Genomic DNA, 56,427 nt, shown 5'->3' with positions numbered 1-56,427 from the left:
CTGCTCGGCGTAGAACGCCCGGTTGTCCGCGGCGATGTCCTTGACCTGCAGCTTGCCGGTGGCGGCGCAGAAGCCGATCGCCAGGCCGATGCCGCCCTGCCAGGTGCCGTCGCTGGAGACGGTGGCGGTCATCGTGCCGTTCTGGACCGCCGTGACGGCGTCGGGCACGGCGTCGATGCCGACGACGGCCACCTTGCCGGACTTGCCCGCCTGCTGCAGTGCCTCCAGAGCGCCGAGCGCCATGTCGTCGTTGGCGGCCCAGATGCCCTTGACCTTGTCGCCGTGCTTGGTCAGCAGCGTCTTGGTCACGGTCAGCGCCTCGGCGCGGGAGAAGTTGGCGGTCTGCTGGTCGAGCAGCTGTACGCCGGCGTTCTCCTTGAGCGACGCCTGCAGGCCGGCGAACCGGTCCTTGGCGGCCGCGGTGTCCAGGACGCCCTGCAGCGCGATGATGCCGCCCGAGCCGCCGATCGACTTGGCGAGCGCGTCACCGATCTGCTTGCCGGACTCGACGCCGTTGTAGGTGATGTGGCTGATCCACGTCTTGTAGTCGGCCGGCTTCAGGTCGGCCGGCTTGTTCCACTGGGTGACGAGGAACGCGCCGGCCTTGTCGGCTCCCTTGACGATCGGCGCGGTGTCCGAGTCGCCGTTGGGGAGCACGTTCATGACCAGGCACTTGGTGTCGCCGGCGAGGAGCTGGCTGATCTGCTCCTGCTGCTTGGTGGAGTCACCGCCGTAGGTGAGGCGCTGCTGGGTGAGGCCGACCGACTTGGCGAAGGCGTCGCCGCCGGCCAGCCACGAGGCCTCGTAGGGGTTGGACTCGTTGCGGACCTGGCCCACCAGTTTGACGTCAGCCGGCTTGCAGGCGCCCGCGCCGGCGGGGTCCTTGTCGCCGGCTGCCTCCTCGCTGCAGCCGGCCAGGGCGGCGGCTGCCAGCGACAGGGTCATCAAGACTGCCGCGGGACGTATGGCGATCCTCATGGTTGATCCTCGATCTCTTCATGCCGGACGATCCGGCGGGAGGGGTGGCACGAGCTGAAGAGCGGAATCTGTCGCCGGTGGGCTGGTGGCGACAGTGTCGTTGTATGGTGCTGGTTCGGTGCGCTGGAGGCCAGGGTCAGCGGGCCATCCAGCCTCCGTCGACGACCAGGACGTGGCCGTTGACGTAGTCGGCGGCGGCGGAGCTCAGGAAGACGGCCGCTCCGGCGATGTCGGAGGCGTCTCCCCAGCGGCCCGCCGGGATGCGCTCGAGGATGGACCGGGATCGGTCCGGGTCCGCCCGCAGCGCGGTCGTGTTGTCGGTGTTCATGTAGCCGGGCGCGATGGCGTTGACCTGCACACCGAGCGGAGCCCACTCGTTGGCCAAGGCCTTGGTCACGCCGGCGACGCCGTGCTTGCTGGCGGCGTACGCGGCCACGCGGAGCCCGCCCTGGAACGAGAGCAGGCTGGCGACGTTGACGATCTTGCCGTGCCCGCGTTCGGTCATCGGGCGTCCGAACTGCTGGCAGAGGAGGAACAGCCCGGTCAGGTTGACGTCCACCACGCTGTTCCACGACTGCCGGCTCACGTCCACCGAGTCCGCGCGGTCGATGATGCCGGCGTTGTTGACCAGGATGTCGACCTGGCGGTTGCTGTTCACCTGCGCGGCGACCCGCTCGACGGCATCGTGGTCGCTGACGTCGAGGTCGACGACCTCCACGTCACGGCCGAGGTCGGCCAGCTGGTCCCGGGTGGCCGACTGGCTTGCCGATCTGCCCAGCAGGACCAGGTCGGCTCCGGCCCGGGCGAGCCCGACGGCGATGGCCTGCCCCAGGCCGCGGCCCGCGCCGGTCACGACGGCGCATCGGCCGGTGAGGTCGAACGGCGAGCGGAGTTCGGCGGCGGGCTGGGCGCTCACAGATCCTCCAGCGCCACTGGCTGCAGATCGGTGTAGTCGTTGTTCTCCCCGCCCATCGCCCAGATGAAGGCGTACGAGCCGGTGCCGACGCCCGAGTGGATCGACCACGGCGGCGAGATGACGGCCTCGCGGTCACGCACGACCAGGTGGCGGGCGGCGCCGGGCTGGCCCATCAGATGGAAGATCCGGTCCTTCTCGTCGAGGTCGACGTACATGTAGACCTCGGTGCGCCGGTCGTGCAGGTGCGGCGGGAAGGTGTTCCATACGGAGCCGTCGGCGATGACGGTCACGCCGAACTGGAGCACCGAGGTCTGCAGCTCCTGACCCCAGGCGTACCGGTAGAGGCTGCGCTGGCTCGCGCCCTGCGGCGTGCCCAGCTTGACCGGCTCGATCGCCGAGTGGCTCAGCAGGGCGGTGGGGTAGGCCGCGTGTGCCGGAGCGGAGACGAAGTAGAACGCGGCATCGGGACCGGCGAACACGACCTCGTTGCCGCGGCCGACGAACAGCCCGTCGAGGTGACGGAGCTCGAACTTCTCGTCGTTGACGAGCACGTGGCCGGACTGGCCGACGTTGACGATGCCGAGCTCGCGGCGGGCCAGGTGCGACGTCGTGCCGAGCACGTCCCAGGCCGGCAGCTCCAGCCGGCCGGCGCCCGGGACCGCTCCCCCGACGACCAGCCGGTCGTCGTGGGTGTACACCCCGTGGACCTCGCCGGTGCGGAACAGGCTTTCGACGAGAAAGTTCTTTCGCAGGTCCGCATTAGTTGCCGTCTCCACGCTGGACGGCGATGCGGAGTGCCTTACCTCGATCAAAACTTCTCCTCGTTTGTGAACCTGGTTCCGCTATGTGAACTGGGCGCGACGATACCTGTGGTTACGATCACGAGTCAAGGGGCCGAAGTCGGTCCCTCTATGTGAACTGTGGTTTAGTGTTGTACGCCGGGTGCATGCGAATGATGGATTGATGAGGAGGCCCGCGGTGGACGCGGACAAGACGGTCAACGGCAGCTCCGCCACCTCGCAGGTCAAGTCGGCTGCACGTGTCCTCGACGTCCTGGACGACATCGCCGCCAACGGCCCCGGCACCCAGCTGCAGCTGGCCACCCGCCTCGGCATCCCGAAGAGCAGCCTGCACGCGCTCCTGCGCACCATGTGCGCTCGCGGATGGCTGGACACCGACCAGACCGGCAGCGTCTACCGGCTCGGCGTCCACACGCTGACCGTCAGCTCCGCCTACATCGACGGCGACCCGGTGCTGTCGCGCGCCAGCGCCGTGATGGACGAGATCGCCGCGGCCACCGAGGAGACGGTGCACCTGGGCCGCCTGGAAGGCGCAGAGATCATCTACACCGCCAAGCGCGAGTCCAAGCATCCGTTGCGCATGTACTCGGCCGTCGGCCGCCGCCTTCCCGCCTACAGCACGGCCCTGGGCCGGGCGATGCTCGCCGAGATGCCCGAAGACGTCCGCGAGACGTTCGTCCCCCACGACATAAAGGCCATCACCTCCCAGACGATCACCGACCGGGACGCCCTGCTGGCGACCATCGACAAGGCCGCCCAGCTCGGCTACGCCGAGGAGAGCGAGGAATCCTGCCTGGGCGTGCGCTGCTTCGGCGTCGCCCTGCCCTTCTCGCACCGATCGGTCGACGCGCTGAGCATCGCCGTTCCGATCAGCCGCCTCAAGCAGGGCCGGGAAGACCTCATCATCGAGACGCTGCTGAGCGTGAAGGCCCGCCTGTCGGCGATGCGCGACAACAGGCTGGTGCGCTGACCCACCACTGCGCAGGCCGCACCGATCCAGTCCTGTGCCGGGCCGGTGCCTGGACCTCGCCCCGGCTTGCCACACCGACGGCCCACTGCTGACAACGATGATGGGGCTGACCCTGCCCACAGGTCAGCCCCATCATCAACACACGCGTAAACCACTACCGCCAGACACGGGATCCGCTCACCCACACCGCCTGATCGTGGCCAGCCGGCGCCCATCGACCTGCACACCCGAACGGCGACGTCAGCGCTTTTCGAGCGCGGCCACCACACCGGCACGGCTGGCGTCCTCGCTGGCCAGCACACCCCCGTTGGCCACGACGTCCGCGGTGATCTCGGTGAAAACCATGCGGACGTCCTGCTCACGGGCCCCGAGGATCTCGACGGCGCTGTCGGTCACGGCCCGGGCAAAGGCCCGGCGCTGCTCCACGGACCGGCCTGCGAGCAGTTCGACGGTGATGTTAGGCATGGCGCCCCTCCCTGTACCGGCTGTCCACAGATATGGACCTCAGTTCATCAACGTGAACGAACGCTACCGTGCCGCCCTGAGAGCCGCAATGCATACCTACGCTAGTTCACATACTTGACATTGGTTCGACCTGTTGGTCGAATCACTGCGACCCCGATTCGGCGACACCCACACGGATCAACACCGGCGAGCCGACTCGTCCTGAGGCGCGAGGATGCGACATGCGGCGCAACGACATCGGATCCGCCCGGATCCAGGCCGACCAGCACGACCGCCGTCCGGCTCGAACGCGGGCAACGCGCCTCATGCAGACCGGCGCCGCCACGCTGATCATCAGCCTTTTCGGCTTCGCGTCCCCGGCGAGCGCGCACGTCACCGTCACCCCTTCGACGACCGCGGCCGGCGCCCACGCCGTCCTGCAGTTCAGCGTCGGTCACGGCTGCGAGAACTCACCCACCATCAAGATCACTATCCAGATCCCCGCGCAGATCACCTCGGTGACCCCTACCCGAACAGCACTGTGGAAGATCGATAAGCAGACGGAAACGGTCGACCCGCCCGCAGTGGACTCCCACGGCAACAAGATCGTGCAACGAGTCGCCTCGGTCGCGTTCAGCACGCAAACCCCGCTCCCGGACGGCTACCGCGAGGTCTTCGAACTCACGGTCCAACTGCCCGAGACAACGGGAACCAAACTTGCCTTCCCGACCATCCAGACCTGCGAGCAGGGCGAATCTGCCTGGATCGAGGTCCCGCAGGACGGGCGGAACGTCGCAGAACTCGAATTGCCCGCCCCGAGCTTCATCACCTCCGAGCCCGCTGAGGGCACGCTCCACCACATGACCGCCGGCGACTCGCGCTCCGCGCAGGCGCACACCACGGCCCCCGTGTCGGGAACGGACCGCGCGCTGACGCTCGCCGCGCTGGCGGCCGGCCTGCTCGGCTCGATCCTCGGCGGCGCGGCGCTCGTCCGACAGCGCCGCCGGACATGACCGACCGACGCCCGCGGCGGATCCGGACAACGGCACTGCTGGTCCTGGTCTTCGTACCCGCGATGCTGCTCGGCTTCCCCCAGCCGGCGCACGCGCACGCGCACCTGGTCGGCACCGACCCGGCCGAGGGCGCGGTGCTGCAGACCGCACCCGACCGAGTCCTGCTCACGTTCGATGAAGCCGTACGCGGCGTCCCAGGCGGTGTCCAGGTCTACGGCGCTCAGGGTGAGCTGGTCGAGGCGAGACCGACCGTGACGGGCACCGAGCTCGAAGTCGCGCTGCCGGCACGCCTGGGCAACGGCACGACCGTGATCACCTGGCGGGTCGTCTCCGAGGACGGGCATCCCATCAGCGGCGCCCTCACCTTCTCCGTCGGCGCGCCCACCCCCGTCAACACGCCCTCCTCGAGTGACTCGAACATCATCCCGCAGGTCCCCTGGACGCTGGCCCTGGCCCGCGTGGTCGGCTATGTCGGGCTCCTTCTCGCCGCCGGGCTAGTCGCGTTCGCCGCCATGTTCCTGCCCGCCGGCCCCGGCGTCGCCCGCCCGCGACGCCGTCTGGCCGCCTTCGCGCGAGCCGCCGCGGCCGTCGCAGCCGGGGCGTGGCTTGCCACGTTGCCGATCACCGCGGTCTATCTGCTCGGCGGCGGGCCGGCACTGCTCAACCAGAGCGCAACGTGGTCCGCTCTGCCGCTGACCGAGTACGCCGTGACCGCGGCCGTCGTGGGCGGACTGGCGCTGGCTGTGGCCCTGCTCGGCCCCGAGTCGGCAGCGCGACCGCGGCGCGGCGCGGCGGTGGCGGCCGCCGCGCTCGCGATCATGACCCCCGCGCTGGTGGGGCACACCCGCGCGGCGAGCCCCGAACTCCTCGTGATCGGTGCGGACGCGCTGCATCTGCTCGCCGGCGGCGTCTGGCTCGGCGGACTCGCCGGCCTGGCGCTGACATTGCCGGCCCTGTCCAGTCATGGCGCTGCCGCGGCCGAGGTGCTCGCCCGGTTCTCCGCCGCCGCCGCCGGCGTCCTCGCGGCCCTGGTCGCCACCGGCTCCCTGCTGGTATGGCGGATCCTCGGTTCCTGGACAGCTCTCGTCGACACCAGCTACGGACAGCTGGTGACCGCCAAGATCGCCGTCGTGCTGGCAGCTGTCGCCATCGCGGCGTGGAACAGGTGGTCACTCCTCCCCCGGCTCCACCGGGCAGCGAACAAGACCGGCCGACAAGCACACTCCCGACCGGTGGTGCGCGCCACCGCGGTCGAGGGCGCCGTCCTCGCCGTGGCCCTGCTCATCACCGGCTTCCTCGTGGATACGAGTCCCGAGGCCGGTTCCCGGCCCGCGAGCGTGTCGGCCGAGACCAATCCCGACACGCATACGACGACCTTGGGCGACATCAAGGTGCGGGCCTCGCTCACACCACTCACCCGCGGTTCCAACACCATCACCCTGCGGCTGACTTCCGCGGCCGGTGAACCCACCGAGGGTGTCGCACCGCCGGTGGTACGCCTGTCGTCCGACGGGGCGACGCTCGGCGACGTACCGCTGACACAGGTATCAGCGGGCCTCTACACGGCACAGGTCATGCTCCCGGTAGCCGGGATGTGGCGGATGCAGGTGTCACTGCGGGTCAGCGAATTCGCCAACCCCGTAGGTGAGCTGGAGTTCGTCGTCCGACCTTGACCGTGCCGGCGGCGTTCGGCAAGGCGAGCGCCGTGTGCGCTCAGGCCGACGGTGCCGCCTCGACCTTCTCGACCTGCGCCCGCGCGGCCAGGAAACGCTCCTTGACCTGTGCGCTGAGCGGTTTGTCGAGGAAGAAGAGCCCACCCACGCTGCCGTTGTCGGCCCACGCGCACACGGCGCTCGCCTTGCCGAACAGCGTCGTCATGGTGCCGCACCTGGCCTGCCCGCCGAGTGGGCCGGGGTCGAGATCGGTGTAGGCGACGACCTCGCCGGCCGCCACACCTTTCATGAAGGCGTCCAGTTCGGTGCGCGGCGACACCATCGTCGCGGCGAACGCGACCACGATCACCGCGTCTTTCTTCTTCGTCGACCCGTACGCGGCGACGACCGAGGACGTCGCGCGGTCGAGGGCCTTCTCCTTGTCGTACGCCGACCTGATCGAGGCGACCATGTCCTTGAGCAACGCCTCGGTGGCCTTGGGCAGCGTGCCGAGCTTGTCGGGTGTCACCACGGAGGTGCGACCCGCGGTCTCCATCCGGTCGAAGACCCCGTGCATCCAGTTGCGCACGAGCACGGCGGTGGTCGCGCCCACGGCCACCACCACGACCAGCGTCAGCAGGGTGCTCAGCCGCCCTCGCGACCTCCGCGGTGCGGGCACCGGCGCGGGTAAGGGCTGCGCGCCACCGAAGCGGTGACCGTCGGGAAAGGTCAGATCGGGTGGAAACTCCGGCAGTGCAGCAGGCGCAGGCTCGTCGGGCCAGGTCCGGGGCTCAGCTGGGTGGAACGACACGCCGCCTCGCTTCCTGTCGGGAGCAACTGCGGGCAGCATATATCGGTCGATGGATCGCTGCAGCCCGTGACCGTCTCACCGCGAGGCGTAGACGTTCAAGCGAGCAGCGCGGCCACCGCGACCAAGGACCGCGCTGCCGCTGCTCGATCCGTTCAGTGGACACATCACCACGGCGAGCCGAGCACCGTGCCTGCGTCATCGGGCAGCCCGCGCCGACGCCGCGGGCGCGGAGATCATCGCGCCGAGAGTCGTGGGCAGGCACGGTGGGATCCGCTCGCTGAAGGGCGCCGGCGCAGCCTGCCGTCGGCGCGCCGCCGAGGCGCTCAACTGACCGGGGTGGCGATCCTCCACAGCTCGTTGAACAGATCGATGTTGCGCTGGACCCTCGCCGGGCTCGTGACGAGCTGGGTGGTGGCGACGGGGAGCCTGTTCAGCTCGTTGACCGGGGCCGAGGGCAACGTCTGGTAGCTCACCACGCCGTCGAAGACGATGAAGTCGAAGATCGGCGGGATATACTGCCCGGGGAACAGCGTCGGGTCCAGAGCCCGCACCTCGATGCTGACGTCGTCGTGCATCTGCACCAGGCGCCGAAACTTGGCGTCGTCGCGCAGATTGGGGCGGTCCAGGACGAAGATGCGGCGCACACGCACGTTGCGCCTGATCGCCTCACGCTGCGCCTCCAGGTAACGCTGGCCGAGGTCGCTCTGCCACACGCTGCTGTCGAAGAAATCCTGATCGCCGAGGTCGAGTGTGCTGCTGACCGCGTCGATGGTGTCGTTGACGTGCCTGGTCAGGCCGAGCAACCAGTCGCGGTCCTCGCCCTCGTAGGTGAGGTCGCCGGAGTCGCCGAGCGTCTTGAGCATCTCCGACAACCGCTGAATCTCGGTCTGCGCGAGGTCGAAGACCAGAGACGGGTTGGGCTTGACTCGCACGGAGTTGCCCACCAACTGGGTGATGGCGTCGGTCTTCAGCGCCGAGGCCTCGATCAGGCCGAACAGCCTGTTCGCCTCGTTGATCCGCTGGAAGCCCTCGGCGATGCGCGTCTCGTTCGCGGCAGCATGCTGGGTCAGTTCATCCCCCATCCGGTCGAGTCGCCTCTCGACGTCGAGGAGGAACTGGACGACGAAGGTCACGCCCGCCACGAACAGCGACGTCCCGAAGGTGACCACCACCTCGGCGGGCATGGACGACTTGGCCAGCGTCCAACTGACGGCGAAGACGGCGCCGAAGGCGAGGAGGCTGACGATAATCTTCGTGGAGGTGCGGCTGGCGGGTGCGGCGTTCGGGGAGCGTGACTCAGGGCGCTTCATACCTCTCACCCCATCCGGTCGGCGTTGAGGCCGGTGCAGTGGACGATCGTCGCGGGCGAGGTCGTGGTCATGGATCACCGCCGGGTCGGACGAACCGGCGCGAGCCCCGGCGGCGACCAGCACCGAGGCCCACCACGGCGAGAGCTCCACCCGCAGCCACACACGTGGTGCGCGGGCGATCCCGGCAAGTCGCCTGAGCATCCGATCAGCTCGCACCGGTGCCACCCTCGGCCTGCGGTGTGGTCTCGGTGACCTCGACGTTGGCCAGCGCGGCGCGGATCGTGGCCGGCGCGGTCACGCCCAGCAGCAGTGCGGGCCATGGGCCGGAGATCTGCTGGTGTGCCGCGGCGGCCACCACTCCGCTGATGAGTAGCTGAGCCACCAGCACGAACATCCTGGCACGACCGGTCCCGGCGGCGTACGGCCACAGGAACTTCGCGGCCACGACGTCGGCGATCAGGACCACGAGCGCTGCCACCGCACCGCCCGCGACTCCCCAGATCGCCGCCTGGAGGACTGTCACCCCTGGAACCTATCGGTTCACGCACGTGGGTCAATGCCGTGTCGTGTCGGCATCGCTACGCATCCGCACCTTTAACATTTCCGGGGCTGGATGGTCCGGCAGGCGTCGTGCCCCGGCAACTGTCGCACGCGCCGGCTGGACCTGCCGACGCCTGCCGGGTTGTCCGCCCCGCCGCCTACGATCAGGCGATGATCGACACTACGTTGTTCCAGGCCGAGGCGTGGCGCCTGTTCGTCACCGCGCTGCGCAACAGCATGCCCCCCGAGGTAGGGGAGGCCGAGTTCCGCGGCACGATGGCACCGGGCGCGTTCGGCGGCTCGGTAGCCTACGACGGCGACCACCGCGTCCTCGGGCTGGGCCTGGAGCGGGGTGAGCGGCCGACGGACATGCTCAGATCGCTGGCCGAGCTGACCGGCGGGCAGGCCGTCGCGGTGCGCGGCGTCACGACCCGCTCCGGGGCGGCGGTGGTGAGCATCGTCCCCAGCGCGGCGCAGGTTTCGTTCGGGATGGGCAGCGACCTGCTGGAGGACGTGCACCTGGTCCCCGGAGCGCATCCGGAGCCGTACCGCCGCGAGCCGGTCCGTTGCGACGTGGCCGTCTCCGCCGGCGCCGACGCGGCCACGGTCACCGCGCTGGTCCGGCAGCTGCTGCCGGACGCGCGGCCCGTCGACCCGTCGGAGCTGGCCGCGGCGGAGGCGGACCTCGGCGTCGCGCTGCCCGATGACGTCCGGGCGCTGTTCCTCGCCGCGGCCGAGGGCACCCTGGTCCTGCAGCCCGCCGACCGGGAGCGTTTCTACGGCCTGCGGATCGTGCCGCTGGCCGACGCCGCCGCCCGCGCCTATCTGCAACCGCAGGCCCGGTACCTGTCCTGGAGGTACGGCGCGACCGAGGTCGTCGCGCCCGATCCGCACGGCCGGATGCAGCAGTTGGCGGCCTCACCGGCGTGGTTCGTGGTCGGCGACGACGGCGGCGGCAACCTGTACGTGGTCGACCTCGCCCCCGGGCCGCAGGGCACGGTCGGCCAGGTGCTGTTCGTGGACCACGAGATGTCGGCCGGTGCCCGCTGGCTGGCGCCCTCGCTGACCGAGCTGCTCACCGAGCGGCCCGCCACCCTGGCGAAGCTGGGTCCGGAAGGCGGGCTGCTGGTGCGGGTCGGCTCGCGCAGCGGCAAGACGCTCGCCGATGTCCAGCCGACGACCGAGGTGCTGTACATCAGAGCCGCGGCCGCACCCTGCGACCTGTCCGCGCTGGCCGGCCACCGGCTGCGTACCCTGGTCACCGAATCCGCCGTCGTCGCCGATCTTCGCGCCGTCACCGAACTGCCCGCGCTGGAATACCTGCAGCTCGACGTCGCGGGCTGGCAGCAGCTGCTGGCCGCCGGGCAGGTCCCGTCGACCCTGCTGGCCGCCGGCCTGACTGGCCGTGCCGGCTGGGCGGACACGGTCGAGGTGGTCAACGGTCTGCTGGCGGCCTGGAAACAGGAGCCCATCCGAGTGATCGACGTTGCGGTGCAGCTCTGATCGCCGGGCCGGGTCAGGCGCACGCCAGCCGGAGCACGAGGCCGACGAAGACGGCAGCGGCGATCCGGTTGACCGGGGCGCATCGCCGGCGGCGACCACCTCGCCCTGCTGGTCGGTGAGGTCGTCCGTCCGCTACGGCGATCTTCGCCAGCGACGACCTGCAGGCGTTCGGCGTCTACCAGGCGGCACGGTCGCTGGGATTGCGGATTCCCGCCGACCTGAGCGTCGTGGGCTTCGACAGGCTGTCGTCTCTGCCGACCTGACCGCAGCTCCTGCGCGGCAGCAGCTTCCGATCATTGTCGGGGTCGTGCATATTGCCGTCCATGTTCGACGGGCTGCACGACATCGACTGGTCGGCGATGCACCACGCGTACGGTACGGCCGAGGAGGTGCCGGGGCTGCTGGCGGGCTGCGGCCGCGCTGCCGCGCCTGCGCGAGCTGCTGTCGCACGGGTACGAGTGGGTCCGGGTGCCGTGCGCGGCCGCGATCTGGGAGATCGGCGGGCCGACCGAGGCTCCGGCCGTGCTGGACCCGCTGCTGCGGGCGTGGACGAACAACCCGCTACCGGCAACGACGTCGTGGCCTGCCTGGACCGCATGGGTCGGGCAGCGGCACCGGCCCTGCCACAGTTGCGGGCGCAGCTGGACCTGCCCGAGCGCGGTGGCCGGTTCACGAGCATCGACAACCACGAGAAGCTGCAACGGGACTGCCGCACCATCATCGCGCGGCTCACCGGTCCTGCTCTACCGCACTGACGGCTACGTGACCGGCAGTCAGGATGCGTTTCCAGCCCACCGGCTGGTCCCCCAGGAAACCAGCTTATTTGGATGATCTTCCGGAAATGAGATGCCCCTGAGCGGCAGGTGCTCGCCGCTCAGGGGCGCTCCGGGGAAGCCTCCGTCTGGCGGGGGCGGCGGCCGTCAGGGAGCCAGGTCGAGCAGGCTCTGCAGCGACGCCTTGTGGACGTGGTTGATGACATTGCGAGCGCCGGTGTATTCCGCCGAGCCCGACTCGTAGTTCACGTAGACGACCGTGCCGACCCGGGACAGGCCCTGGGTCATGCTCGGCGCGGAGAAGCACGCGCCGGTCGCGTTGGCCCACGTGTTGCCGTAGCCGCGCTTGACCACGAAGATGTAGCTCAGATTGGTCCGGCCGTACGACGTGCTGAAGATGAAGTGCGTGTCGGTGACGACCACGCCCTGCGTGCGCGGCGGCACCGCGTACGGGCCGCTCTTCACCGACAGCGTGCCGTCACCGTTGACGCTGTACTCCCACATGGACTTCTGTGTGGTGTCATCGAAGTTGCCCGCCCATACCGTGCCACCGGGCCCGGCGGTCAGGAATGAGTTGCCGTTGGTCTCCTGCTCGCCGGACTGCGCCAGGTACGGCACGCCGGTGGTCTCCAGCGCGGTCCGCACGTTGTCGAGGTTGTACCGGCGGATCTTCTGACCGCCGCCGGAGACGTACAGGTAGCCGCTGGCCACCGCGATGCCCCCGGCATGGGTCTCGTAGATGTCGAACTCGCCCTTGTCGACGCCGTCCCAGGCCTGGGCGTTGATGCGCGCCCGGCCGCCCGCCGTGCGGTTCCAGTGACTGGTCAGGTGCACCGACATGTCGCCGAAGTAGCTGATGCCCTGCGGCACGTGGGTGCTGAGCAGCCGCAGGTCGAAGCCCTGGCTGAACCGGTCGTTGTACACCTTGGACGCCGACGCGCCAGGATAGAACACCGAGCCGCCCGTGCTGGTGGTACAACTCGGGGCAGCGTGGGCGGCGCTCGGCGCGGCGATCGCGACGATGATCGCGGCGGCGGCCGCGCCGAGCGCAGCCGTGATCGCTGTGGTCTTCTTCATGACGTCCTCTCGGTCTGGGATCGGGCACGTCACGATCATGACCGCGACCTCCCCGGCCCATCGTGGCAGCGCGGGCAGGCGAGCGCGTGAACCCTGAGTTTGAACGTCGATCTCCCACCAGGACGGTAGCCGGACCAACTCACGGTGTAGTCAGCCGCCGGGGGTGAGCAGACAGGTTCGTTGCGTTGAGCCTGTCGATCCGCGACTTGCTGCACGGCGCGATACGCCGCTCAGGGGTGCCCGGATGTGATCCGACGCTGTGGGGCCGTCGGGATGGCATGGCTTCGACCACGGCAGTTGTCCGCGAAGGCCGCGGCGCGGCGCGATCTCACGCCGAGGCCGACCGTCTTCCTCGCCGCGTCGAGCATGATGGGCGGCCAGGGAGTGTGCCTCCGTCGACCCGCACGCTACCCAATGTAGTCGATCAGCTACATTGTGCAATATCCTGCTCGGGTGGTGGAATTTAGACAGGCGCTGGACCAGGAACAGGCATACCTGGCCGGTTTCCAGATGGTGTGCGCCGACGAGGACGTCGCCGAGATCGCCGAAGGAACCTTGGACAGGCTGTCCGCGCTCGCGGGCACAGACCGGCTGCGCGGTGTCCGCCGGACCGGACCCGGTGCCTGGGTGCTGACCACCGGCGACGGTGCCGTGCTGAGGGTGTCGGCCGGGCGGCCGGCGCGCCGGCGGGCCTACCCGCCGCAGAGCCTGCTGCTCAGCCTCGCCATCGAACCAGGCGCCGGCCTTCCGGCCGCCCGGCGGGAGCATTTCGCCGAAGTACTGGAAGAGGTCCCGTTCAGCCCGGTCGAACTGCACCGGCTCGCCAGGGAACTGCCCCTGCTGTCAGGACTCGTGCGGACCCTGCCCTCGAAGGCGCTCGGCGATACCGCGCTCATGGTCATGGGCCACTTCATGAGCGACCTCGTGGTACAGGTGGAGACCGCGCTGGCGCTGGGCGCCCGTGCCGAAGCGCTGACCGTCATCGACAAGGGCTACCCGTACCGGCTCACCCACCGGGTCAAGGCGCACCTGCGCCGACTCGGCGTGACCATGTTTCCCGCGGGCCAGGTGGCGGCGGCCGCCGAATCCCACGCCCGCCGTTCCCGCTCCCACGGATGCGCGCGCACGGTCGCGGTCGACGACGGCGGCTACGTGCTGCCCGCCCTGCTCGACGAGCGTCCCGACCTGGCCGCCGACTACGACGGCCTGGTCGAGCAGACCATGTCGGGGATCTACCGGCTGGAGAAGTACGGCGACCGGATTCCGCTGCCGGTCCTGTCGGTCGCCCAGTCACGGCTCAAGGGCACCATCGAGTCGTACTGGATCGCCGAGGCGGCCGTGGCGAACCTGCTGCGGCTGATGCCGGGCGAGAAATGGGAGGGCAGACCTGCCCTGGTCATCGGGTACGGGCAGATCGGCTCCGAGATCGCGCAACTGCTGCGGCAGCGGCGGATGCGGGTGGCCTGCCACGACCGGGAACTGCTGCGCCTGGTCAGCGCACACGAGCACGGCTACCACACCGGGACCGACCTCGCCCGGCTCATCGGCGAGCACCGTCCCTGGCTGATCGTGGGCAGCACCGGACGGACCTGCCTGGGCGCCGCCGAGCTGTCCGCGGTACGCCGCGACTGCGTCCTGGCCAGCGTCACCAGCCGCACGGTCGAGTTCGACCTGCCGGCCCTGACCGGCCTGGCCGAACACATCGAGGACCTCGACGTCGAAGGCACCAGGTTCGTCCTGCCCCACGGAGTGCGCATCGACGTGCTCGCCGACGGATACCCGGTCAACTTCCACCATGCCGAGAGCGTGCCCAACCGGCAATCCGACCTCATCATGGCCGGCCTGCTCGTCGGCGCCGCGGCGCTGGCCGATCCCGGGCACGGGTTCCAACCGGGCCACAACGTCGCCCTCAGTGACCACGTCCTGGAGACCAGTGGCCTGCTCGCGGACTTCTACCGCCTGTACGGGCCCGACGCCGACCACCGGCCCGAACGAAGGAGCCAGCCCTGACCGCCGCGCCTACCACCCGACCGCCGCTCGCCGCCCGCCTGGACCTGGCGCCGCACCCCGAAGGCGGCTGGTACCGCCGCACCTGGACCAGCCCCGTCGCCGCCGACTGCGCCTGCCCCCACCAGGCCGCCTCAGCCGTGTACTACCTGCTCCACCCCGGCGAGGAATCCGCCTGGCACCGGGTCGCCTCCGACGAACTCTGGCTCTGGCACCACGGGCGACCACTCGAACTGCGCCTCGGCGGGACCGGCCCCGCACCCGCGGCCGACGCGGCCCCGACGCTGCTCGGCGGCGACCCGGGCGCGGGGCAGCACCCGCAGCTGCTCGTGCCCGCCGGAACCTGGCAGAGCGCGCGACCCACCACCGGACCCGCCCTGGTCACCTGCATCGTGTCGCCCGAGTTCCGTTTCACCGACTTCCAGCTGCACACCCACCACGAAGGAGAACCCGCATGTACCGCCTGACGATCCTCTACGGCCACCCTGCCGACCCGCAGGCATTCGACGACTACTACCGCGACGTCCACCTGCCGATCGCCCGGCGGATGCGCGGCCTCAAGCAGTGGACGATCGGGCACTGCGAGGCCGCCGTCGCCGGCCAGACCCCGCCGTACCACCTCATCGTCGGGCTCTACGCCGACACCCGTGAGGACCTCGAGGCGATCCTCGCCAGCCCCGAGGGCCAGGCCGCGGTCGACGACGTGCCCAACTTCGCCACCGGCGGGGTCACCTTCCTCTACAACGAGGATCACCACGTGCAGACCGTCCCGGTCACGGTCTGACCGGCGCCGGCCGTGACAGCTGGACCACGGCGGCGCGTCCGGACCCGCGTGACCGCGACCGTTGGAGCGCGCCGGGCGCTCGTCACGGGTCGGGGAAATCCGACATCTCTGGCAGGTCCCCGCTGGCGATGCCGACGATCTGGGAGATGATCAGCGCCGCGATGCATACGAAGATGACCAGGAAGATCGCGATGAAGACGCCGCGGAGGACGCGGAACTGCCGCCCGACGGCGGTGACGTCGATGCCGGCGGTCACGTTGTGCACCTTGTTGGTGCGTACGAGCTTTCCTGGGCGGAAGCCGCGGCCGATGTCGACCAGGTCCCCGTTGGCGACCGCGCCGTTGAAGTAGCGGCCCTTCATCTCGACCGGGATGGGCGGCAGGCCGCGCCCGGCGGCGTCGGTGCGTTCGAGCCGGAAGTTCCACACCGTGAAGTAGGTGCGCCCGATCATCTCCTGGCGCTGCTGCAGCCCGTTGACCACGCCGCTGCTGTCCGAGCCGATGCCGCCGCCTGAGGGCGCGGTCCGCGCTGCCGCCGGGCGCTGTTGCGCCGGCTGCTGCGCGGCAGCCTGGCGCGGAGCGGTCTGCCGGTGCGGGGCGGTCTGCTGGCGCGGGGGCGGCGGGGCGGCCGGACGGGCTGCCGGGGCTGCGCCGGTGGTCCGGAACTGTCTGGCCGCGGCCAGTCCTGCTGCGATCACGCCGTCGACGTCTGCCCGGCGGCCGATCGCCTCCATCGCGGCATCGGTGGCGGCCCGCACCTCGGCGTCACTGCCGGTCAGCCGTCCCTCGAAGTAGCGCTGCCATTTGGCGCGCTTGTCCGCGAGCCCATCCGGATCACTCACCGCGCTCCTCCCCGTCACCACGAAGCCCGCCTATATGGTCACCGTGCGGGTTCAGGTTGACAACGGGTTTGCCCGCCCGCACCGGCTCGCACGGTGACGTGATCACGACAGATACGAGGTCGTTACGCCGGCGTACGTGGCCGGGCGGCTCCCGCCGCTACTTCGCCCACACGATGAGCTGGATGTTCTCCACGGGCAGGCCCGTGCGGCCGGCGAGCACATGCCCGATGGTGTGCAGGTTCTGCTCGCTCAGCGCCTGGCCGCGCAGGTCGAGCACGACCGTCTGCTGCATGCGACCGGGGATGTTGGCCGCACCGGGCAGGTTGCGACGCGCCGCGATCTGGCGCGCGAGGTCGTCGAGCAGCTTCTCGGCGGCCCGTTCGGAACTGATGTGCACGGTCTCCCAGTTCTTCACCTCGCCGCGTACGTGCGGGGCGGTGAAGTCGGGTTTGGTGATCCCCCAGTTGCCGGCTGCGTCCTGGTAAAGCTCGGTCGTCTCGCCCTTGCCGCCGATCTGCTCGTAGATGTGGGCCACCTCGCGTTCGGACTGTCGCCAGTTGCGGATGCGACCGCGATCGCCGAGCGCTTTGAGTGCCTGCTCGGCTTCTTTTCTGGCGGCGGCGTCGGTCTGGCCGGCCAGGCGCTGCTGCCAGTAGTCGGACAGCAGCTTGACCTCGTCGGCGCCGAACCTGGCGATGGTCGGCCCGCGCAGGGCCTCGGCGGCCGCGCGGGGGGCCTGCCGCGCGGCGGCGGCGGCGATCGTCTCGGCACCGGCGAGCAGCCCCTTGGCCACGATGGGCCCCAGGTCCACGGCGATCATCATGACGTCGAGCGGGTCGACCTTCGGCGCTTCCAGCGGGGCTTCGAGGTTGCCTGCGCCGGACAGCCTGCCGTTGCGGTCGAAGGTGAACATCGTCTCGCCCTGGCGCAGGCGGTAGCCGGTGAGTTGCCCGGTCCGGGAGTCGCGAATCGGCATCACCGCCGCGGGGTCGACCCTGAGTCCGAACGTGCGCTCGTCGGCGCTGACGTGCGCGTCCGGGCGGTCGACCACTTCGAAGCGGGTGTGCCGCGGATCGGCGGGCGGCTGGTTGAGCCATACGACACGACTGACGTCGACGTCGGAGTGGACGCGGACGGGGACCTCGAAGGGCCGGCCCTCGGCCAGCCTGCCTTCGAAACCGGTCTTGGGCGGGTCGGGGCGGAGCAGGTCGTCCAGGGTCGGCGTGTTCGGGTCGTGCGGCCTGGTGGGCGGCACAGGCTCGAATCCTGGATGCGGCGGACCGGGCTGCGGACGGTCGGGTTGGCCGGGAGCGGGTTCGGGACGGCGGGGGTCCGGCTGCTCGGGTTGGTGGCGGTCCGGCGCCGGTGCGGGATCGGGGTGGGCCGGTGGGGCTTCGGCCGAGGTGGGACGGGGTGCGGGGTCCGGCTGCGATCGGCCATGCTCCGTCTGCGGCGCGGGTTCGGGCTGCGGCGCGGCGGCGGGCTGCTCGGGCTGGTGCCGGGCGTGATGGTGCTGCGGCTGCTGCTGTGGCGGGGTTTCGGCAGGCGGTGGTGCCGGCGGGCCGAACGGCACCGTCGAGACGATGTTGACGTCGCGGGAACTGTGCACGTCGATCGGCACGGGAACGGTCGCGGACACTGTCACGTCGGCGATCTTCTGCGGATCCTTCGACGGCTCGATGTGGATGATGACTTCGCCCGCGGCGACCTGCGGCAGCACGATCGTGGCCTTGTCCCCGCCGATGTCGATGCTCACCGTGACGACGCCGTCGCGCCCGACGTCTGCGGTCGCGGTCACGGTGTACGTCGTGCCGCCCTGCACGACCGTGACGTTGTGCACCGTCTGCCCGCCGCCGTAGAGCGTGCCCAGGTCGGAGACATGGAACGTGGCATCGCCTGCGCCGTGCTCGGTGAAGTGCTCGGACACGTCGAAGTTGAACAGCAGCCCCGCCCCGCCCTGTCCCCCGCCGTCGGCCGTGCGGGCTGCAGTGTCCCGGACGTCGGCGGCCCGCCCGTCCGGCGGGTCGGGTGCGGTGTAGTCGCCGGGTGGGTCGGGTGCGGCATACGGGTCTGCCGGCCCCGCGAGGGAGGCGTCGAACGCCGGCGGGTCCGGGGCGACGTAGTCGTCCAGGCCGGGCGGATCGGGAGGCACGTAGCCGTCCGAGCCGGGTGGGTCAGGCGGCAGGTAACCGTCCCGGCCGGGCGGATCGGGCAGCACGTGGTCGTCGACGCCGGGCGGGTCCGGCGCGACGTAGCTGTCCGGCCCGTCGAACCAGGCCGGTTCGGCCGGCTGCTCGTGCAGGCCACCGCCCGGCGGATCCCCGGCCCCGCCGCCGAACGGATCCGCCGGGCCGTATCCCGGGTCGGGGGGATCGAACCCCGGCGGGTCGGGCGGCAGGTAGTTCGGGTCGGGAAACGGGTCGTGCATCGGCTGCCCGCCCGCGAACGGGTCGGCTCCGCCATGGACGTCGGGCGTCACCGGATCGAAGGCCGGGTGGCCGATCGAAGGGTCGAAAGCCGGGTCGTGGTGCGGAACCGGCTCCGGCGGCGGCATCATGACCGCCGGATCGAACGGCGGCGGGTCCGGGTGGTGCGGCTCCGGCGGCGGCAGGTAGGGGTCGGTCATCGCGCGCCGGTCACCCGGACGCTCCCGGCTGTCGTCTCCCGCCTCCAGGTCAGACCGATTCGGAGCCGCGTCGCGCTTGTGCGCCTGCGCATCGTCGTCGCTCCGTCGGTCATGGATCCATGATGAGCCTGTCTGTTCGATGAATCCAGACCTGGCCACCACGCGCCTCCTCGCACCGGGGCTCAAGTCCACATGCGCGGACAACACGCAGGTCAGGGCAGGAACTTGGGCGTAAAGATCACGAGACGGGCCTTAGGCGGCTGACCCTTCACCAGGAGTCGTTCGGCCGAGTGACCACATTGGCAAGGTAAAGATCACAACCCGGTGCCGTGTTTGCGACGTCTATCCATGTGAAAGCGAAGTCCGTCGTCGACGCCGTCAGGCAGCCGATGACAGACAGACGCGGGCCCTCCCGCGCAGAGCAAAGGATGAGTTCTTGGACGTCGCACACAAGCACCGCATTCGTCGGGCCGGGCTGCTGCTCACCTCGACGATCGTCGCGGCCGGCCTCGGGATCTTCCCGGCAGGCCCGGCACACGCCGTCGCGAACAGCGACGTCGTACCCAACGGCCGTTACCAGTTCGCGGTCAAGCTGACCATGACCGGGATCCCGACGGCCGACGGTGGTCGCCGCAACAGTGCCTGCTCGGGTGCGCTCATCGCACCACAGTGGATCGTCACCGCGGGACACTGCTTCCGGGACTTCAACGGCGTCCGGGTGGAGCGACCGGTCGCCGACCTGACCACCGCCACCGTCGGGCGGGCGGACCTGACCAGCGACATCGGTCACGTCGCCACCATCATCGCGGTGCGCCAGTCTCCCACCACCGATCTGGCGCTGGCGAAGCTCAGCTTCCCGATCAACGACATTCGGCCGCTGGCCCTGAACCGTAAGACGCCGCGGGCCGGTGACATCCTCCGGATCACCGGCTTCGGTTCGCTCACCAGTTCCAACCCCGTGCCGTCGCCGCAGCTGCGGACCGGTCAGGTCACTGTCGTCACCGTAACGGAACCCAGCGTCGGCGTCACCGCCCTGGCACCGGCACCCGACACCAGCGCCTGTCCGTACGACTCCGGCGCGCCGTACTTCATGGAGCACGGCAACGGGCGGCCCACTCTGGTGTCGGTGGAAAGCGGCGGGCCGTCCTGCCCGCACGCGTTGGAAGAGCGGACCTCCCGGGTGGACAACATCGCCCACTGGATCAAGAACATCATCGGCGACTGACAGGTAGGCGACCGGGCGGCCTGCTCGCCCGGTCGCCGAACCGAGGTGGCGCCTCAGCGGTCAGGGACCGGCTCGGACGACGGCCGCCACTCCCGCCTGAGCAGCCCGTATACCCATGAGTCGGAGACCTCGCCGTTCACGACGCAGTCTTCCCGCAACGTTCCTTCCCGCACGAACCCGAGCTTCTCCAGCACGCGGGCAGATGCGACGTTGCGTGTATCGGTCTCAGTCTGGACGCGGTTCAGGTCAAGCGTGTCGAACGCCCACCGCAGCAGGACGCGTGCGGCCTCCGTCGCGTAGCCGTGGCCCCACCCTGCCTCGTGGTAGCAGTAGCCCAGCGATGCGCTGCGGTAGTCCGGATTCCACCGGTTCAGGCTGCACCAGCCGATGAACGCCCCGTCGGAGACACGATCCACAGCCAGTCGCGCCCCGGTGCCCTCCTCTGCCATCTGCCGGCAAGCCGTGATGAACCGCTCGGCGCGCACGCGTTCGCTCCACGGAGGCGCGTCCCAGTAGCGCAGCACGTAGGCGCTGCTGTGCATCGCGAAGAGGTCATTCGCATCCGCGTCGTCGAAGGGACGCAGTCGAAGGCGAGCGGTGTGCAGCGTGGGGGTGGGTAGCGACATGAGCGTCAAGTTCCCTCTCGCGATCGGCGGCCGATCAACCAGACATCCGATGGCCGTCCGCTCGCAACGGAGTTTCTCGGAGGTCGGGAGAGCGACGTGCCCCCTCATCGGCGGATCCGGACCTGTGGTCCGCTCGCGTATGAAAGACCGGGTCGCAGGGTCCTGGCCGGTGTCTGAACTACCTGGGCTACTCGACCAAGGGTCGAGAAGCGCCTCCGGCCAGCCGCCCTGACCAGCTGGTCCCGGGAAGCAGAAAAGGCCGACCCCACCCGACACCCAGGGCGGGTGATCAAGCATCGCCGCACGTCACGCATGGTATGCATCGGGGGCGAATGTCGTTTGGACGCAGGCCGGCTCAGGCCGGCGACGGCCGACGAGGTCTCCGGTTCTCCTGGACTCCCCAGCACGCTGCCGCCGCGTTGCCTGTCCGGAGGGAAGCGGCGGGCGGAGCCGTGCCCGGCTCGTTCGTCCCCTTGGTCACGGTCCCGGAGCAGTGTGCGGACCATGACGCCGCACGACAGATTCGGGCCGGAGCACGATGCAGAGTTCGGCGCCCGCACGCCGCCGCATCGTCGAGGTGTCACGCCAGGGTGATGAGTTTCTCGGTGCCGCGATGGCTGTCGCGTCCCGTGAGCACCATCCGCACCGTGGCACCCGTGCAGCACAGCTCCGCCGGGATGGTGACAGCCACGGTGGCGAGCCGCCCGAAATCATCCGCGGGCGCGTCGAGGAGCAGGTAGGGCCCGTCGAACTTCTTCAGGTTCGCGCCGTTGAACAACTCGACGCGCACCGTCTCTCGCGGGTCGAAGCCATTGCCCGACACCTGGACCGCACCGCCCGCCGTGACCTCCACCGGATTGACTGTGATCTGCGCTTTTCCGACCGGGCGAGCGGTGCCCGCCGACACCGACGACACTGATGGCGACGGTGATGCGGACCAAGATGGCGACGGCATCACCGCCGGCGACGGAGCCATGAGGCCGGCCGGCACCGCCACGATCGCGAGAGGAATCAGCAGCATAAGCGCGGACATGGTAGCCCGCCGTCGAGATGTGCTTTGCGCCCACACCAACCAGCCGCCAGTCGTCGACGGCGAGGAACCGGCGGCGCCCGGCGTGGGGGTAACCGCAAGCAGGAGCGTCGCGGCCGCCAATACGAGCCCGGCGATCCAAACGCCGGTCTCCAGCCCGTCTCTGCCCCGCAGCGCGCTGGCGAGCATGAGGCCACCGGCCAGCCCGACGATCGCGCAGGTCGCGAACCAGAGCTTTCCCATCGCTCCATCATGCCCAGCCGTGCCCACACACGATCTGACCAGAATCCGACTTCGCCGCCAGCTGCGCCAAGCGTACCCACCTGACGTGCGCCACCTGCTATCCCACCGAGTCGATGTGCCTGCCAGAGCTGCGTCCCGGAAGACCGGAGCATGGCATCAGACTGGCCTTCTCTCCGGGGGTGGATGCGTTCGAAGCGGTCGCCGGAGTCGCACCACGGCGGGTCGACCCCTAGGTCTGGGGTGCCGAAAGCGCGTGGGTGGAGACCACCGGTTCGTGGCGCGCTACGGCGCCGACAGACGCTGACGGGCCTTTTCAGATCGGATCAAGCCGTCCTTGACGGCTCGGTCGACCATCGCCGACTTGAAATGCGAAGGTCGGCCGTACGTCGCGCACATCACCCGCGCCTCTACCGTGGAACTACGGCTCACTCGCACGGGAGAACGACTGTGATCGTGTGGTCGTGCGACTTACATTCGACAGACGATCGACGTGACCGAGCCGATATGCGAGCATGTCGCGATCGGACCGGCTGATGTGGCGAGGCCGGCAGCAGAGAGCGAGACGCCGTGAGCCGGTATGCCTGGTGGTTCAAGATCTCGACGGGGCTCGTCGTCGGTGCCGCAGCTGGGGTCGCCGTCTACTACGCCAGCCAACTGCAGGGACGCGATCTCTTCCTGCTCGCCGGGGCGACCGCCGGGGTGGTCGCGGCCATCGTGGTCCATGCCTACACCAGCGCCGGCGTCCGGCTGACCGGCGTCAAGGTCTCAGTGCCGCAGCTCAGCGAACTGAACTTCGTGCTCACTCGCGACAACCAGCAGGTGGCATGGCGCCTGTTCAAGGAGATGACCAGCCGGATCGCCATCCGGCCGCTGTCGGCCGGGTCCGGGCGCATCCGGGAGGCGCTGTCCTCACTTCACGCGCTGGTGCTGTTCACCCGCGGCATCATGGACGAGGTGCGCCCCAGCCGCCACATCGGCGCTGCCCCCACTGTGGAGCATCTGGCACTCGCAATGGTGAACAACGAACTGGCCCCTTTCCTGTCCCGCTGGCACCCTGATCTGTACCAATGGGAGCAGTCCGGCGCCGACGCCGAGTCCGCCTGGCCCGGCAACGCGCAGTGCCGAGCGGATCTGGCCGCGGTGCAGGCAAGGCTACGCAAGTACGCCCGGGGATTCGGCGAGCTGGCTGGCATGAGTGACGAGACCATCGCGGTGCTGTTGCAAGGCCAGGTCGAGTTCGACGCCAACGGCGCGGTCGAGTCCGCGGCCCTGCCGCGCCAGGGTACCGGGCAGCAGACCGGCGCCTGACCCGGCCGGGCTCGCAAACGTAAAACGACGAGCGCTATATCTATGCGCTTCAAACGGGACGCGTTCATCTCGTACAGCCATCAGCGTGACCTGGGGCTGGCCCGTGCACTGCAGCACGGTCTGCACCACTTGGCCCGCCCCTGGGCGCGACGGTCGGCGATCAAGGTCTTCCGCGACACGACGAGTCTGTCAGCCAACCACGACCTTGGTCGGCAATCCTGACAGAGCGGCCGTTGTGCGAGCTACGGTGCACCGGCCAGGGCGAGCCACTCCGCGGCCTCGGCCGGCTGCCGGCCGTTCAGGTCCTCGAACCGGTCCTGAGCCGCCGCCGCAGCCTGGGCCTCGGCGGACCACTCGTCGGTGAGCAGGTGCGCGTAATACGCCATCGCGACTTGCGGGGCTGCGGCGCCGGACCGTGCCAGCCCACGTGTCAGGTTGTCCCGGGCGGCCTGCGCCAATGCCGGCGCGGCGTCCTCAGGACCCAGGCGCGGCTGTCGGTTCCAGATTCCGTGCACGAGGACGACAGGGATCACCGGCCAACTCTAGAGTCGGCCACCGTGGTGACAGCTGTCCGCTTACGGCACTGCCCGCAGCTATCAGCCGAGTAGGGGCGGACAGGGTCAGGTGAGGGCTGATCCCGCGGAGCACGCTCGCGACGCGACCGGCTGAAAAAGGTTTCTGGTCATCGATGCCGTAACCGGTATCATGCTTTTGGAGGTGACGTCACGTGGAGGAGGGCAGGCTGCGGCTGGTCCGCGAGTTGGTGAACACCTGCGACCTGGAGCGTCACGTCGAAGCGCTGCCGAACACGAGGGACCTGACCGCTTGGTTGCGGTACCTGGAGCTGATCGACAGCACTACGGAGGTCGACGATGCCGATCTGGTGCGCGTGATCGAGCTGCGCGAGGCCGTACGCCAATTGCTGATCGTCAACCACGACGGCGTCACCTCCGCCCCCGCCGAGCAGGCGGCCGCCTACCTGAGCGAGGTGGCGCGCCGGGTTCGACTGCGTCCGGTGTTCAGTGCCGACGGCTACCGGCTGGCCGCCGAGGCGACCGGAGTGGACCATGCGATCGGCGAGTTCCTGGCCGTCATCGTGAAGGCGATGGCCGACGGCAACTGGTCGCGGCTCAAGGCGTGCTCCAGCGACATCTGCCGGTGGGCGTTCTACGACGCCACCCGCTCCGGCGGCGGCCGGTGGTGCTCGATGCGGGTCTGCGGGAACAAACGGAAGGCTGCGGCTTTCCGCGCCCGCAAACGCGAGGCGGCATCAGCGCCGCCTTCGACGAGTGGTTCCTCGACATCGCGGTAGGAGAGGTCAAACCGCAGGTAGCAGTGCATGGCTGCCATGTGTCTGCCAGGCAGGGCCGGAGATGAGAGCAACATGCAAATACGACATAATGGACACCTCGCCCAGCAGACGACGCTACGCTGCTGGTTGTCGATCAACAGCGGGGATGCTCATGGGCGCGACACGACGAACACTGCTGACCAGCGCAGGCGCGGCAGCGGCCGGCGGCCTGGTAGGCGCCACCGGCTCACCTGCCGCCGGCTTCGCTGAGCCTCCAGCCGACCCCGTCGTGCCTGTGGTCGACCCGGTCACGCCGGTAGTCGGCCCCATCGCGCTCGGCCCGGCCACGGACATCCCGGTCGGCGGAGGCAAGGTCTACAGCACCGCGATGGTCGTCGTCACTCAACCCGTGGCAGGCGACTTCAAGGCGTTCACCTCGATCTGCACGCACTGGGGCTGCCAGGTCGCCGCCGTGGAGAACGACCAGATCATCTGCCGCTGCCACGGCAGCCGGTTCTCGGCGACCGACGGCTCGGTCGTCCTTGGCCCCGCCACGCTGCCTCTCGGCCCGAAAGCCGTCACCGTCCAGGACGGCCAGATCACCCTCGGCTGAGCCCGCGAGACCGCCCGGCGCCGCCGTCAGATGCGCGGGACGCCGCACTGAGCCGCCGGGTGAACGGAAGCCGCGGGCGGCCAGGCGTCGTGCCTGCTGCCGCCCGCGACCGCTGCGATCAGATCTGCCAGAACTGGCCGTAGTACGAGCCCAGCGAGTCGAGGTAGGCGCCGTCCCGGTGCCGGTCGGCCTCGAACTCGGGCGCGTCCTTGACCTGGTCCTTGGTGCACGTGAGGTAGACGCGCTCGTCGTCGAGGTCGATGCTCTTGATGACGCCGGCAGGCAGCACCACCTTGCTGCCGAAGATCCACGGGCCGGTGTCGACCACGAGGATCCGCGAGCCGGCCTCACCAGCCTGCTCGTCGATCTTGCCGATCGAGCCGTCGGTGGCCTCCACCCGGAAACCGGTGAGGTCCCTCTCGCCGCCCTCGACCACGGGCTTGTAGTCCAGGGTCTCGTGGTAGTTCCATGGATCCCACGGCGTGGGGTTCATCATCGTCACGACGGCCTCCTTACTCACGGTCACGTACGCCGTCCTTCTACCCACTGGCGGCGCGGACAGTCCCCGGGTAGCCCTCCCACTTCCATCAGACCGAAAGTGGGCGCCCGGGCCGGCGTCTGCGGATCTGCGCAGGCCGGGTCATTCGAGCAGAGGCCGCTCGTCGACGACCTGGACGAGCTTGCCCGTGCGCGGATTGGTCACCAGCCCGTCGCGGGCCACCCATTCCACCTGGAGATGGTGGATGGCACCGGCCTCGACCTCGGCCGGATACAAGGGGCGGGCCTCGTAGACGGCTTCGATCAGCCGCTCGGTCAGCCCGGCGGGCGGCCCGTCCAGGCTCGCCAGGCGGAGGATGAGGCCGTTCCTGCCGTCCCAGCGGCGCGTGACCAGCTGCATCCCCGTGATGATCCGGTCGGGGTCGGCCGCGATGAGGACGTCCCTGATGTCCTCGGTGGGCATGGACACCGCGCCGAGCCGGGCGCCCTCGCCGGAGCGGCCCATCAGGCGGAAGTGCCGGCACTGGGGATCCACCCATTCGGCGCGGTCCCCCGCGGGGTAGCGGATGATGGGCATCAGCGTGCGGAAGAGGTTGGTGACGAGGACCCGGCCGGCTACTCCGGGCTCGGTGATCGGTTCGCCCGTGGCGTCGTCGACGATCTCCACCACGGTCCGGTTGGGGAATGCTTCGTGGATGCGCACGTCCTCGCCGGGCACGGGGCCGCCGACAAGGCCGGCGTCGACCGACGCGTAGCCGAGGGAGGCGACGGCCGCCTTCGGAAACGCCCTGGACAGCAGTGGCCGCAGGTCGTTGAAGAGGATGTCGCCGGCGAAGAGAACCAGTTCGATGCGTTCGGCCGAGTATCGGCTCCGCACGATGTGCTCGGCCAGCGACGCCAGTTTCATCGGCTCGCTGGCGATCACGTCGACGCCGAAGTCTTCGATGAGCTGGACGATGTACTCGTTCGACGCTCCGCCGACGGGCAGCCGCACGTTGTCGACCGGTGCGTGGTGCAGCGCGCCCTCGATGTAGAGGAAGCCGCCGTAGAGTTCGCCGGCCCGGAACAGGTTCGCCACCTTGTGCCCCGGACGCAGGCCGGCCCACCCGGGTGAGCACAGACAGCTCGCGGCTCCGGCCGGTGAAGTGACCGACGCTCGGCGGAAGCTGGGCCGGTTTGAGCTCGCCGCGCCGTGGATGGTCAGCCGCCGATGGCGCGTAGGCATCCTCTCCCCGAAGGATGCAAGCATGTAGATTGCGGAGTTCTGCGCACGGGTCGCTGCCCAGCTCCTCGACGAGCCGGTCCCGCAGCGCCTGGTATGCCTTCAGCGCGTCGGCTCGGCGGTGGCATCGGTCCAGCGCCGTCATCAGCTGTCCGGCCAGGCGTTCCCGCAGCGGATGCTCGGCCACCGCGGCGCCGATCTCGCCGACCACCTCCGCGTGGTTGCCGGCGTCCAGTTCTGCGGCGAACCGTTCCTCCAGCAACGCGATCCGCAGTTCGGCCAGGCGCACGCGGTCCACGTCGATGCCGGGCGCGTCGATTCCGTCCAGCGCCTCACCGCGCCAGACGGCCAGCGCCTGGCTGAGCCAGCGAGCGATCTCGCCTGGTGACTCGGCCAGACGCGACTGCCGCGCCAGCTCCTGCGACCTCTCCACGTCCACCAGGCAGGCCACCGGATCGAGCAGGTATCCGGGATGACGGGTCAGCAGGGCCGCGCCCACCTTGCGGCGCAGTGCGGAGACCAGGCCCTGAACCCGCGACCTCGGTGACGCCGGGGGGTGCGTGCCCCACAGGCAGTCGATGATCCTGGTCGTGGAGACGGCTGTCCCCTTGGTGAGCGCGAGGATGACGAGCAGGTTGCGTTCCAGCGGCGACAGCGGAACGGCCTCACCCGACACCCGGACCTCGACCGGCCCCAGCAGATCGACCTCCAGCATCAGTACACCTGTCCCATTCGCGTCGATGCGATCTGTTCAGCGAGGCTGGATGATCGGCCACCTCGGGCGGCAATACCCCGTCATGTGGCAGCCTCAGCCGCCGCGGCCCGAAACGTCGGCGGGTGAGCCCGCCAGACGAGCTGACCCGGCGGCACCGGGCTAGCGTGGGCGAACCGGCCGGGCCGGCGCGGCATCGAGCCCGTATGCCGTGGTGTCGCGGATGTCGAGCAGGTCCCGAGACGCCGGCCACTCGTACAGCGCGACCGCGACCGGGCCGCCCGGTTCGGGCTGCCGCGCGAACGACTCCCGCACAGATTTGGTCATCTGTTCCCCTTGCCGGGCCGGACGGCGCCGCCCTGTTGAGAGCTCAACGATGCCGGAGCTTAGCGGAACAGGCATACAACGCCGATACATCTACCCACGTCAATCGCACTTCGACCGAGGCAGGAAGCCTTCGTACGGCCGATCACCACGGCCGAGCAGCGACGGCTGCAGCGGATCGGGGGCACCGCGGAGGACCTGGTAAAGCGGGGCTGAGCACTCTGGCGCCGCCGTGCGGAGACCGGCGGCACCAGAGAGTGCGTCAACTCAGCGGTTCGATCCAGATGTTGCGGAAGCGGGGGTTCGCGCCTGGGTCGCCGTGGTCCTGCAGACCTATGGAGCCAGGCGTCGGCCCTTCGGGCTGGCCGTTGCCGGTCGAGCCGTTGACGGCGACGTTGTTGTGGACGACGACGCCGTTCCACACCACGGTGACCCTGGCATCCTCGAGTTTCGTGCCCGTCGCGCTGAACCTCGCGGCGCGGAACGAGATGTCGAACGTCTGCCAGGTGTTGGGTGCGGTGGCCATGTTCCGGTCGGGGGCACGCTTGAGGTAGATGGCACCGGCCTCATTGTTGGCCAAGGTGGTGTCACCGTAGGAGTCCAGCACCTGAATCTCGTAGCGTTCCTGAAGGTAGAACCCGCTGTTGCCGCGGGCCTGTCCGGTCACCTCCGGCGGGTAGGCGGGTTCCAGCCACTCGCCATGCAGCTTGAAGTCGCCGAACTTCGCTCTGGTGCGGATGTTGCCGCCCAGCGATTCCACGGATCCTCCGGCCACCGGCCAGGTCGCCGGGCTGCCGTCCGCATTCTCCCACGCCGCCAGACCGGTGCCGTCGAACAGCGAGATGCGAGGTACCGGCGTGACGACCACGTGGTCGAGGTTGCTGCCGTTGGCGCCCGTCGTGGTCGCACGGATCTTGACCTGCCCGGCCGGCAACGTCGTGGTCAGCGATGCGGTTCGCCAGGTGCTCCACGCGCCTGTCGGCGGGAACGGAAACGCCGGGCTGACAGCCGTGCCGTTGACCGCGATGGCCAGCGGCCGGTCGACGGTCTTGCCATTGGCGTAGCGGAATGCCAGCGAGTGGGCTCCGGCAGTCGGCACGTTGACCGTCCATTCGACGTACCCGCCGGTGTTGGCCGTGTCGGCGAAGTCGGCGTAGCCGGATCCGCTGTGCCCGGAGTGTTCGGTCCCCACGTTCGCGCCGCTGAGTGCCGCCTGCTCGGCCTCATAGGTGCCACCGGCCAGCGCGTTGAGGGTGTACCACGCCTCCGTGCTCCACAGGGACTGCCCCGAGGCCGAGCTGAACGGCCGCGGCGAGTGGACATGCACCACCCGTCCGGCTTCCAGGCCGTTGATGCGCAGTGTGACCTTCCTGCCGTCGGCCGAGGGGATGGCGGACGTGACGCCCAGCGTCTCGAGATCGACCTTCGGCCCGCCGTAGGCCGAGGTCGGGGTGTAACGCCATTGCTGGACGCGGTATCGCGACGTCAGCGCGCTCAGCGTGGCGGCCGACAGCGGCTGGGTGTATTCGAGCTCGAAGCCGCCGGCCACCGCCCGCATCGCCAGGATGTCGAAGGCGTTGCTGCCGGCAGGGGTCAGCTTCTGCAGGCCGTAGCGGAGCTTGCCCTGCTGGCGCCAGTTGCTGCTGGCGCGTTCGTCGCCGATGCCGCCCGCGTAGATCGCGCCGTCGGGGCCGAGGGTGAGCCGGCTGATGCCGGCCTCCAGGCCCTGGGCGAAGCGGAAGACCGCGCCCTGGTACTCGCCGTTGACCTTCTCCAGGTAACCGCGCTGGATGCCGCCGTAGGTGACGTCACCGAACAGCATCTGCCCGGCGAACGGGCCCTGGGTGAGCATGATCGGGGTGCTCGGGGAGTTCGCGATCTCGTTGTGCGGCAGCCACAGGACCGGCTGGGTCACGGCGTTGGTGTCGAACGGTCCGGCCGGATCGTTGTAGTGGTTGAAGAACCGGCCCGGCTTGAGCTGCACGAGCTTGTTGGCCGACAGCCAGTCGCCCTGGTTGTCGGTGACGAAGATGCCGCCTTCGGGACCCCATCCCATGCCGTTCGGCGTACGCAATCCGCTCGCCGTGTATTCGACCTGGCCCGTCGCCTTGTTCACCTTGATCGCGGTGCCGCGGTTGGCGGCGAGCTGGGGTCTGGTGGTGCGCCCGCCGGGAGTGATCTGCACCGACAGGTTGAGGTAGAAGAAGCCGTCCTTGTACAGCAGGCCGAATGCGAACTCGTGGTAGGTCCCGCCGAACGGCCAGGTCGCCACGGTGCGCTTGTTGTCGATGATCTCGTCGCCGTTGGTGTCGTTCAGCTCGACCAGCCGGGACCGCTCGGTGACGTACAGCTTGCCGTCCACGTACTTGATGCCCATCGGGTCCTGCATCCCGGTGGCGATCCTCTTCACCGTCACCTGCGCGGCAGAGGTGGTGCCGATGACGTTGCCCAGCAGGTAGACCTCGCCGAGCGGATGGGTGGTGCCGTAGTCGCCGCCCCAGGTGGTGATGGCCAGCCGGTTGTCGGGCAGCCAGTCCATGCCGGTGACCTTCGGCTGGAACCCGCTGGGACGCAGGTCGGTCAGGGTGTAGTTCGGGTGCACCGCGTTCAGTGGGAGCCCGTCGCCCGGGGCGTCGCCGCCCTCTACGCATTCCTTGGTCCCCGGCGCGGTCACCCGGGTGACTCCGGATTCGGTGCTCAGCGCGGCGGTCGGCACGACGGCGAACTGCGCGGAGCCGGGTGGCTGCCACTCCAGTTTGAGCGCCTGCCCGCCGGTGTTGTCGAAGTGTTCGATGCGCAGCTTGTGGTAGCCGGCGGACAGGTCGACGGTGCCGTCCTTCGGTGACGCGCCGTGCACGCCGTCGTGGTTGACGACGGTCGTGAAGGTGCTGTTGGAGTCGTCGTCGTCGACGACGGTGCTCTTGTCGATGCGCAGGCGGGAGCCGTCGTCGCTGGTCAGCCGGAAGACGTACGAGCCGGCGGTGGTGATGTTGATGTTCGCGACGACCTGGGTGAGGAAGCTGTCGGCGATGCCGAAGTCGGCCTGGGTCGACCAGTTGATCAGCGGCATCAGCTTGTCGAAGTTGGGGGTCTGCCCGGGTTTGAGCGTGCACAGCCCGTTCAGAGCTGTGCTGAGGCTGTAGGTGCGCAAGGTGACTCCGGGATCCTGCGGAGGGATCGCGGCGTGTGCGGACCCGGGCACAGCCAGGGGCAGCAGCGCCAGACTCAGCCCCAGGGCGAGGGCTGGAGCCCGCCGCCGGCGGGCGACTTCAGGGACGGTGGGAGAACTCATGGCGATCCTTCTCGCGATCGCACCCGGACGGCAGCGCACGCGCAGGCCCGGATGACGGATGGATCAGGCGGGTTGCCTGACGCAGGGGGACGTGCGCCGCCACGTCGTGTTCTCAAGGACCTCACTGCTGTCGCCTCGTGAAACACCTCCGGAGGTAGACCTCGTCCATCGAAACGTTGACGTTCATCTACGCGGCACATTAGCGTCTAGCCACCGCCGGGAAAACCCTTTCCCGGCGGTTACCTGAGGCGCGACCGACGACGAGGAGCCGCGGGATGACGACCCCGGAACCGGCCAGCAGCGCCACGACCGCGCTGGACGAGATCGCCCCCAGGCAGTGCTCATGCGGCACCACCCGGCGGGCGTTCGCGCAGGAGTCCGGCGGCGCGGTGAGCGTCCACCTGCTGCAGGTCGACCGGGCGATCACGCACCACCACCGGATCGCGACCGAGGTGTACGTGATCCTCGACGGTGTCGGCGAGGTGGAGCTCGATGGCGTACGCCATCCGGCGAAGCCGATGTCGGCGTTCCTGATCCCGCCCGGCACCCGGCACCGGGCGCTGGGCGACCTGCGGGCCCTGGTGGTCTGCCTGCCCGCTGCGAACGACAACGATGAATACTTCGACTGAGCCGGGTTCCCCGGCCGGCATCGCGCCGCTGCCCGGCGGGGTGGGCGTCTCGCAGCTGCGGGTGTACGACACCACCGCGCCCGACGGCCTGGTGGGCGGCACCCCGCACCTTCATCTGTGCTGCACCGAGGGGTACGTGGTGCAGGCCGGCGCCGGTGCGGTCCAGACGCTGACGATGAGCGGCTTCCGGCAGACGCCGTTGCGGCCCGGCACGGTGGCCTGGTTCACCCCGGGCACCATCCATCGCCTGGTCAACCACGGCGGCCTGGAGATCACCGTGTTGATGCAGAACAGCGGGCTGCCGGAGGCCGGCGACGCGGTGCTGACGTTTCCACCCTCGGTGCTGGCCGACCCGCAGCGCTACGCCGCGGCCGCCACCCTGCCCGGCGGCGGCGCTCCGGACGACGCCCCGCCCGCCGATGGCACGCCCAGCGCGACGCTGGCCGCCGCGTACGCCCGGCGCGATCTCGCGGTGCTCGGGTTCGAGCAGTTACGGGCGGCGGCCGACGCCGGTGACCTCGGGCCGCTGCGCGACTTCCACCAAGCAGCCGCTCGGCTGGTGGCGCCGCACCTACCCCGCTGGCGGGAGCGGTTCGCCGCCGGGGCGTTGCGGGCGGCGCAGGACACCGCTGCCCAGCTGGACGCGTTGGCCGCCGGACGATCCGATCATCTGGCCGACGCCGCGGTGCATGGCTTCGCCGCGCCCGGCGAGCAGGGCCGGCACGGCATGTGCGGGCTGCTGAACACCTACCCGATCCGGTAGCGGGTCCGGCTGTTCCACGATCCTGCAAACATTTCATGTAAATATATAAAGATCCGTCCGGACAGCCCTTGCCTGAGGGACGACATCCTCTTTAGGGTCCGTTCATCGGAAAGCGCTTGCCTGCAATCGCCAGGAAACTTTCCGTCCGTCCAGGAGGAGCCCTCGTGCGCCATGGATCAGCAAGTGGATCAACCGCTGGCAGCGCGTCGGCGCGCGCAGCCGGTCAACCCACGCTGACCCGGCGAACCTCCGTCCAGCCACTGACGCGGCTGGTCCGGTTCGGCGATGCGCTGTGGCGGCCCGCGCTGCTGCTGGGCATCGTGTTCGCGGGGTGGTGGGTGCTGTCGGAGAGCGGCGCCGTCCCGCACTACCTGGTGCCGACCCCGGCGCAGGTGTGGCAGACGATGGTCGAGAAACGAGCATTCCTCTGGCTGAACACCTACGTCACGCTCTACGAGACCGTCATCGGCTTCGTGCTGGCCGTGCTGCTGGGCCTGCTCACCGCCGTCCTGATCGCCTACTCGCGCACCATGGAGCGGGCGCTCTACCCGATAGTGCTGTTCGCTCAGGTCATTCCCAAGATCGCCATCGCTCCGCTGCTGATCGTATGGTTCGGCTTCGGCCTTACCCCGAAGATCATTCTCGCGGTGCTGATCGCTTTCTTCCCGGTGGTCATCTCCGGGGTGGCCGGGCTGCGGTCCACCGACCCCGAACTGGTGGACCTGTCCAAGACCATGGGCGCGAGCCCGTGGCAGACCTTCCGGAAGATCAGATTCCCCAATGCCCTGCCGCACCTGATGGCCGGGGTGAAGGTGGCCGTCACCCTCGCGGTGGTGGGCGCCGTGGTCGGCGAGTTCGTCGGCGCGAACGAAGGCCTGGGATACGTGCTCCTGCTTGCCAACGGCAACCTCGACTCGGCCCTGCTGTTCGCCGACCTGTTCCTGATGTCACTGATCGGCATCGTGCTGTTCGCGATCGTCGAGGTGACCGAGGCAGCACTCATCCCGTGGCACGCCAGCAGGCGGTCCGGGGTCCCGCTCACCACATCCTGACGGGGATTAGCCTCCCGTCGCCGCGCTAGGAGGACCAACCTGATGACCAGACTTCCCGTGCTGGCGGCCGCGTTCGCGCTGCTGCTGGGCGCCGCCGCCTGTGCTCCGGGCACCAACGACCAGCCCGCCGCGCCCGGCGAGAACAAGAAGGTCACGCTGACCCTCAACTGGGTCCCGTACGGCGAGCATGCGCCGTTCTACTACGGCCTCGACAAGGGCTTCTACCAGGCCGAGGGCATCGACCTGGCGATCAAGCCGGGCGGCGGCTCCGGCAAGACCATCCAGGCCGTGGCCCAGCAGCAGACCGACTTCGGCTGGGCCGACACTCCCCCGCTGCTCAAGGCCATCACCACCGGGATGAAGGTGAAGAGCGTCGGGGTGTTCCTGCAGAAGGGGCCGTCGTCGGTCGAGTTCCTCGCCGACAAGAACATCACCAAGATCAGCGACCTCAAGGGCAAAACCGTCGGCGGCACGCCGGGAGACGCGATGTATGCGACCTTCCCCGCGCTGCTCAAGGCCAACGGCGTCGACCCCGCCGAGGTGAAGGTGGTCAACGTCGACGCGGCCGGGAAGATCGCCGCGCTGGCCGAAGGCAAGGTCGACGCGATCCAGGGCTTCTTCCACGACCAGGCCCCGACCATCGAGGCCAAGACCGGCAAGAAGGTCAACCATCTGCTGTTCGCCGACTTCGGGCTCAACCTGCTCGGCACCGGCCTGGTCGTGCACGACGACACCCTGGCCAAGGATCCGGAACTGGTGAAGGCCTTCGTCCGGGCCACCCAGAAGTCCTGGGCCGAGGCAGCCAAGGACATCCCGGCCGCCGCTGCCGCGATGGAGAAGCTCGCCGAGAACGAGCCGGCCAAAGACGTGCTGATCAAGCAGCTCACGCTGTGCCTGCCGCTGGTCGACACGGCGTCGCCGGGCGTCAACGCCGAGGCCAAGTGGACCGAGACCATCAACCTGATGACCACACACGCCGAGTTGAAGGACGCGGGCGCGCCGAGCAAGTACTGGTCCGGCACGTTCGCGACGAAGGGCTGAACCGATGACCGTCCCGTCAACGGCCGCGCCGGCGGTGGACATCACCGGCCTGACCGTGCGCTTCCAGTCCAAGCGCACCCAGACCGTCGCGGTCGACGACGTCACGATGCGGGTCGCCCCCGGCGAGTTCGTGACCATCGTCGGCCCGTCCGGCTGCGGCAAGTCCACCCTGCTCAAGATCGTCGCAGGGCTGGTGGCGCCGACCTCCGGCACGGTCTCGTTGATGGGACGGCCGGTCACCGGCGCCCAGAAGGACATCGGGTACGTGTTCCAGCGCGCCGCCCTGCTGGACTGGCGGGGCGCGCGCAAGAACATCCTGCTGCAGGCCGAGATCCGCGGCATGGACCGGCGGCAGGCAGCCCGGCGCGCCGACGAGCTGATCGGCCTCACCGGGCTCACCGGCTTCGAAGACGCGCTGCCGCACGAGCTGTCCGGCGGCATGCAGCAGCGGGTGGCCCTGTGCCGCGCGCTGCTGCACCAGCCGTCGGTGCTGCTGATGGACGAGCCGTTCGGCGCACTGGACGCGCTGACCCGCGAGCAGCTCAACGCCGAGCTCAACCGGATCTGGCGGGAGACCGGCACCACCATCCTGTTGGTCACGCACTCCATCGCCGAGGCGGTCTTCCTGGGCACCAGGGTCGAGGTGATGAGCCCCCGGCCCGGCCGGATCATGCGGACCATCGACGTCGACCTGCCGGCCGAACGCGACTACGCCAAGGTGATGTCCGACCAGCGCTTCGACCGGTACGCCACCGAAATCCGCGGCCTGCTCGGGGCGGGAGCGAACCACTGACCGGGGCACAGGCGCCGGCCCGCCGATGGAGCGCGGCAGCAGGCGCCTGGCTCGGGCTCGGGGCCGCGCCCGCCGCGCTGATCCTGGGCGCCGGGATGGCCCGCCGGCACGACGGCGCCGTCCCGCTGCTCGCGCTGCTCGGCGGCGCGGCCCTGATGGCGGCGCTGCTGTTCGGGCAGGGCGCGTTGGGGCTACGCCGGCCGTACGGGGAGGACGCCGCCCTCACCGAACTGGCTCCGCGCTACCTGCCGGACCGGGCCGGCATCCTGCTCGGCGCGGTGCTCGCCGCCGCGATGATCGGCTGGAACGGCTTCAACGTCGGCCTGGGCGGCGCTTCGCTGGCCAAGGTCACCGGGCTGCCCGGTCCGGTCGGCGCGCTGCTGCTGGCCGCCACCGTGCTGGCCGCGTCGTTCGTGCCGGGCCGGTGGAACAACCGGATCGCCGTGCTGACCACGGTCGCGGCGCTGGCACTGGTCGCGGTGTGCGTCCTGCTGCTGCGCCCGGACGCCGCGCCGGTGACCGCCGACCCGGGCGGCTGGGCCACCCTCGCCGACATCGCCGCGATCGGCGGCTACGTCGCGGTGTTCGCGCTGCGCGCGCCGGACTTCAGCCGTGGCCTGGCCACCCGACGGGACCTGGCGATCTGCGTGGCGCTGCTGGTCGGGCCGGCTATCGCGGTCACCGCGGCCGGCGCCGGAGTCTGGCTGCGCACCGGCAGCGCCGACGTGGTCGCGGTGCTGGCCAACGCGCCTGGCACCGCGGTCTACGGCAACATCTTCGTCACCGTCGGGGTGTTCGCGCCCGCGCTGACCACCACGTTCTCCGGCGCGCTCGCGTTGCGGGCGTTCTGGCCCCGGCTGTCGGCCACCGCCGGGATGGCGATCGTCGCGGTCCTCGGCGGCACTTTGGCCGCGGCGCGCTTCGACCGGGCGCTACTGACCTGGCTGACCGTGCTGGCCGCCACCCTGCCACCGCTGATCATCCCGATGGCGGTCGAGGGCTGGCGGCGGCGACAGGGCCGACCGGCACGGCTGGTGCCGGTCTGGACCTGGCTGCCCGCCGGACTGGCCGCGACCGCGCTGACCGTCGCCGGCTCGCCGGCCGGGCCGGTGGCCGGCCTCGCGATCGCGGTGGTCGCCACCGGCTGGCAGGTCCACCGGCAGCGCGGGTCCGTCCGACCGGCGCCGCCGGCCCGATCAGCTCGGTGAGTTGCCGACGACGCTGCCCGGAACTGCACATGTCACGTCATCCGTGGACCTCACCTCTGCCGAAATCGGTGGCCGGTGCAACCGTGCAACAGACCGGCTTCGCGGCCGGCGGTTGCCTGTCGTACGGGCGAGGCAGAATGGCCTGGTGGCCGACGAACTGGAACTGAGGAGCTTTGCCTCGCAGCAGGAGTTCGAGCAGTGGCTGGAGCGCGAGCACGCGACCTGCCCTGGCATCCTGATCAAGTTCGCCAAGAAGGGCAGCGGTGTAGCCTCGCTCACCTATGCCGAAGCCGTGGAGACCAGTCTGTGCTTCGGCTGGATCGACGGGCAGGCCAAGCGCATCGACGATGCCTTTTACCAGCAGCGGTACACCCCGCGGCGCAAACGCAGCATCTGGTCGAAGATCAACACAGAGAAGGCGGCGGCGCTGATCGAAAGTGGACGGATGCGTCCCGCCGGCCAGGCTCAGATCGACCTGGCCAAGGCCGACGGCCGGTGGGATGCGGCCTACCACGGCCCCGCCACCGCTCAGGTCCCAGCCGAGATCGCCGCCGACCCGCAGGCGCTGCAGGCGATCGAGGCGATGAACCGGACGAACCGCTACGCCTACATCGGTCGCTTCAACCAGGCCAAGCGGCCCGAGACCAGGGCGAAGATCCTCGACCAACTGCGCCAGGGACACCTGTTCCACCGGTGACCTGACCGGCGTACCGGATAGCGAGCGGTCCATGTCTGGTCCACAGGACGGCCCGGGTCTCGGCGATGCTGTAGCCGCACGGGAAGATCGCGTCGGCGATGTCGATGTCGCTACCGGGCTGGCCGTCCATCAATGCGAGCGGAGAACTCCCGTGCAGGGCCTGGCGCTCAGGTGTCGCGGTGCCGGAAGTCGTCCGGTGGGTCCAAGCGTGCTCGGCCGCGCAGTCCGATGCGCAGGAAGGCGCTGGCGGCGAGCATGAACAACAAAATGATGGCCGCGTAGGAGACGTCGACTACGAATGCCACGACTACCGCTGCCGCCATCGCGGCCAGTGGGGCCAATGACCACCAGAGCGCCCGCCGGCGAAACGGTCCTTCGGGCGGTGCTTCGTGGCCGCCCATCGACGTCGCAAAGGTGGGATCGTCGCGGGCCAGCTGGCGTTCGATATCACGCAGCCGCCGGCGCTCGTCCGGGGTGAGCGGCACGAATACCTCCCGCAGTGGGTCGGGCCCGGTGCCGTCGCCGGAGTGGTCGGGCCGCGGTCTCCGGTCGACCACCGTGGACGTCGACATGATGGCCGTCTCTGCTCGACGTGTCGACGACGACCGCCTGAACAGCGGTGTCTCCATCGCCTCCGTCGGTCAAACCTGCCGCTCAGCCGGGCGATGCCAGCTTTGCCGCGCACGATCAGCGCAGGTCACAGGTCCGGCATTGCCGTCCCACGGCTTCCGGGTCGTCTGGCGTCCGCCGTACTGGCACGGACGTGACCGGTAGCGTCCTTGCGCGGTACACGGAAGGAAAAGTTCCATGAGGGATGCTTGAAATCTGGTCTGGCAGCTGTAGAATTTGTGTCGAGCAAGCAACAGTCTTGCTGAAGCACTCATTTGGGAGGTGTGTTGATCATGATGCGTTTCGACCCGTTCCGCGACTTCGACCGGCTCGCCGGTGAGGTGTTCGGGACCGCGCGCACTCCTGCGCCGATGCCGATGGACTGCCTGCGCACGGGCGACACGTTCGTGGTCCGCTTCGACATGCCGGGCATCGACATCGACAGCCTGGAGGTGTCCGCGGAGAACGGCACCCTGACCGTGCGCGGCCAGCGGCACCGCAACGATCCCGACGACGCCACCTACCTGGTGTCCGAGCGGCCGGCCGGAAGCTACAGCCGTCAGCTGGTGCTGGGCGACGGGCTCGACGTCGAGGCGATCCGTGCCGACTACCGCGACGGCGTCCTCACGCTGACCATCCCGGTCGCCGAGCGCGCCAAGCCGCGCCGGATCGAGGTCACCCGCAACCGCGACGCCGCGCTGGACTCGCACGGCGGACACAAGATGATCAGCAGTCAGGCGGTCTCGGAGCGCGATCGCGCCAAGGCCGGTGCCGCGACCTGATCGCAACCGATCCGTTCGGCCCCGAGCAGCAAACCCTGCGCCGCTCGGGGCCGACCCGTAAAGGACGGACCCGGCCATGAACGAGACGACGCAGAGCGGGCCTCGCACCCCCGCGCTGGGCGACGCCGACTTCCCTGGATACGCCATGGGCACAGCGGCACAGGCCATCGGTGTGACACCGGCGTTCCTGCGGGCCGTGGAGACCGCGGGCCTGTTCCAGTCGCACCGCTCCGGCGGCGGGCACCGCCGCTACAGCCAGGACGACCTGCAGCGAGCCGACCGCGCTCGACACCTGGTCGACGGCGGCGTCCGGCTGGACGCCGCGGTCCGCATCGTGGAGCTGGAATACCAGCTGGCCGCCGCCAACGCGATGATCGACGTCCTGAGTCGCCGGCTGGACGGCCCGCCGGTTCGCGGTTGACGCCGCGGCAAGCGCCGACCGCTGTCGGCGGTGGCCACCCGGCTGCTGCACCCGGCGCTCCGTCGGCCGGGCGAGCCGATGGCTGCCGGCAGCGCTGGGCGTGGACCACGTTCTGGGCCAGGAACGGTGCGCGGCACACGAGTGCGATCGCGTCCAGCCACGCCTGGCGTGGTCGCCCGCGGGGGGTGGGGCTTGTGAGGCGGCGCGAACCAGGCCCAGAACGTCATTGCCGATCAGGTTGAACGTCGCCGGCGTCGAGCAGCAGCGCCTCATTGACCTCTCCCCCGGCGTCCAGAGCAGTTTTCTGTCGCACAGACCGGCCACAGCCAGGGAACCGGCCCTACACGGAGAGAAATACCAGCTCAGAGGGTGAGACAGGCTGGCTTCGGGGTGTTGATCGCTCAGGCACCGGGTACGGCATTCCCGACACAGCACATACGGGGGTGGAGAGATATGAGCGCCAACTATGAGGCCGGACCCGCTAACGGTGGGCCGGTCGATGATCGGCGACCGGCGGAGACCATCGAGACGTACCGCGTCGGCGAGGCGCGGGAGATGGTGATCACCCGTGAAGGTGACCGTTTCGGCGGGGTGAGGTTCGGCTCGGCCTTCTTCGGCTGGCTGACCGCGATGGGCACGGCGGTGCTGCTGACGGCGTTGCTGGCTGCTGCCGGAACGGCGATCGGGCTCGCGGCCGCAGACAACAGTGTGGTGCAGGACGCCACGAGCGCGGTCACCGACACCGCCACGTCGATCGGAATTGCCGGCATCATCGCGCTGCTGGTGATCTTGTTCGTGTCGTACTACTGCGGGGGCTACGTGGCCGCCCGGATGGCCCGCTTCGACGGCGTGAAGCAGGGCGTCGCGGTGTGGCTGTGGTCGATCCTGATCGCGGTCGTCGTGGCGGTGGCCGGGGCGATCCTCGGTGACCAGTACGACGTCCTGTCGCGGCTCAACGGGTTCCCGCGGCTGCCGGTCAACGAGGGTGACCTCACCGCGGCCGGGATAGTGACGGCGATCGTGCTGGCGGCGGTGGCGCTGATCGGCGCGGTCCTCGGCGGTCGTGCCGGAATGCGCTACCACCGCCGGATCGACCAGGCAGGGCTGAGCCGGTAGTCGAGCGCGCTCTCCGGCCCGGCACTGGTTCAGCGCCGGGCCGGGTCCAGGCCGAGCGCCGCCAGAAGGCCGCCCGTGGTGGTGTTCGCATCGCCGAGCGCGCTCGCCCGGATGATCAGGGCGGTGGACACGGGGAACACGGTCGTGGACTCGCGCATCAGTTCGGCGGGCGCGACCGCGGTCGTCTCGCCGATGCCCAGGATGCGGTCGGCGGCCGGCTCGTCGAGGACGTAGATCCAGACGCGGTAAGGGCTGGGCGTGGCGGTCAGACCGGGCCCGGCCACGGTCGTCCTCGGTTCGTACCGGACCGGAAGCCGCGGCGCCGGGCAGGCGAAGTCGAGCACCACCGACGCGTTCACCTGGCTTGGGCCGTAGGCGCCGCGCCAGTCCGGGTGCCGCATGGCCTGTTGCAGCCCGGCCATGACAGCGGACCGCGTGACGCCCTGCCCGTCGGCATCGGACATGCCTTGTACACACATCCGCAGCGCCGAACGGTCGCTGACCAGCAGTCCGCTGGCGGTGTCCAGGCGGGGACCGGCCTCATCTCGGTGCTCGTGGTCCGACGCCAGCGCCAGCCCCACGGCGACCGCAGCGAGCACGACGGCGGCCGTCAGGGTCGTCAGCACCCGTACCCCCAGCGCTGTTCGCCTCATGTCCGCACCTGGCTTTCTCGGTCAGCCCATGAGGTTGACGACGGACTGGTAGTCGGCTGGGCTGGGATACCAGTTGGGCCAGTTGCCGCAGCCGTAGCCGACGACGGTGCTGTGCATCAGGCTGGGCGGGCTGCAGGCTCCGTTGTCGTCGGCAAGGCCGAACACGTGCCCGAACTCGTGGTTGATGAACGCCCGTCCCACGTCGTCGAGGCGGCCGCCTGAGCTGAAGACCAGGTACACGTAGGTCCATCGACTGTCGTAGTGGCCGTAGTCGGCGTTCCATACGGCGTTGTCGTGCACCACGCAGTTGTAGTAGCCGACGGTTCCGCCGCAGGTGCTGCTCCAGTCCCAGCCGTAGTGGACCTCGAGTTCGATGGTGGCCCGCGTGGCCGAGGAGTAGGAGGTGCAGTTGGCGGTGGTGGGCCACAGGTCGATACGCCAGCCGCCGAGCCCGTCCCAGACCCTGCCCGATCCCATCCGGGTCAGGGTCTGGTCGACGAACGACCTGCCCGCGCTGTTGCTGACCTTGGAGGTGTCGTGCGACTCGATGCAGAACTGCTCGTCGTAGGCGCCGGGTCCGTCGGGGTTGGCGGATGCGTAGTGCAAGTTGTGCTGGTGTTTGAGCGAGCTCGGGTTCGGGTGGGAGGCGTGGGCCGCAGGGGGCGGCAGCACGGCGCCGGCGAACACGGTAAGCCACAGCAGCGTCACCCAGGCGGGCAGCCGCCCGCCGTCGCCGGCGTTGCGGACCGGTGGGACCACGACTGGCGGGTGTGCGGGTGCGCCCATGTGCTTCTCCCCTGGCTGTGGTGGTTGACGGTCGTGCCGCGGGAGGGAGGTCACCAGAGGCAGGAGCGTGGCAGGAACGCCCAGGCGATGCCGGCGGCGAACCGGTGCCCGTTCCACTTCGCCATGGCCCACTGGCGGTCCTTGGTCACGTATCGGATGTCGATCTGCGCGCCGGCGGGAGCGGTGCCGAGCCGATGGGTGGGCAGGCCTGCGCCGGAGCCGTAGGCGGCCGCTGCGCCGATGTTGCCGTACGCGGGGCAGTCGCTTCGCGCGGTGGTGACCTTCAGGCCGCCGCCTTTGTTCTCGCTCCACACGCCCCACGGGCTGCACAGCGCGTCGGTCGCGTTCGCGGTGCAGAACACCTGCTCGGAGTGCCACCAGCGCAGCGTGTCCGGCGAGCCGTCGGAGTTGCTGGATCCGACGACGCTGGGGCCGTTGGCGCAGCTGCTGGAGCTGAAGCCGGTGCGTTCGATGGCGAACTTGCGGGTGCCGTAGGCGTATGCGCAGCCGTCGAAGCTGCCGCCGGCGAATCCCCACGGCCAGCGGGTGATGCCCTCGGTGTTGCCGGCGGCCGCGTCGCCGGTGTCGCGGATGTCCATGTGGTCGAAGCTGGTCTTGACGGTGCCGTCGGCGAAGACGAAGTCCCGCGCGAACAGGTAGCCCACCATCGGCCCGTTGGCTTTGTAGCTGAGCAGCACCCAGCCGGGGCCCATCCCGGTCTGGGCCCAGGAGTCCTCCGCGGCGGTCTGCACCCGGTTGACGCCGTAGCTCCACGCTGCGGCCGGTGAGCCGGACATGGCGACCATGGCCGCGGTCGCCAGCGCTGCAGCGGCCAGCCGCGCGATCAGGATGCGTTGCTTCATCGGTTCCTCCGTGCGGGCAGGTCGGTGCGCGGTGCGCTCGGCCGCCGTCCGGGACGCTGACTGTTCAGGCGACGAAACCGTGCAAACACGTCAGATACAGGTGTCGATGAAGGTAGTTAACAACTGATCAGCTGTCAACGAAAACTTCCGCCGTCGTGTCGTGCGCACTGCCGATCGCCGGTGCCGGACAGCGCCGTCACCAGATCAAACGGCACGGCGTCGAGCATCTCGTATGGCCGGACACGTCACCCGGCCACTGGCCGTGTGCCCTCGCCCCCATCCGCGAGGCGCACGCGCATGTCCGGCCAGGCGAGGCGACCTCCACCGCCGAAACAGCCGACCGCACCCGCGTCCACTTCGAACACCGCCTCCTCGACCGGCACGGTCCCGGCTGGGAATCGGTCCGCGGCAGCGTCGAGCACGAGGTGGTGATCGGACGCCGCTGCGGGGCCTGCCACAGCGGCGGGCGCTCCAGGAAGTGCTGCAAGTCGACGAGGTCACGTTCAACGACGCGACGTCACGAATGCCAGGCGGCTATGACCTGAGCTTCGTCCATCGTCCTTCGGAGACCACCTCGACGGAGCCGTCGACGACCTTGATGGCCGTCTGTTCGTCGATGGCGTACGCCGGAACGCCGATGTCGGCGGCCCACCGCTCTGCGTCAGCCAGGGTGTTCGTCGGGAAGGCGTCCAGGTGCGGGAAGATCGAGAAGTCGACGACTCCCAGGGTGCGGTCGTCCGGCGCGGACGGCCACTCGACGAAGTACGCTCCGATCCGGGGCGTCATCACCATGCTTCCGGCACTCACTCCCACCCAGACCGTGTCGGGCAGCGAAGGCAGCAGCTCGGCCAGCCCGGACTCCCGCATCCAGTGGCACAGGTACGTCGCGTCGCCGCCGTCGACCAGGAGCACGTCGGCCTCCCGGACCCAGGGGACCCATCGCTCCGCGCCGATGGTGGGCAGCGCGGTGAGTTCGAGGACACCGAGCGACGCCCAGCCCAGGCCGGAGAAATGCTGCCACCTGGGCTCGGCGGCCAGGAAGCCCCGCACCGAGGTCGGACCGCACATCGGGTGACCCCACTGTGCCGTCGGGACGCAGAGGGCGCGGCACTCGGCGATCGGCTTGCCGAGAAGCTGCACGAGCGCCGAATGGATGCTCGGGTTCGTGACGCCGCCTGACGTGAGCAGGAGCTTCAAGGTGCCTCCGATTCGCGCGCGAAAGGTGGATGTGGCTGGAGACCCGGAACCACGGTGAACCTCATCGTAGGAGATGCTCGCAGGGCCTGTTCGGCACGGCCGGTCGGCCTCCACCGGTGCAGAACGCGCGGTCCGGCCGATCCGCCCGGCTGTCGAGGGCGGCCCGGGTCAGGCTTGCTTCGTCCGCGCCGATGCCGGCGGTGGGGAGCCGGCGACCCGTCAGGCGCCGAGGCGGCGGGAGCCGGTCCGGCCGTCGAGGTTCCAGCGCAGGTCGAGGCGGCAGCCCGGGGCCGCCTGGAACTGCGCGACGCCCTGCAGGTGCGCACCGGCGAACCGCTCCTGCTCCGGGCTCAGGTCCACCTGCGGCGGTTCCAGGTCGTCACCGACCCGGGTTCGGCCCAGCGGCACCGGCAGGTGCGCAGACAGGAACAGCGCGACCAAGTCCGCCATCGCACCGCCGACCAGCGGGCACGGGCCGCGCAGGGCCGAGCCCGTGTCGGCCGCGCGCAGGTAGTCGAAGTGCTCGCCCTGGTACACGGCCGCGTAGCGGGGCTGGGGCAGGCTGTCCCAGACCTTTGTCGGCTTGTCCAGGTCCTCGAAGACCAGACCCAGGCCGTCGCCGTCGGCCCAGGCGAAGAACGTCGGTCGACCGATCGCGGTGAGCACCGCCTGCCGGTCGTTCAGCTCGGCGTACGGCGCGCCGAGGCTGGCGAACGCGGCGAACCCCGGGTTGGCCGCCATCACCCGCGAGCCCAGCACTCCGCCGTAGGAGTGGCCGACCACGGCGGTCGACTCGGGTCGCGTGTCGACCCAGCGCCGGTGCTCCCACTGGGTGCGTACCCAGGCCAGGTCCGCGCCCGCCGCTGCGATGGCGGGGTCGTCGGTGCCCTGCGACAGGACCGCGGTGTGGCTGGGCACGACCACCACGTATCCGCATCGGGCCAGCACCGCCGCGAATCGCTCCCAGCGCGTGTGGTAGCCGGTGTTCGGGACGCCCTGCGGCGGCTGCCCGTGCAGGAACAGCACCATCGGCCACTTCGTCAGGCACAGCTTGAGCATGGGTGCGTTCGCGGTCGCGCCGTCGTAGCTCGGGTAGTACACGCGCAGGTCGCGCGGCGTACCGTGGGAGGCCGCGGTCAGGTCCTGAACGCCCCAGAACACGGGGCGGCCGATGTCGGGGTTCCAGGTGACTCCCCCGGACTCGGCCGGATCCTCCGGGCAGCTGCCAGCCGCCGCCTCGATCGCCTCCCGGCAGCCCGGCAGCAGGGTCAGCGCCGCGAGCCCGCCTAGGCCCGCCAGTGCCCGTCGCCGGGACAGCCCGGCCGCAGTGTCCGCCATCGACCGAGCATGCGGCCGCGGCAGCCGACACACTGTGCGATGGGCGACTGCCACCAGTTCGGCTATCCGACAGTCAGCCTGTCCGTACCAGTGCGTCTGGTTTCCCACGCCCCCCGACAACCCGCCGGGTTTCTGGTTCCTCCATGCCTGCCGCCGTCACCGCGGACGCCGTCACGGCCCTCGGGCAGCCTCGGACCAGGTCGCACACGGCCCCCGGCCGGCGGTGGCTCCGCCCGGCCGGGGGCCGCTCCACGGTGGAACGGCTACGCCGTCTGCGCAGTTCAGCTGCAGGCGGTGCCGTTGAGGGAGAACCCGGTGGGCGCGGAACTGTTGCCGGTGTGGGTCGCCTGGAACCCGATCGTGGTGGATCCACCCGGTGGGATGGCGGCGTTGTAGTTGACGTTGGTCGCCGTCACCTGGCCACTCGTCGGGGAGTAGGTGGCGCTCCAGCCGGAGGTGATGTTCTGGCCGGAGGCGAGGGTGAAGCGCAGCGACCAGCCGTTGACGGCGGTCGAACCCGTGTTGGTGATGGTGATGTTGTCGGTGAGGCCGTTGTTCCACGGGTTGAGCGCATTGGTCACGCGGCAGCCCCCACTGCCCCCACCCGGCGGGGTCGAAGGGCTCGGCCGCGGGCTCGCGCCGGCCGACGCGCTCGGGCTGGCCGACGCGCTCGGGCTGGCCGGCGGGTTGCCGCCCTCGCTGACGGTGATATTGGAGCTTCCGCTGCTCTGGTAGCCCTCGGTCGCGAGGATCTGGTAGTTGTGGGTGCCCAGCGTGAGGCCGAGCCTGGACCACGCGTTGAAGTGGTTGGCGGTGGTGATGGCGCCGCTGGTGCGGTGCTGCTGGCGGACGCTCCAGTACTGGTAGAACGTGGCGGTTCCGATGATCGACGGCTGGTTGACGCGCTGGGTGCGGTAGATGTCGTAGGTGCTGCCGTCGGTGGTGACCGACCCCAGCCGGGTCGTGCCCGTGCTGGGGTTGTAGCTGCCGAAGTCCTCCACGACGTAGTACTCGATGAGCGGGTTGGTGGTCCACCCGTACAGCGCCAGGTAGCCGTTGCCGTTGGGGCTGAAGCTTCCCGAGTAGTTCACCGTGTGGCTGGAGCCGGGGTTCCAGCCCTTGCCGACGACGGTGTTGTTCATGTTGCTCCACTGGACGCTGTACTGGCCGCCCGCGCCCAGGGTCATGGTGACGTTGCCGTTGTCCTTCCAGTACGAGTAGAAGTAGCCGTTGTGCCAGCCGGTGGAGTTGGAGGTGATGGTCCGGTCGGCCTCGGCGTGGGCCGTGCCGGCCAGCGCGATCGACGCGACGGCCAGCGCGATGGCGCCCAGGCCGCCGATGAGCGGCTTGACCAGGTCGCGTCTGCGGGGACGGGCGGGGGCGGGGGCGGGGTGATCGTTCACGCGGGTGCATCCTTACTGGAGGGCAGCCTTCGGGCGGGCTGCGGGGCTCGGCTCGATGCGGTCGTGGGCCGCGGGACATGCGGCCGTCACGTAGCGGACCCTGCCGGGAAGGTGTGGGCGCGGTCCGACAGGCGGGTACCAGCTCGTGGCCACGGCCCAGATCCGCCGGACGTTGACATTCATGGATGCACGCAGTATCGGACCGTCCCGACGGGACTGTCAACGACTTCCGGAAGTTATCGGAATCCTCATCAGACTGGCCTTTCATATAATGCCTGCAAGATAGGCATAGAAACCGGATGCCGGCAGGGATGGTCCGCCGTGGGTCGGGGCACTCACCACACCGTGGTTCACTCGACGGTCAGCAAGTCTCGACAGGGACACCGAAAGTTTCGGAGTCAATGGCGCGCCTGCCGGCCGGCCGGGTCGGCGGGTGCTGCCGACGACACCAGAGTCGGTCAGCCCGGCGGCGGACCGGTCTCCGGCGGCGACCGGCGCCCCGGCCGGAAGCGGCGATGAGTCGTACCGCGGGGAAATGCTGAAACCGGCGCGGCGTCCATCCGCCGTGCCGATGATGGGCACATGACGTCTGAGCGGGGCTCGAGCGCCGAAAAAGATCGACTCGCGGAAGCCGACGCGGGTGAGCTGCCGTGGCGGGCCTGGGGACCATACCTGTCCGAACGGGCCTGGGGCACCGTCCGCGAAGACTACAGCCCCGCCGGTGAGGCATGGACGTACTTCCCACACGACCACGCCCGGTCGCGCACCTACCGCTGGAACGAAGACGGCATGGCCGGCATCTGCGACGACGGGCAGCGGTTCTGCTTCGCGCTCGCGCTCTGGAACGGCCGCGACCCGATCCTCAAGGAACGCATGTTCGGCCTGACCGGGTCGGAGGGCAACCACGGCGAGGACGCCAAGGACTACTGGTGGTACGAGGACTCCACCCCGACCCACTCCCACATGAGCTGGCGCTACCACTACCCGCAGGCGGCATTCCCCTATCGGGAGCTGGTCGAGGTCAACGCCCGCCGGGGCAGGCACGACCCCGAGTTCGAACTGATCGACACCGGCGTGTTCGCCGACGACCGGTACTGGTCGATCACCGCCGACTACGCCAAGGCGTCCCCGACCGACATGTGCATCGTGGTGACCGTCGCGAATCGCGGCCCGGAGGCGGCGACGATCCACGTCCTGCCGACGCTGTGGTTCCGCAACACCTGGGCATGGGGCCGGGCCGGGCACGACGCGGTGCCGACGATCACCGGTCGCGGCGACCGCCTCACCGCCCGGCACGAGGAACTCGGCACGATCGAACTGCTCGGCGACGGCGACCCGACGGCGCTGTTCTGCGACAACGAGACCAACGCCGAGCGGTTCTGGAACACGCCGGGCCGGTCGGCGTACCCGAAGGACGGCATCAACGACCACGTCGTCCACGGCGCCGGCACCGTCAACCCGGCGATGACCGGCACCAAGGCGGCGCTGCACTACGTACTGGACGTCCCGGCGGGTGAGTCCCGCCGGATCCGCCTGCGGCTGGCACGGCCCACCGACGCCTCCACCGACCTCGGGTCCGGCTTCGACCAGGTCATGACCGACCGGCGGGCCGAGTCCGATGCGTTCTTCGCCGACCTGATGCCGGTCGGGACGACCGAGGAGGAGGCCCGCGTCGTCCGCGGTGCCGTCGCCGGCCTGATGTGGGGCAAGCAGTTCTACCGCTACGACGTGGGCCTGTGGCTGGACGGGGACCGGACGACCCTCACCCCGCCGGCCGGCCGGCACGACGGGCGCAACCGCGCATGGCGGCACATGGCCGCCGCCGACGTCATCTCCATGCCCGACCCGTGGGAGTATCCCTGGTTCGCGGCCTGGGATCTGGCGTTCCACTGCGTCGCGATCGCCCGCGTCGACCCGGCGTTCGCCAAACAGCAGCTGCTCCTGCTCGTCCGCGACTGGTACATGCACCCCGGCGGTCAGATCCCGGCGTACGAATGGGCGTTCGGCGACGTCAATCCGCCGGTGCACGCCTGGGCGGCGCTGCGGGTGTTCGAGCTCGACGGCGGCCGTGACTTCGGCTTCCTCGAACGGATCATGCACAAGCTGATGCTCAACTTCAACTGGTGGGTCAACCGCAAGGACGCCGACGGCGACAACGTGTTCGACGGCGGGTTCCTCGGCCTGGACAACATCGGCCCGTTCGACCGGTCCTCGCCGCTGCCCGTCGCGGGACAGCTGGAGCAGTCCGACGGGACCGGCTGGATGGCCATGTACGCGGCGAACCTGCTGGAGATAGCCGTCCGCCTGGCCGTGCGCAATCCGAGCTACCAAGACATCGCGACGAAGTTCTTCGAGCACTTCGCCTACATCGCCGCCTCGGCCCGGTCGCTGTGGAACGACAAGGACGGCTTCTACTGCGACACGATCCGCATCGATTGCGGAGAGGCGATCCCGATCCGGGTGTTCTCGATCGTCGGGCTCATCCCGCTCGTCGCGACCGTGACATGGCGCGAGGGCACGTACGGGCAGCTGTCGGAGGTGGCCGAGCGCATCCGGTGGTTCCTCGACCACAAACCGGCGTACGCCACGGTCGTCGGCGAGCACCGGTCCCGCCCGAGCGGCGACCGGCACCGGCTGCTGTCCATGGTGACGATGGACCAGCTCGGACCGATCATGTCCCGGATGCTGGACGAGTCCGAGTTCCTCAGCCCGTACGGCCTGCGCAGCATCTCGCACATCCACGCCGCCGAACCGTTCACGGTCAATCTCGGCGGCCATGACTACACCGTCGACTACGAACCGGCCGAATCCACGACCGGGACGTTCGGCGGCAACTCCAACTGGCGTGGGCCGATCTGGATGCCGGTCAACTACCTGCTGATCCGCGCCCTCAACCAGTTCGGCGACTTCCTGGGCGACGCGGAGACGTTCGAATGCCCGACCGGATCCGGGCACCGGCGCACCCTCAACGAGATCGCCGACGAGGTGTCCGAGCGGCTCATCGACATCTTCCTGCGCGACCGGGACGGCCGGCGGGCACTGTACGGCGGCACGGAACTGTTCCAGACGCACCCGGACTGGCGCGACCGCCTGATCTACCCGGAGTACTTCCACGGCGACAACGGCGCGGCGCTCGGCGCCTCCCATCAGACCGGCTGGACCGCGCTGGTCGCGGACCTGATCCTCGGACGCCGCCCGGACCGCCGGCCGCACACCCGCTGACCTGCGCCGGACCACCGGCTCGTCACGGCACACGCCCCGCCGGGACGCTCGTCCCCGGCGGGGACGGCCGGGCCACGGCGGGACGGTGTCGCCGCGGCCCGGACGGCCGTGCATCACGGAGGTGGCAGGTACCCTGCCTGCACGGCGAGGGGTGTGCTCTGCACGGACTCGTTTCCTGCGGCGTCCACGGCGGCCACTGAGTACGTGTGGCGGGTGCCCGCCCCGACGGTCAGTGACAGCTGGGTGCCGGTGACCTCGCCGGCGAGCACGGCGCCCTCATAGATCCGGTAGGCGGTCGCGGGCGCCCCACCGGTCGATCCGGCCCAGGTGAGGGTGATCGAGGTGGTGGAGGTGTCGATCGGCGCGTTGCCGACGAGCGTCAGTCCGGCCGGTGGGGAGGGCCGGGCGTCGGGTCCGGCAGGCGTCGTCACGGCGACCGCGGTGCTGCGCGGCGTTTCGCCGCAGCTGTCGGGCAGGGTGGCGGAGATCCGCAGGTTGTGCCGGGAACCGGAGGCCAGTCCGGTGACCATGGCGTGGGGGCCGGTCGGGGTGGCGACCGGCCGGTCGCCGTCGTAGACGGTGTAGGACGCTGCCGCCGAGTGGAAGGTCCAGCCCAGCCGCACCGACGAGGCCGACACCGCAGTGGCGGTGAGCCCGACAGGCCGCGGCGGGTTGGCCTGGCACGGGTCGGTGCTGACCGGCACGGGCGGGGTATGGATCGACTCGTTGCCGCCGGCGTCCAACGCGGTCACGGTGAAGGCGTGGAGGGAGGCGTGGTAGAGCCGGCGGACCGTCGCGGTGGTGCTGCTGGTCCGGGCGACCAGCGTGTCGCCGTCGTACACCGCGTACTGGGCCGGTCGGGGACTCGGCGCGGTCCAGGCCAGCCGGACCGTGGAGTCGGTGCGGTCGGTGACGGTGAACGCCGACGGCGCGGCCGGGCGCTCGGCGTTTCCGGTGGCGGTCGTCAGGCTGCCCAGAGCTACCGGGACTGTTCTCTGCAGACACCCGTTGTAGCGGTAGAGCCCGACGCTGTAGCTGGTCTGCGGCGCCAGGCCACCGATCCGCACACTGGTCAACGGTGTCCGGCCGAGGCTGGTGGAGCCGATCCGCAGCTCCAGGTCGTTCCACAGCGGGTGCCGCGGCCATGACGCCGACGCCGCCGACGCCGTCACGTCGGTGACCGTGATCGTCAGCGGGGCCGGGGGCTGGCATTCGGGGTTCATGCCGGAGGTCCACGCGTGCGCGCTCACCGGTGCGGTTGCCGGCGACTCGTCGCCGTCGTCGTCGACGGCGGTGACCGTGTAGGTGTGGGTGGAGTTGAAGGCCACGTGCAGGACCGCGGACGTCGTGGTGTTGCGGGCGACGACCGTTCCGGATTCGTACACGTGGAACCAGCGGGCCCGGGAGCCGGTTTGCGGCTGCTGCCAGCTCAGGCGCATCGACGTCGCGCCGGGGATCACCGACAGGCGCTGCGGTGCCGCGGGGGCGGTCCCGTCGGCGTACGCGGGCGATCCCGCTGTCAGGAGCGCGGCGGCGAGCACGAGTGCGGAGGCGGACAGGGTGAGCGGGTGTTGCGGCGGTCGCATGGGCTGCCTTTCCCGGACGGACGAGAATCGATCCACATTAATCAATGAGACCGATGGAAGGCCATGCCGGCGGCGTGCCAAAGCCCAGCGACGAGGACGAACCCATGCAGAGCCCGCCGCGAAGCGACGAAGACCAGGCGGTTCCCATTCTCGGCGGCGGCCGTCATGCTTGCTGACGGCGTCCGTGAACACCGGCGACTGCGCATGGAGGGACGCTTCGATGGTGTGGGCCGGCGAGCCCTCCTGGGCCGCGTGCAGGGCGGCGCCGGCGCTTACGGCAGCCAAGCTGCCGCGCGGGCGAGTCGGACCGCACCCGTCGAAACGGCGGCTGCGTGGCGGTCGGGCCCGATGCGGCCGACCCGCCACCTCGCTCTGGCCCGCCACCACATCAAGACGACCCGGGCTGCGCGGACCCCCGGACGACACTCCAGCTGCGTACCCGGGATGTGCTCACATCGCGCCGTGGCGAGGGCCGGACTCGGGCTGGACGGCTGGGCGGTTGACAGGCAGGCGCGCGGGCTGCACTCGGCGCAGCAGGTCGGCGTCCCAGGTGTCGGTGGTGAGGCCACCGGGCTGCTCGGCAAGGCGGAGCAGCTGCATCGCGTCACGGCGCTGGCGGGCTGCGGCCTTTCTCGCCGTGCGCATCTCGTGCAGTGTCGAGGACAGGAACACGACCGTCGCCAAGGCCCCGAGCGCCAGGCAGACGGCTCCGACCATGAGCAGGTCTGCGAACGAGAACATGTCCTGGTCCATGCGGATCCCTTCGATTGACGACCATGCACCTATAGCCCCGTCGGGGTCGGCTTACCCCACGGGCGCGGTGACGCCCGTCACGCCAGGCCCGCCGGGCGTCTACCGGCTGCCGCCATGGCCACGTCCAGCCATCGCCTGGGCCTGTCTCAGGTCCGGACGGCCTGCCCGGATCCGATGACCGCTGTCGGCGACGAGGGCACCACCAAGGAGGTTTCCACAGCCGGTACGGCGGGTTCACTGGCCGGTGCGGCGCTCGGCGACGGCGGCTGCTCGGACGACGGCGGCGGTGACAGTGATGGCGCCGGTGATGTCGTGTCCGCTGACGACGGCGCAGCCGTCGGCGACGGCTGGGGCGGGGTGGGGGCGGTGGTGACGGTGATCTGATTGCTCGGGCCCGACTGCAGGCCTGCACCGTTGCGCGCAACGACTGCAAACGTGTAGGTGGTGGCGGGTGTCAAGTCGGTGACGGTGACGCTGGTGTCGCTGGTCCAGCCGATGAACTGCCCGTCGCGCTGGATCCGGTAGAAAGCCACCCCGCCCGATCCGCCTGCTGCAGGCGCTGACCATGACAGCCAGATGTTGTGCGCGTCGGCGGCGACCGCGATCAACTGCCGCGGCGCCGACGGCGCCGCCCCCGGTGTCGTGGTCGACGCCGTCGGCGGGGACCAGACGGGCGACGGCATAGGGGCGCCGGTGATGATCGGGGAGGGCTGCGGACTCGCGGACGGCGGCGTGGTGGGCAGCATCGGTGGAACGGGACCGCCGGTCGTCGTCACCGACGTCGGATCCGGCGAGGGCAGAGCAGCCTCCGCCGCCACCGGCGTGTCCACGGTCGGGCCGTGGAGCAGCAGCACCGTTACGGTGACGGTGGTCAGCACACCTACCGCCACCGCGATCAACACCCGACGGCCGGGCCTGCTGCGTGCCGAGCGAGCTCGGGCCGCAGTCGGCATCGCCGTCGCGAACGTGACCTCGACGGCTGTCGCGGGCCGCACCGACGCGGCCGGCGAGGCCTGCGGGCCGGCCTGGACCTGCGTGGCCGCCTCGGCAGCGGCCATTTCGGCGACGGCGCGGGAGAAGTCCGGCACGGCGTCGACCGCTGCGCGGGCGGCAAGCCAGTACGCGGTGGCCAACTCCAGGTGGATCTTCTCGGTCTGCGGGTTGCCGAATGCCACGACAGTGGGCAGCACCACCCGTTCCCACGCGGTCGGCGGCAGGTCCCGACCGTGGCGCAGCGCGTTCCACATGTCGGTGAACTCGTGCCGGCCGAGTTCCATCGCTTCGACACGCCGGTCGTGGTCGGTGGCGTCGAAGCGGTCCAGCAGCCGCTGGTGTACGTCGGCGGCATCCTGCCCAGCGGTGACGTCGGCCAGTAACTGACCCAAGTCGATCACCAGCTTGCGCGCGCGCTCAACGTACACAGAATGCGGTTGCCCCACCGCTGCCTCCCCTGACACCACCCCGATCCAGCGAGGCCCTGACCACGTCCGCCTCCCCTACCCGCCTCCGCGACGCCTAACCTCATCTCCGCCGAGCTCTCCGGGCGCTGCGGTCGTCCGTCGACCGCGGCTGCACGATGCAGGCCTTCGACGCGTCGCGCCACCGGGATCGGCTCCGCGACGGCACAGTCGGTCGCTGCTGCGGGCGGTCTCCGGACGCACCGGCGAGTCACCCGGATGCCACACCCGATGACGACCGTTGTTCGGCTGTCAGCCGGTGCGATTCGAGCGCGGTACAGCGTCGGCCGTTGCCCCACGTTCGCTGCACGCTCCACGTGGGCGGACGGCGGTGGGTGAGTCGCAGAGCGTCGGCGTGGGTCACCGCCCACGGCCGCGCGGTCGTCGACTACGCGACCTCGGTGCGACCCACGTGCTGGACCGCTCCGGAGAAGGCGGGCCCGACGATCCCGCAGGCTACGACGTCATCATCGACGTCGTAGCGGGTCAGGACATGCCTTCGTTCTTCGACAGGCTCTAAGGACGAGACGCACGACGTGTGGTCCCCGCCTGGTCCCCTGCGTCGGCATCTTGGGCACGACGGGGGCAGACTAACGGCAGATCCGGATTCCGAGCCTCGATCGCGCTGCTCCTGCTCCGGTCTGTCTCAGGCTCTGGTGCCATCGCCTTCGTCGTTCGATCCGAGTACGAAGATTGCCGGAGGTCCCATGGCGTAGTCGTCAACGGCGAGAACGCGGAAACCCGAACGACGGACTATTTCGATCAACGCGTCGCGCATGGCCAGCGAAATTGATTCAAAGAGTTCGACGACCGGGGCGTTCGTACGACCGGCCATCCAGTTGTCGCGAACAGCCTTCGACAGTTCGCCGGACGGTGCCCAATAGACATACACGCCTCCCGCCTCGTCGCTGGCTGCGTCGATCTCGATTTCGGCGCCCGCGCTAACCAGCGCACCGGTGCTTGGGAAGGCCGGGACGCCGGCATACATGAGCGCCGCGCGGACACGTTCCGCCAAGTCGCGCCGGGCAGCGAGAACGGCATCATCGGCACGTAGATGCTCGAACTCCGAAGTCATCATCCGGTCCCTCACACAGCCCGACAGTTTGTCGCGGATTTTACGATCACTCCGCCAGGTCGCGTAGGCACGAGCTCGGAAGATACGGACATGTGGTGCGCCACTATCGCCGTTGCGACCCGATCCGTCCTACGGTGGGCGGCAAACCGGGCTACTTGACCAGCGGCCAAGATCCGCTTCCAGCCCACCATCTGGTCCCCAGAACGCAAGAAAGGCCGATACCATGATCGAGATCAGCCTTCTGACCTGCTTATTACCCTGTCGGGCTGGCCGGATTCGAACCGACGACCCCTTGACCCCCAGGCAACGATCTTGGCATCTCTGGCCAGTCTGCATAACAGTTGAGCTGGAGAGAAAGAACGCCATCGTTCTCGGCTGCCGCTCGACGTACGCCGACGTTGACACTCACTTAGACACCCAGTGGGTTGCCCGCACCCCTGGCACGCATGGTGTCGAACCATCCGCCTCGATTGCCTGCAAGCAGAGAACGTCTTTCTTTCTCGCAAGCAAGAATCAGCGATTTTTTTGACTCGTGGGGTTTGCCAGCGGTGGCTGGGCTCGGTTGCACAACCGCTGCCGCGAGTGCCATGGCGCACCAGACTACGCGCGAACCAAGAAGTCGTAGAGAAGCTGAGCTTTTTTTGGCCGGACTCGACTGCACCACCATCACCACGGAAGCCAGCACAGCAACTCCGAGAGCCACGAGCTGGAACACCGTGGGCCGGTTGTCGAAGCCTGTAGCACCCTTCGCGGCCTCACCGATCGCGTTGACGGCCGCCATTCCCGCGATGCTCCACCCCACCCATCGCGAGTCAGGGGTTCGAGGTCTACGGGCCATGCCTCCATGGTCGGCACAGCGCACAGCGTCGTCAATCACCTCTTGATGGCGTTTCGCGTTTTGAAGCGTCATCGGCTGGACGGATGTGAGGGCTCTCCTCGGCAGGGCAGGCTTCGTCCGTCCCGAGGTTCTCGGGATGCCTGTGTGGTGACCTGCTGAGGGGAGCCCGGCTGCTCTCCGAGGCGGGCCGGGGTGGCGGGGCAGCGCCCCGCCGGTCTTCCACCAGCGCCAGACGGAACCCGCTCCGGCGACCTGGACCCGGTCCTCGCTGGCGACCCCCGGTCAGCGCCGCACCGTCGCCGTGCACGCCCGCCGACCAGTACACGGCGTAGCCGTTGAACGGCACGATGCCGAATTCGCCTCGGATCGGGTTGCGGCGCCTGACGCGGGTGCGGGCCGCCGCCCTCCGCGCTGTGGCCGAAGGCCCAAGGCGCGGGCAGGGCGAGCGGCCACGGTGCGGCGCGTCAGCGCCGCCTTGATCCTAAAGAGACTAATTCGGCAACCGAAAAGCTCAGATCGCTGTGCTGTCCCGGTAGATGCTTGACATCGGCGTCCCAGTAGCTGCTTGACAGGTGCTGAGTTTGGCCTCTTGATCGCGTGATGTTTGCGGGCATCGCGTGGTCCGGAGGCCGGGATTGGCGCTGACGGAGTTGTCGAAAGTTGAGCAGCGGTATCGGGCGGTGCTGGCGGTGCTTGCCGGTGATCGGGTTGGTGAG

General features: G+C 69.7%; 54 protein-coding genes and 1 pseudogene (1 of these 55 only partly in view). 24 read left to right on the top strand and 31 right to left on the bottom strand.

The genetic code is table 11. The features are described 5' to 3' along the window. From F6W97_RS00280 to kduI, 3 genes are all read right to left on the bottom strand, one after another. Nucleotides 1–978, bottom strand: the 5' portion of a protein-coding gene (locus F6W97_RS00280) for a sugar ABC transporter substrate-binding protein (protein WP_155368035.1). It extends 108 nt beyond the left edge of the window; 978 of the gene's 1,086 nt are visible here — the first part of the coding sequence; it begins with the start codon at nucleotides 976–978; its stop codon lies off the left edge, out of view. Nucleotides 979–1,114: 136 nt separating this feature from the next. Next, the gene (kduD, locus tag F6W97_RS00275; RefSeq protein ID WP_155368034.1) at nucleotides 1,115–1,894 is read right to left on the bottom strand and encodes a 2-dehydro-3-deoxy-D-gluconate 5-dehydrogenase KduD; all 780 of its coding nucleotides are present in this window, start codon (nucleotides 1,892–1,894) and stop codon (nucleotides 1,115–1,117) included. After that, a complete protein-coding gene (gene kduI, locus F6W97_RS00270; RefSeq protein WP_155368033.1) occupies nucleotides 1,891–2,706 on the bottom strand; it encodes a 5-dehydro-4-deoxy-D-glucuronate isomerase in 816 nt (271 codons plus the stop codon). The genes kduD and kduI overlap by 4 nt, the downstream gene beginning before the upstream one ends. A 151-nt stretch (nucleotides 2,707–2,857) precedes the next feature. On the opposite strand from kduI, the gene F6W97_RS00265 reads away from it, so the two are divergent. Then, nucleotides 2,858–3,664, top strand: a complete 807-nt coding sequence (locus F6W97_RS00265; protein ID WP_155368032.1) for an IclR family transcriptional regulator — start codon at nucleotides 2,858–2,860, stop codon at nucleotides 3,662–3,664. 240 nt (nucleotides 3,665–3,904) lie between these two features. Here the strand turns inward: F6W97_RS00265 and F6W97_RS00260 are convergent, their stop codons facing one another. Further along, nucleotides 3,905–4,129, bottom strand: a complete 225-nt coding sequence (locus tag F6W97_RS00260; RefSeq protein WP_155368031.1) for a tautomerase family protein — start codon at nucleotides 4,127–4,129, stop codon at nucleotides 3,905–3,907. A gap of 221 nt (nucleotides 4,130–4,350) precedes the next feature. On the opposite strand from F6W97_RS00260, the gene F6W97_RS00255 reads away from it, so the two are divergent. Both F6W97_RS00255 and F6W97_RS00250 read left to right on the top strand, forming a co-directional pair. Continuing rightward, nucleotides 4,351–5,121: a YcnI family copper-binding membrane protein gene (locus F6W97_RS00255; protein WP_155368030.1), complete on the top strand. Its 771-nt coding sequence runs from the start codon at nucleotides 4,351–4,353 to the stop codon at nucleotides 5,119–5,121. Next, nucleotides 5,118–6,794, top strand: coding sequence for a copper resistance CopC/CopD family protein (locus tag F6W97_RS00250; RefSeq protein ID WP_155368029.1), 1,677 nt, complete (start codon nucleotides 5,118–5,120; stop codon nucleotides 6,792–6,794). The genes F6W97_RS00255 and F6W97_RS00250 overlap by 4 nt, the downstream gene beginning before the upstream one ends. Nucleotides 6,795–6,834: 40 nt before the next feature. Here F6W97_RS00250 and F6W97_RS00245 read toward each other — a convergent pair whose 3' ends face one another. The 3 genes from F6W97_RS00245 to F6W97_RS00235 all read right to left on the bottom strand — a co-directional run bounded on the left by F6W97_RS00245 (nucleotide 6,835) and on the right by F6W97_RS00235 (nucleotide 9,417). Continuing rightward, nucleotides 6,835–7,452: a hypothetical protein gene (locus F6W97_RS00245; protein ID WP_155368028.1), complete on the bottom strand. Its 618-nt coding sequence runs from the start codon at nucleotides 7,450–7,452 to the stop codon at nucleotides 6,835–6,837. Nucleotides 7,453–7,907: 455 nt separating this feature from the next. Then, complete coding sequence (locus F6W97_RS00240; protein ID WP_155368027.1) at nucleotides 7,908–9,110, bottom strand: phosphatidylserine/phosphatidylglycerophosphate/cardiolipin synthase family protein; 1,203 nt, start codon at nucleotides 9,108–9,110, stop codon at nucleotides 7,908–7,910. Continuing rightward, nucleotides 9,100–9,417, bottom strand: a complete 318-nt coding sequence (locus F6W97_RS00235) for a hypothetical protein (RefSeq protein WP_155368026.1) — start codon at nucleotides 9,415–9,417, stop codon at nucleotides 9,100–9,102. Before F6W97_RS00235 ends, F6W97_RS00240 begins: the two co-directional genes overlap by 11 nt. 188 nt (nucleotides 9,418–9,605) lie before the next feature. Here F6W97_RS00235 and F6W97_RS00230 point away from each other — a divergent pair, with 188 nt between their 5' ends. The 3 genes from F6W97_RS00230 (at nucleotide 9,606) to F6W97_RS00220 (ending at nucleotide 11,692) form a co-directional block, all read left to right on the top strand. Beyond that, on the top strand, nucleotides 9,606–10,937 hold the full coding sequence (locus tag F6W97_RS00230) for an SMI1/KNR4 family protein (protein ID WP_155368025.1): 1,332 nt from the start codon (nucleotides 9,606–9,608) through the stop codon (nucleotides 10,935–10,937). A gap of 140 nt (nucleotides 10,938–11,077) precedes the next feature. Next, on the top strand, nucleotides 11,078–11,200 hold the full coding sequence (locus F6W97_RS00225; RefSeq protein ID WP_407924531.1) for a substrate-binding domain-containing protein: 123 nt from the start codon (nucleotides 11,078–11,080) through the stop codon (nucleotides 11,198–11,200). A 60-nt stretch (nucleotides 11,201–11,260) separates the two neighbouring features. Beyond that, nucleotides 11,261–11,692: a hypothetical protein gene (locus F6W97_RS00220; RefSeq protein ID WP_155368024.1), complete on the top strand. Its 432-nt coding sequence runs from the start codon at nucleotides 11,261–11,263 to the stop codon at nucleotides 11,690–11,692. Between the two features lie 165 nt (nucleotides 11,693–11,857). Here F6W97_RS00220 and F6W97_RS00215 read toward each other — a convergent pair whose 3' ends face one another. Then, the gene (locus F6W97_RS00215; RefSeq protein WP_155368023.1) at nucleotides 11,858–12,787 is read right to left on the bottom strand and encodes a hypothetical protein; all 930 of its coding nucleotides are present in this window, start codon (nucleotides 12,785–12,787) and stop codon (nucleotides 11,858–11,860) included. A gap of 453 nt (nucleotides 12,788–13,240) precedes the next feature. Between F6W97_RS00215 and F6W97_RS00210 the strand changes: the two genes are divergently transcribed. Genes F6W97_RS00210 through F6W97_RS00200 form a run of 3 tightly spaced genes read left to right on the top strand, consistent with a single transcriptional unit; the run spans nucleotide 13,241 to nucleotide 15,578 of the window. Then, entirely contained in the window at nucleotides 13,241–14,797 is a 1,557-nt protein-coding gene (locus F6W97_RS00210; protein ID WP_155368022.1) for a Rossmann-fold NAD(P)-binding domain-containing protein, read from the top strand. Next, nucleotides 14,794–15,261 (top strand): cupin domain-containing protein, encoded by a 468-nt coding sequence (locus F6W97_RS00205; RefSeq protein WP_155368021.1) that lies wholly within the window; start codon nucleotides 14,794–14,796, stop codon nucleotides 15,259–15,261. The genes F6W97_RS00210 and F6W97_RS00205 overlap by 4 nt, the downstream gene beginning before the upstream one ends. After that, nucleotides 15,249–15,578 carry an EthD family reductase gene (locus tag F6W97_RS00200; protein ID WP_155368020.1) on the top strand — a complete coding sequence of 110 codons (330 nt, stop codon included), beginning with the start codon at nucleotides 15,249–15,251 and terminating at the stop codon, nucleotides 15,576–15,578. The genes F6W97_RS00205 and F6W97_RS00200 overlap by 13 nt, the downstream gene beginning before the upstream one ends. An 82-nt stretch (nucleotides 15,579–15,660) precedes the next feature. On the opposite strand, the gene F6W97_RS00195 is transcribed toward F6W97_RS00200, so the two are convergent. Next, complete coding sequence (locus F6W97_RS00195) at nucleotides 15,661–16,419, bottom strand: hypothetical protein (protein ID WP_155368019.1); 759 nt, start codon at nucleotides 16,417–16,419, stop codon at nucleotides 15,661–15,663. Nucleotides 16,420–16,576: 157 nt separating this feature from the next. Next, nucleotides 16,577–19,045, bottom strand: coding sequence for a hypothetical protein (locus F6W97_RS00190; RefSeq protein WP_155368018.1), 2,469 nt, complete (start codon nucleotides 19,043–19,045; stop codon nucleotides 16,577–16,579). A 436-nt stretch (nucleotides 19,046–19,481) separates the two neighbouring features. On the opposite strand from F6W97_RS00190, the gene F6W97_RS00185 reads away from it, so the two are divergent. Further along, nucleotides 19,482–20,270: a S1 family peptidase gene (locus tag F6W97_RS00185; protein ID WP_230686278.1), complete on the top strand. Its 789-nt coding sequence runs from the start codon at nucleotides 19,482–19,484 to the stop codon at nucleotides 20,268–20,270. A 53-nt stretch (nucleotides 20,271–20,323) separates the two neighbouring features. Here the strand turns inward: F6W97_RS00185 and F6W97_RS00180 are convergent, their stop codons facing one another. Next, complete coding sequence (locus F6W97_RS00180; protein WP_155368017.1) at nucleotides 20,324–20,896, bottom strand: GNAT family N-acetyltransferase; 573 nt, start codon at nucleotides 20,894–20,896, stop codon at nucleotides 20,324–20,326. Between the two features lie 580 nt (nucleotides 20,897–21,476). Continuing rightward, nucleotides 21,477–22,169 (bottom strand): hypothetical protein, encoded by a 693-nt coding sequence (locus F6W97_RS00175; RefSeq protein ID WP_155368016.1) that lies wholly within the window; start codon nucleotides 22,167–22,169, stop codon nucleotides 21,477–21,479. A gap of 567 nt (nucleotides 22,170–22,736) precedes the next feature. Between F6W97_RS00175 and F6W97_RS00170 the strand changes: the two genes are divergently transcribed. After that, on the top strand, nucleotides 22,737–23,477 hold the full coding sequence (locus F6W97_RS00170; RefSeq protein WP_155368015.1) for a hypothetical protein: 741 nt from the start codon (nucleotides 22,737–22,739) through the stop codon (nucleotides 23,475–23,477). 242 nt (nucleotides 23,478–23,719) lie between these two features. On the opposite strand, the gene F6W97_RS00165 is transcribed toward F6W97_RS00170, so the two are convergent. Beyond that, nucleotides 23,720–24,010: a hypothetical protein gene (locus tag F6W97_RS00165; protein WP_155368014.1), complete on the bottom strand. Its 291-nt coding sequence runs from the start codon at nucleotides 24,008–24,010 to the stop codon at nucleotides 23,720–23,722. A gap of 194 nt (nucleotides 24,011–24,204) precedes the next feature. On the opposite strand from F6W97_RS00165, the gene F6W97_RS00160 reads away from it, so the two are divergent. Beyond that, nucleotides 24,205–24,789, top strand: a complete 585-nt coding sequence (locus tag F6W97_RS00160; RefSeq protein WP_155368013.1) for a CGNR zinc finger domain-containing protein — start codon at nucleotides 24,205–24,207, stop codon at nucleotides 24,787–24,789. A gap of 151 nt (nucleotides 24,790–24,940) precedes the next feature. After that, entirely contained in the window at nucleotides 24,941–25,381 is a 441-nt protein-coding gene (locus F6W97_RS00155; RefSeq protein WP_155368012.1) for a Rieske (2Fe-2S) protein, read from the top strand. A gap of 118 nt (nucleotides 25,382–25,499) precedes the next feature. On the opposite strand, the gene F6W97_RS00150 is transcribed toward F6W97_RS00155, so the two are convergent. From F6W97_RS00150 to F6W97_RS00125, 5 genes and pseudogenes are all read right to left on the bottom strand, one after another. Then, nucleotides 25,500–25,907, bottom strand: a complete 408-nt coding sequence (locus F6W97_RS00150; RefSeq protein WP_230686277.1) for a PRC-barrel domain containing protein — start codon at nucleotides 25,905–25,907, stop codon at nucleotides 25,500–25,502. Nucleotides 25,908–26,021: 114 nt separating this feature from the next. Further along, nucleotides 26,022–26,957, bottom strand: coding sequence for a phenylacetate--CoA ligase family protein (locus tag F6W97_RS00145; RefSeq protein WP_155368011.1), 936 nt, complete (start codon nucleotides 26,955–26,957; stop codon nucleotides 26,022–26,024). A 217-nt stretch (nucleotides 26,958–27,174) separates the two neighbouring features. Further along, a pseudogene (locus F6W97_RS41485) lies at nucleotides 27,175–27,816 on the bottom strand (AfsR/SARP family transcriptional regulator); the annotation flags it as partial. A gap of 159 nt (nucleotides 27,817–27,975) precedes the next feature. After that, nucleotides 27,976–28,140, bottom strand: a complete 165-nt coding sequence (locus tag F6W97_RS00130) for a hypothetical protein (RefSeq protein ID WP_155368009.1) — start codon at nucleotides 28,138–28,140, stop codon at nucleotides 27,976–27,978. A 259-nt stretch (nucleotides 28,141–28,399) separates the two neighbouring features. Further along, on the bottom strand, nucleotides 28,400–31,429 hold the full coding sequence (locus F6W97_RS00125) for a 3-keto-alpha-glucoside-1,2-lyase-like domain-containing protein (protein ID WP_155368008.1): 3,030 nt from the start codon (nucleotides 31,427–31,429) through the stop codon (nucleotides 28,400–28,402). A gap of 275 nt (nucleotides 31,430–31,704) precedes the next feature. On the opposite strand from F6W97_RS00125, the gene F6W97_RS00120 reads away from it, so the two are divergent. From F6W97_RS00120 to F6W97_RS00090, 7 genes are all read left to right on the top strand, one after another. Continuing rightward, nucleotides 31,705–32,058, top strand: a complete 354-nt coding sequence (locus F6W97_RS00120; RefSeq protein ID WP_155368007.1) for a cupin domain-containing protein — start codon at nucleotides 31,705–31,707, stop codon at nucleotides 32,056–32,058. Further along, nucleotides 32,042–32,821, top strand: coding sequence for a cupin domain-containing protein (locus F6W97_RS00115; RefSeq protein WP_155368006.1), 780 nt, complete (start codon nucleotides 32,042–32,044; stop codon nucleotides 32,819–32,821). The genes F6W97_RS00120 and F6W97_RS00115 overlap by 17 nt, the downstream gene beginning before the upstream one ends. 164 nt (nucleotides 32,822–32,985) lie before the next feature. After that, entirely contained in the window at nucleotides 32,986–33,873 is an 888-nt protein-coding gene (locus tag F6W97_RS00110) for an ABC transporter permease (protein ID WP_230686276.1), read from the top strand. Between the two features lie 42 nt (nucleotides 33,874–33,915). Then, nucleotides 33,916–34,914: an ABC transporter substrate-binding protein gene (locus F6W97_RS00105; RefSeq protein ID WP_155368005.1), complete on the top strand. Its 999-nt coding sequence runs from the start codon at nucleotides 33,916–33,918 to the stop codon at nucleotides 34,912–34,914. Nucleotides 34,915–34,918: 4 nt separating this feature from the next. After that, on the top strand, nucleotides 34,919–35,707 hold the full coding sequence (locus F6W97_RS00100; protein WP_155368004.1) for an ABC transporter ATP-binding protein: 789 nt from the start codon (nucleotides 34,919–34,921) through the stop codon (nucleotides 35,705–35,707). Between the two features lie 95 nt (nucleotides 35,708–35,802). Then, the gene (locus tag F6W97_RS00095) at nucleotides 35,803–36,915 is read left to right on the top strand and encodes a purine-cytosine permease family protein (protein ID WP_155368003.1); all 1,113 of its coding nucleotides are present in this window, start codon (nucleotides 35,803–35,805) and stop codon (nucleotides 36,913–36,915) included. Nucleotides 36,916–37,060: 145 nt separating this feature from the next. Beyond that, nucleotides 37,061–37,612 carry a YdeI/OmpD-associated family protein gene (locus F6W97_RS00090; RefSeq protein ID WP_230686275.1) on the top strand — a complete coding sequence of 184 codons (552 nt, stop codon included), beginning with the start codon at nucleotides 37,061–37,063 and terminating at the stop codon, nucleotides 37,610–37,612. A gap of 167 nt (nucleotides 37,613–37,779) precedes the next feature. Here F6W97_RS00090 and F6W97_RS00085 read toward each other — a convergent pair whose 3' ends face one another. Continuing rightward, a complete protein-coding gene (locus F6W97_RS00085; RefSeq protein ID WP_155368002.1) occupies nucleotides 37,780–38,241 on the bottom strand; it encodes a DUF3040 domain-containing protein in 462 nt (153 codons plus the stop codon). 273 nt (nucleotides 38,242–38,514) lie between these two features. Between F6W97_RS00085 and F6W97_RS00080 the strand changes: the two genes are divergently transcribed. The 3 genes from F6W97_RS00080 to F6W97_RS00070 all read left to right on the top strand — a co-directional run bounded on the left by F6W97_RS00080 (nucleotide 38,515) and on the right by F6W97_RS00070 (nucleotide 40,540). Then, entirely contained in the window at nucleotides 38,515–39,003 is a 489-nt protein-coding gene (locus F6W97_RS00080; RefSeq protein ID WP_330164948.1) for an Hsp20/alpha crystallin family protein, read from the top strand. A 76-nt stretch (nucleotides 39,004–39,079) separates the two neighbouring features. After that, on the top strand, nucleotides 39,080–39,424 hold the full coding sequence (locus tag F6W97_RS00075) for a helix-turn-helix domain-containing protein (RefSeq protein ID WP_155368001.1): 345 nt from the start codon (nucleotides 39,080–39,082) through the stop codon (nucleotides 39,422–39,424). Between the two features lie 453 nt (nucleotides 39,425–39,877). Then, the gene (locus F6W97_RS00070; RefSeq protein WP_155368000.1) at nucleotides 39,878–40,540 is read left to right on the top strand and encodes a hypothetical protein; all 663 of its coding nucleotides are present in this window, start codon (nucleotides 39,878–39,880) and stop codon (nucleotides 40,538–40,540) included. A gap of 29 nt (nucleotides 40,541–40,569) precedes the next feature. Here F6W97_RS00070 and F6W97_RS00065 read toward each other — a convergent pair whose 3' ends face one another. From F6W97_RS00065 to F6W97_RS00040, 6 genes are all read right to left on the bottom strand, one after another. Next, nucleotides 40,570–41,193, bottom strand: coding sequence for a hypothetical protein (locus tag F6W97_RS00065; RefSeq protein WP_155367999.1), 624 nt, complete (start codon nucleotides 41,191–41,193; stop codon nucleotides 40,570–40,572). A 21-nt stretch (nucleotides 41,194–41,214) separates the two neighbouring features. Further along, nucleotides 41,215–41,979, bottom strand: coding sequence for a hypothetical protein (locus tag F6W97_RS00060; RefSeq protein WP_155367998.1), 765 nt, complete (start codon nucleotides 41,977–41,979; stop codon nucleotides 41,215–41,217). Between the two features lie 50 nt (nucleotides 41,980–42,029). Continuing rightward, nucleotides 42,030–42,842, bottom strand: coding sequence for a hypothetical protein (locus F6W97_RS00055; protein ID WP_155367997.1), 813 nt, complete (start codon nucleotides 42,840–42,842; stop codon nucleotides 42,030–42,032). A 534-nt stretch (nucleotides 42,843–43,376) separates the two neighbouring features. Then, the gene (locus tag F6W97_RS00050) at nucleotides 43,377–44,039 is read right to left on the bottom strand and encodes a Type 1 glutamine amidotransferase-like domain-containing protein (protein ID WP_155367996.1); all 663 of its coding nucleotides are present in this window, start codon (nucleotides 44,037–44,039) and stop codon (nucleotides 43,377–43,379) included. A gap of 219 nt (nucleotides 44,040–44,258) precedes the next feature. Further along, entirely contained in the window at nucleotides 44,259–45,377 is a 1,119-nt protein-coding gene (locus tag F6W97_RS00045) for an alpha/beta hydrolase (protein ID WP_155367995.1), read from the bottom strand. 281 nt (nucleotides 45,378–45,658) lie between these two features. After that, entirely contained in the window at nucleotides 45,659–46,780 is a 1,122-nt protein-coding gene (locus F6W97_RS00040) for a glycoside hydrolase family 11 protein (RefSeq protein WP_230686274.1), read from the bottom strand. A gap of 582 nt (nucleotides 46,781–47,362) precedes the next feature. Here F6W97_RS00040 and F6W97_RS00035 point away from each other — a divergent pair. After that, complete coding sequence (locus F6W97_RS00035) at nucleotides 47,363–50,002, top strand: MGH1-like glycoside hydrolase domain-containing protein (RefSeq protein ID WP_155367994.1); 2,640 nt, start codon at nucleotides 47,363–47,365, stop codon at nucleotides 50,000–50,002. A gap of 113 nt (nucleotides 50,003–50,115) precedes the next feature. Here the strand turns inward: F6W97_RS00035 and F6W97_RS00030 are convergent, their stop codons facing one another. From F6W97_RS00030 to F6W97_RS40350, 6 genes are all read right to left on the bottom strand, one after another. After that, nucleotides 50,116–51,588, bottom strand: a complete 1,473-nt coding sequence (locus F6W97_RS00030; protein WP_155367993.1) for a fibronectin type III domain-containing protein — start codon at nucleotides 51,586–51,588, stop codon at nucleotides 50,116–50,118. Between the two features lie 450 nt (nucleotides 51,589–52,038). Then, nucleotides 52,039–52,341: a hypothetical protein gene (locus tag F6W97_RS00025; protein WP_155367992.1), complete on the bottom strand. Its 303-nt coding sequence runs from the start codon at nucleotides 52,339–52,341 to the stop codon at nucleotides 52,039–52,041. 146 nt (nucleotides 52,342–52,487) lie between these two features. Beyond that, the gene (locus F6W97_RS00020; protein ID WP_155367991.1) at nucleotides 52,488–53,726 is read right to left on the bottom strand and encodes a fibronectin type III domain-containing protein; all 1,239 of its coding nucleotides are present in this window, start codon (nucleotides 53,724–53,726) and stop codon (nucleotides 52,488–52,490) included. A gap of 718 nt (nucleotides 53,727–54,444) precedes the next feature. Beyond that, nucleotides 54,445–54,873 carry a hypothetical protein gene (locus F6W97_RS00010; protein WP_155367990.1) on the bottom strand — a complete coding sequence of 143 codons (429 nt, stop codon included), beginning with the start codon at nucleotides 54,871–54,873 and terminating at the stop codon, nucleotides 54,445–54,447. 409 nt (nucleotides 54,874–55,282) lie between these two features. Continuing rightward, a complete protein-coding gene (locus tag F6W97_RS00005; RefSeq protein ID WP_155367989.1) occupies nucleotides 55,283–55,654 on the bottom strand; it encodes a hypothetical protein in 372 nt (123 codons plus the stop codon). Between the two features lie 521 nt (nucleotides 55,655–56,175). Continuing rightward, on the bottom strand, nucleotides 56,176–56,427 hold a 252-nt coding region (locus tag F6W97_RS40350), incomplete at its 5' end, for a hypothetical protein (RefSeq protein WP_230686273.1).

Source organism: Catellatospora vulcania (genome assembly GCF_009720385.1).
Lineage (GTDB): Bacteria > Actinomycetota > Actinomycetes > Mycobacteriales > Micromonosporaceae > Catellatospora > Catellatospora vulcania.
The sequence above is the reverse complement of the archived record's forward strand: the minus strand, read 5'-3'. Positions and strand labels throughout refer to the sequence as shown.

What these genes read in the sequence shown, in the direction of transcription:
- F6W97_RS00260 (WP_155368031.1), bottom strand. Translation starts at nt 4,129, where the DNA reads ATGCCTAACATCACCGTCGAACTGCTCGCAGGCCGGTCCGTGGAGCAG.
- F6W97_RS00130 (WP_155368009.1), bottom strand. Translation starts at nt 28,140, where the DNA reads ATGACCAAATCTGTGCGGGAGTCGTTCGCGCGGCAGCCCGAACCGGGC.
- F6W97_RS00230 (WP_155368025.1), top strand. Translation starts at nt 9,606, where the DNA reads ATGATCGACACTACGTTGTTCCAGGCCGAGGCGTGGCGCCTGTTCGTC.
- F6W97_RS00255 (WP_155368030.1), top strand. Translation starts at nt 4,351, where the DNA reads ATGCGGCGCAACGACATCGGATCCGCCCGGATCCAGGCCGACCAGCAC.
- F6W97_RS00055 (WP_155367997.1), bottom strand. Translation starts at nt 42,842, where the DNA reads ATGAAGCAACGCATCCTGATCGCGCGGCTGGCCGCTGCAGCGCTGGCG.
- F6W97_RS00125 (WP_155368008.1), bottom strand. Translation starts at nt 31,429, where the DNA reads ATGAGTTCTCCCACCGTCCCTGAAGTCGCCCGCCGGCGGCGGGCTCCA.
- F6W97_RS00265 (WP_155368032.1), top strand. Translation starts at nt 2,858, where the DNA reads ATGAGGAGGCCCGCGGTGGACGCGGACAAGACGGTCAACGGCAGCTCC.
- F6W97_RS00010 (WP_155367990.1), bottom strand. Translation starts at nt 54,873, where the DNA reads ATGACTTCGGAGTTCGAGCATCTACGTGCCGATGATGCCGTTCTCGCT.
- F6W97_RS00075 (WP_155368001.1), top strand. Translation starts at nt 39,080, where the DNA reads ATGAACGAGACGACGCAGAGCGGGCCTCGCACCCCCGCGCTGGGCGAC.
- F6W97_RS00060 (WP_155367998.1), bottom strand. Translation starts at nt 41,979, where the DNA reads ATGGGCGCACCCGCACACCCGCCAGTCGTGGTCCCACCGGTCCGCAAC.
- F6W97_RS00115 (WP_155368006.1), top strand. Translation starts at nt 32,042, where the DNA reads ATGAATACTTCGACTGAGCCGGGTTCCCCGGCCGGCATCGCGCCGCTG.
- F6W97_RS00025 (WP_155367992.1), bottom strand. Translation starts at nt 52,341, where the DNA reads ATGGACCAGGACATGTTCTCGTTCGCAGACCTGCTCATGGTCGGAGCC.
- F6W97_RS00035 (WP_155367994.1), top strand. Translation starts at nt 47,363, where the DNA reads ATGACGTCTGAGCGGGGCTCGAGCGCCGAAAAAGATCGACTCGCGGAA.
- F6W97_RS00190 (WP_155368018.1), bottom strand. Translation starts at nt 19,045, where the DNA reads ATGACCGACCCCTACCTGCCGCCGCCGGAGCCGCACCACCCGGACCCG.
- F6W97_RS00005 (WP_155367989.1), bottom strand. Translation starts at nt 55,654, where the DNA reads ATGGCGGCCGTCAACGCGATCGGTGAGGCCGCGAAGGGTGCTACAGGC.
- F6W97_RS00220 (WP_155368024.1), top strand. Translation starts at nt 11,261, where the DNA reads ATGTTCGACGGGCTGCACGACATCGACTGGTCGGCGATGCACCACGCG.
- F6W97_RS00120 (WP_155368007.1), top strand. Translation starts at nt 31,705, where the DNA reads ATGACGACCCCGGAACCGGCCAGCAGCGCCACGACCGCGCTGGACGAG.
- F6W97_RS00180 (WP_155368017.1), bottom strand. Translation starts at nt 20,896, where the DNA reads ATGTCGCTACCCACCCCCACGCTGCACACCGCTCGCCTTCGACTGCGT.
- F6W97_RS00105 (WP_155368005.1), top strand. Translation starts at nt 33,916, where the DNA reads ATGACCAGACTTCCCGTGCTGGCGGCCGCGTTCGCGCTGCTGCTGGGC.
- F6W97_RS00215 (WP_155368023.1), bottom strand. Translation starts at nt 12,787, where the DNA reads ATGAAGAAGACCACAGCGATCACGGCTGCGCTCGGCGCGGCCGCCGCC.
- F6W97_RS00080 (WP_330164948.1), top strand. Translation starts at nt 38,515, where the DNA reads ATGATGCGTTTCGACCCGTTCCGCGACTTCGACCGGCTCGCCGGTGAG.
- F6W97_RS00175 (WP_155368016.1), bottom strand. Translation starts at nt 22,169, where the DNA reads ATGGGAAAGCTCTGGTTCGCGACCTGCGCGATCGTCGGGCTGGCCGGT.
- F6W97_RS00100 (WP_155368004.1), top strand. Translation starts at nt 34,919, where the DNA reads ATGACCGTCCCGTCAACGGCCGCGCCGGCGGTGGACATCACCGGCCTG.
- F6W97_RS00155 (WP_155368012.1), top strand. Translation starts at nt 24,941, where the DNA reads ATGGGCGCGACACGACGAACACTGCTGACCAGCGCAGGCGCGGCAGCG.
- F6W97_RS00045 (WP_155367995.1), bottom strand. Translation starts at nt 45,377, where the DNA reads ATGGCGGACACTGCGGCCGGGCTGTCCCGGCGACGGGCACTGGCGGGC.
- F6W97_RS00095 (WP_155368003.1), top strand. Translation starts at nt 35,803, where the DNA reads ATGGCCCGCCGGCACGACGGCGCCGTCCCGCTGCTCGCGCTGCTCGGC.
- F6W97_RS00250 (WP_155368029.1), top strand. Translation starts at nt 5,118, where the DNA reads ATGACCGACCGACGCCCGCGGCGGATCCGGACAACGGCACTGCTGGTC.
- F6W97_RS00200 (WP_155368020.1), top strand. Translation starts at nt 15,249, where the DNA reads ATGTACCGCCTGACGATCCTCTACGGCCACCCTGCCGACCCGCAGGCA.
- F6W97_RS00085 (WP_155368002.1), bottom strand. Translation starts at nt 38,241, where the DNA reads ATGGAGACACCGCTGTTCAGGCGGTCGTCGTCGACACGTCGAGCAGAG.
- F6W97_RS00030 (WP_155367993.1), bottom strand. Translation starts at nt 51,588, where the DNA reads ATGCGACCGCCGCAACACCCGCTCACCCTGTCCGCCTCCGCACTCGTG.
- F6W97_RS00070 (WP_155368000.1), top strand. Translation starts at nt 39,878, where the DNA reads ATGAGCGCCAACTATGAGGCCGGACCCGCTAACGGTGGGCCGGTCGAT.
- F6W97_RS00065 (WP_155367999.1), bottom strand. Translation starts at nt 41,193, where the DNA reads ATGAGGCGAACAGCGCTGGGGGTACGGGTGCTGACGACCCTGACGGCC.